Source organism: Stenotrophomonas sp. KH_036_B (assembly GCF_057839485.1).
Map to the genome: position 1 here is coordinate 4,110,486 of NZ_CM174491.1, position 57,671 is coordinate 4,168,156.

The following is a 57,671-nucleotide window of genomic DNA, read 5'->3' on the forward strand; positions in this document are numbered from 1 at the left end:
ATGACCCCGGTGATGGGCGGCGTGGAAGCGCACAAAGTGATTCCGCTGTCGGTGACGTTCGACCACCGCGCCGCCACCGGTGGCGAAGCCGCGCGCTTCCTGCGCGCGATGCTGGATGACCTGGCGCTGGCCCAGTAAAGGTGGCTCGCCAACGGCGGGCATACCGTCGGTGGGCACGCGTCACAGAGCCGGGCATGCCCGGCTCTTTTTTCATGTAGAGCCACCCCATGGGTGGCTGCTCTTGGATCCGGGACCGCGCAGCCACGCAGGGCGTGGCTCTACCGGGGGTGTCGCGCCCGTGGAGCGGCCCGGCGTCAGACCAGCTCGGCGGATCCGATCACGTGCACACCCGGGCGCGGCACCAGCGCCGCGTCCACCATCGCGGCGGCGATGCGCCCGGCCGGATTGATCCGCCAGGCGCGTGGCAGCACCGGACCCAACGCGCCCAGTACCAGGCTGGCCAGGTGCTCGCCGGTGCGCCGCTTGGCCCGTTCGCCGCCGATCAGCCCCGGCCGCACCAGCGTCAGCGAGGGATAGCCCAGCGCGCGCAGGTCCTGCTCGAGCCGACCCTTGACCTGGTTGTAGAAGATCCGCGATCCGGCATCCGCACCCATCGCCGAGTTCAGCACGAACGCATGCGCACCATGGGCCCTGGCCTGCCCGGCCACCCGCAGCGGGTAGTCGTGGTCGATGCGGGCGAAGGACTCACGGCTGCCGGCCTGCTTGATCGTACTGCCCAGCGCGCAGATCACCGCGTCCACCGCCCACCAGGCGGCATCGGCCGGCAGCTGTTCGAAGTCCACGACCGGATTGAGCAGGGCGGGGTTGGCCAGGCCCAACGCGCGCCGCGTGGGCGCTACCACCGCGTCGCAGCGCACGTCGTCGAGCAGCTGCTGCAGTACCTGCCCGCCGACCAGCCCGGTCGCGCCCACCAGCATCACCTTCATCGCATACTCCAGCCGTCGGTTTGCCTACCATCGTGGCACAGCGCCGGGTTCAAGCCGGCGACCGCGGCGCCGATACTGTTCCAACGCTTCCACCCGTCCGGCCGCCCTGGCCGGTGCCCCGCCCAGGACCCGCCGCATGAAGGACCCGCACGACGCTTCTCCCAGCCCCGGTACTGCCGTGGGCCGGCTCCTGTCGCGGCGACAGGCGGCCAGTACCGCCGTGGACGCGGTCGTGGAGGCTCCCGGCCCCAAGGGCGGCAGCAGCGCCATGCTGCAGCGCCTGTTTGCCGGGGCCGAGCAGCCCGAACCGCTGCTGGCCGCCTTCGCCCACGGCATGTCCACCCTGCCCGGCGAACTGGGCGACATGGGCCAGCGCCTGCAGTCGGCGCAGCGCAGCGCCGACTGGGTCAGCTATGGCCGCGCGATGCGCCAGCTGATCGACAAGTACATCCGCACCATCGAGCAGGACAGCCCCGATGGCCAGCCCGACAGCCTGCGCCTGCGCGAACTGCTGCGCCACACCCTCGGCGTCACCGTGGCCAGCCTGCTGCAGAACATGCCCGAGCTGAAGGACGAGCCGGTGCAGATCGCCGCCGAGCTGCGCCAGTGGCATCCGGGCCAGCCGCTGCAGCCGCTGGAACTGCGGCTGCGCGAGCTGACCCACCAGATCGGCGTGCGCAGCGATGGCTGGCAGGAACAGCAGGAACTGCTGCTGAGCCTGTTCGACCTGCTGCTGGACAACATCGGCGAGCTGCTGGACGACAGCAGCTGGCTGCACGGCCAGGTACATGCGGTACGGTCACTGATCAGCGGTCCGCTGGATCGGGATTCGGTGGAACAGGCACGCGCCAACCTGCGCGAGGTGATCTACAAGCAGGGACTGCTCAAGCAGGGCATCTCCGACTCCAAGGTCGCCATGAAGAGCCTGATGGGCGGCTTCATCGAGCGCCTGGATGGCATGGCGGTCAGCACCGGCGAGTACCACGACCGCATCAGCAGCTACGCGCTGGCCTTGAAAGAGGCGCGCAGCATCGCCGACCTCAACCAGCTGCTGCAGGATGTGCTGCAGGACACCGGGCGCGTGCAGGAACAGGCGCTGCAGGCGCGCGACCACCTGGGCAACGCGCGCCGCGAGGTCGAACAGGCGGAGGCGCGCATCGCCGTGCTGGAACAGGAACTGCGCGATGTGTCCGGGCTGGTGCGCACCGATCCGCTGACCGGGGCGCTCAACCGGCGCGGCTTCGACGAACTGCTCGACCGCGAACTGGCCCGCGCCACCCGCCACGGGCATCCGCTGGCGCTGGCGTTGCTGGACCTGGATGACTTCCACCAGACCAACAGCAGCTACGGCCACCCGGGTGGCGACGCCGTGCTGCGTCACCTGGTCACGGTGTGCCAGCTGCTGCTGCGCAGTACCGACACCATCGCCCGCATCGGTGGCGACGAGTTCGTGCTGCTCATGCCGGAAACCCCGGGCGCGGACAGCATGTCCACCCTGCTGCGGCTGCAACGCTCGCTGGCGCAGCGCCCGCTGCAGCTCGACGGACAGCGCGTACCGGTGCATTTCAGTGCGGGGTTGAGCCAGTGGGTGCCGGGGGAAGACGCCGAGACCCTGCTCAAGCGCGCCGACGCCGCGTTGTACGCGGCCAAGCGCGTAGGCAAGAACCGCGTACAGGCCGGGTAGAGCCACGCCCTGCGTGGCTGAAAGGCCGCAGCCGAACGAACGCCAGCCAAGCCGGGCATGGCATCAATGCGCGGCGGGTTTCCCGCGCAGTTTCTGGAACCCGGTGACCGCCGCCAGCACCACCGCACCGGCGATCACGCCGACGACGAGGTTCGCGCCCGCTTCCACCAGCCAGCCCCACGGCGCCACCTTGCCGGCGAGGTCCAGCACGAGGTGATGCACCACCGGCACGTTGTGCACCAGGATGCCGCCGCCGACCAGGAACATGGCCAGGGTGCCGGCCACCGACAGGAACTTCATCAGCCACGGCGCCGATTCCACCAGGCCACGCCCGAACGCGGCCACCGCCCCGCCCTTCTTCGACAGGTACAGGCCCACGTCATCCAGCTTCACGATGCCCGCCACCAGCCCGTACACGAACACCGTCATCCCCAATGCAATCACCACCAGCGCGGTGACCTGATTGAGGAACGGCGCGGCCGCGACCACGCCCAGCGACAGCACGATGATTTCGGCCGAGAGGATGAAGTCGGTGCGGATCGCACCCTTCACCTTGTCCTTCTCCCACGCCACCATGTCGACCTTGTCGTCGGCCAGCGCCTTGACCCGCGCCGCCTTCTGCTGCTCGTCCTCTTCCTTCGAATGCAGGAACCGGTGCGCCAGCTTCTCCACGCCTTCGTAGCAGAGGAAGGCACCACCGATCATCATCAGCGGCACCACGATCGGCACCGGGTAGCCCTTGGCTTTCAGCCATGCTTCCAGCGCGCTGATCACCAGCGCTGCCGGCACCAGGATCGCCTTGTTGACCAGCGAGCCCTTGGCCACCGCCCACACCACCGGCAATTCACGGTTGGCGTTGACCCCGGTCACCTGCTGCGCGTTCAGCGCCAGGTCGTCGCCGAGCACGCCGGCGGTCTTCTTGGCCGCCACCTTGGTCAATATCGAAACGTCATCGAGCAGGGCGGCGATATCGTCAAGCAACGCAAACAGGCTGGCACCGGCCATGGCATTCCAGAAATCAAGGGGAGGCGCCGATTCTGACCGATCCGGGCACGTTCGTGGAAGATCACCCGGGTTCACCGCTCCACCACCGGCCTGCGGCGACACTGCGGATGAGTCCCGCCCCGGAGCCCTGCTTGAATACCACGCCTGTCGTCCCTGGTTCGCCGTCGCTGGTCAAGGGCATGAACCGCCGCAGCCAGATCCTGCGCCTGCTGCTGCGCTACCGCCATTCCGGGGTGTTCTCGGGCATGAACCTGGACGCCCGCGCGATCCACGACCTGCCGCCGGAAGGCAACCCGGAGCAGTTCGTCACCGACCTGGAGTCGCTGGGGCCCACCTTCGTCAAGCTCGGGCAGATGCTCTCCACGCGCCCGGACATGGTGCCGGTGGAATTCGCCACCGCGCTGGAGCGCATGCAGGAGAAGGTGGCACCGATCCCGGTGGAGCGCATCTGCGCCATCATCGAACAGGAGCTCGGTGCGCCGGTGTCCAAGCTGTTCTCCAGCTTCGATCCGGTGCCACTGGGCTGTGCGTCCATCGCCCAGGTGCACCGCGCGCAGCTGCACGACGGCCGCGACGTGGCGGTCAAGGTGCAGAAGCCGGAAGTCGCGGCGCAGCTGCGCTCGGACCTGGACGTACTGCGCAGCTTCGCCCTGGCCGCCGACCACCTGACCCAGGTGGGTCGTCGCGTACGCCTGCGCGACTGGCTCAACGAATTCGCCAAGACCTTGATGCAGGAGCTGGACTACCAGGCCGAGGCCGAGAACCTGCAGCGCTTCGGCCAGCACCTCAAGCCGTTCAAGCCGCTGTGGGTGCCGCAGCCGATCTGGGACTACTGCAGCCACCGCGTGCTGACCATGGAACTCGCACAGGGCGTGCGCGTGGACATGATTCCCGACGTGCGCCGCACCGAGGAACCGATGGCGCCGCTGGCCGCCGCGCTGATCCGCGGCTACATCGACCAGATCTTCGTGCATGGCGAAATCCACGCCGACCCCCATCCCGGCAACCTGCGTGTCACCCCTGAGGGCCGCCTGGCGATCTTCGACCTGGGAATGGTCGCGCACATGCCGCCGCGCCTGCGCGAGCGCCTCTTGAAGCTGTTGTTCGCCGCGGTGGATGGGCGCGGGGAGGAAGTGGCCGACGAGATCATCGGCATCAGCACGCGGCTGGAATCGTTCGACGAGGAACGCTACCTGCGCGAGACCGGCCAGGTCATCGCGCGCTACGCCGCCAGCGGCACCTTCTCCGAGGGCCGCGTAGTGCTGGACCTGGTCCGCATCGCCACCGCCAGCGGCCTGCGTACACCGCCCGAGCTCAGCCTGCTCGGCAAGGCGCTGCTCAATCTGGAAACCGTGTGCCGGCTGCTCTCGCCGGATCTCGACACCCGGCGCATCGTCGAGAAACAGCTCCAGCACGTGATGCGTGCGCGCCTGAAGAAGTCGCTGTCGGCCGCCAACCTGGCGAGCGAGGCGATGGAGGTGCAGCAGCTGCTGCGCGAGGGCCCGCGCAAGATGTCCGACATCCTTGCGCTGCTGGCAGAGAACCGCCTGCAGATGAAAGTGACCGGGCTGGAGGAATCGCGGTTGATGGAAAACCTGCAGAAGATTGCCAACCGCGTGTCGGCCGGCATCGTCACCGCCGCGTTGATATTGGCGGCGGCGATGATGATGAAGGTCGATACCGGCTGGCATCTGTTCGGTTATCCGGCGATTGCGTTCACGTTGATGTTGATCGGCGTGGTGCTGGGACTGGGCATCATCCTCAGTGCGTTGATTTTCGATCGGCGGGCAGGTTCGAAGGAAGAGCGCGGGCACAGGTAACGACGCAACGCCGACGGTGTCGGCGTTGCGTCTTCACGCATGATTTACACCTTGAGGCGCGATGCGTTGTAGCGCACCACGTGTGTCGCGCAACAAACATTTCAGTCAGGTTCGTGCAGGCATGATCCAGTCATCGGTCTGTCATGCAGGTGTGGTTGGGCAGCCGGTCGGATGGGAATACGCATTCATGCGTCCATCACCACCTGTCTCCGCTGCCGATACCGCCTATGCTCTGGATCCTGCTGCTGTCGCTGTTGCTGCTCACCTGCCTGTTGCTCGCATCCGGTCGTTGGGTGTGGTGGAAGGCCAGCCTGATGTCGCTGCTGCTGTTGACGCTCAGTGCGTGGTGGTTGATCAACAAACTCTCCGGCGATGGCCTGAATGCGGCCACGCTGTATCACATGGGCGCCGACATGGAAGGCGCCGGTGTCGCAGACTTCAAGGGCTATATCGCCGGCTTCATCGGGCTGGCGCTGCTGTCGCTGCTGCCGCTGCTGGCCCCCCGCATCAAACGCTGGCATCGCACGGCGCATGGCCGTGGTGTATTCGCCGGGTTCATGGCCATCTGGGTGCTCGCCATCGGCGCCAGCCCGCTCTACCGCGATGGCCACCGCCTGTACCAGCAGATGCGGCCGGTCGACTACAGCATGGTCGCACCGGAATACCGCGTGCCGCAGCAGCCGCTGCGCAAGCCACGCAACATCGTGTGGATCTACGGCGAAAGCCTGGAGCGCACCTACCTGGATGAGACCGCCTTCCCGGGGCTGATGCCCAACCTCAACCGCTTGGCCGCGCAGTCGCTGGATGTGCGCGGGCTGGTCTCGGCCGAGGGCGGTGGCTGGACCATCGCGGGGCTGGTGTCGTCGATGTGCGGCGTTCCGCTGACCACCGCCCAGGGCGACGAGAACAGCATGGACCGCATGGGCAGCTTCCTGCCTGAAGCGGTGTGCCTGGGCGACTATCTCAAGCAGCAGGGCTATACCAACCACTACATGGGCGGTGCCAACGGGTTGTTTGCCGGCAAGGGGCAGTTCCTGGCCACGCACGGCTTCGACGCGGTCGATGACCTGGCTTGGTTCAAGCAGCAGAAGATCGGACGCTCGCATTTCTCCACCTGGGGCGTGCACGACGACGTGCTGCTGGACAAGGCCTACGGTCGATTCGTGCAGCTCTCCAAGGCGGGCCAGCCGTTCATGCTGACCACGCTGACGATGGACACCCACCATCCCGCCGGTCATCTGCCGGTGGCGTGCAAGCGCACCCGCTACACGAGCGAGTACGGCAACATCGGCCTGCTCAACGCGCTCAAGTGCACCGACGGGCTGATCTCCAAGCTGGTCGATCGCATCCAGGCCAGCCCGTATGGCGAAGACACGCTGATCGTGATCGCCTCCGATCACCTGGCCATGCCCAACGACCTGAGCCAGGTGCTGGCCAAGCAGACGCGCGAGAACCTGCTGCTCTTCCTTGGCAAGGACATCGCCCCGCGCCAGCTGACAGCCACCACCGGGTCCACCCTCGATTCCGGCGCAACGCTGCTGAGCCTGATCGAGCCGGGCATCGACGCCATCGGTTTCGGTCGCTCGCTGCTGCATCCGGAGCGTTCGGACAGCGCCAGTGCCGCCGCGTTCCGCGACGATGGCAAGGACTTCCCGCGCTACCTCGCCTTCTCGCGCTCGCTGTGGCTGGGCGACAAGACCCGGCAGCTGCGCATCGACGACGACAACCAGGTGGTGATCGGGCTGCAGCACGTGCAGCCGCCGGTGCTGCTGGAGTACGACAAGCAGTGGGAGCTGAAATCGGTCTACCTGGAGAACACCTCCAAGCAGTTCGACCAGGCCGACCCGACCAATACCCTGGCCTATGTGGATCGCTGCACGGCGTTCGAGGATGGCTCGGCCGATGGCGACTGGTGCGCCATGCTGGTCAACCGCGACAAGGGCATCAAGCTCTACCGCGACGATCAGCTGCGCCAGGGCTTCGCGGTGGATGCCCCGCTGGATCCGTTCAACGGCCCGCGCCCGAGCATCCGCCAGGCGCACATGATCACCGAGAAGGGCCGCCGCACCCGTGCCGGTCAGTACATGCTGCAGCTGGTGGCCAAGCAGTCGCCTGAGCGGGGGTTCTGGATCGAAGCGGTGTCGTCCAAGCGCAAGGTGGTCGTGGCGCAGCAGTGGGTGCAGCCCGACGCCGAAGGCCGCATCAATGTGCCGTTCGACCTGGACCACGAGGTGGATGATCTTGAGATCCGCGCGTGGTTGAACCATGCCGAGAAACTGGCGGTGGACAACGTCGCACTGGTGCCATCGCGGCGCGGCAACAGAGGCTGATCACGACGCGGCCGGCATTGGCGTAGACAGATCTGGGAGTGCGTGCAAAGCCTGACGCAGCAGCGGTCGGCACAATCGTGCGACCGTCGACGCCGATCAGGGAGCGCCCATCGTTCTCATCCCACCGCGAGCTGCGAACCCGACCGCGGCCGTCGTACCCGCGGCCACACCTGCCACAACTCCAGCACGGCAGATCACCCTCGAGGGGTTGCGCAATGCGCCTCCTGCGCGCGTGGCGGCGTCGACGGCGTGCCAGCAGGCACCGCTGTCGACCGGCATGGTCACGCTGCTGCGACGCTGCCCGCTGCTGCCCTCGGAGCTGACCGGGTTGGAGGGCCGGCTGCTTGAGCTGCTGATGCATGCGCCGGCCGACGACCTCGGCATCCATCTGTCCCACGTACTACGCGACCTTCCCGTGGGTGCCCGCGCCGAGGCGCTGCGGCATGCACTGACCGACCGGGCGGTGGCTCCCCTCACTGTCTCGACGGCGTGGCGCGACGAGTGCGGGCGTGTCGTCAGCGCCGTCGTCAACAGCCTGGGACGGCTGCACGGACGACGTGCCACTGCGCTGGCCTTGTACGCCGTCTTCAATCTGGCTGCGGGGGAAGTGGGCACCCAGGTGCTGTTCTGGGCACAGCAGATCCTGGCGCTGCCTGGAATGCTGCGGGATGCGCGCGTGCTGCCGTGGCTGAGCTGGTTGTGCCAGCTTCCGCTGCCGACGCTTCGCGAGCACGTCTGGGGAGAAGCGCTGGCGGTCGGCGTGTCCGGCTGGCTGGAGCCACTGCTGGAACAGGCCGACGTTGCGCAGGACGCGCTGCACCGAAGTCTGCAGCTGCCCGCATCGCCACTGCGCCTGATGCTGCTCGGGAGCGTCTGGGCCCTGTGGTTCCGCCAGCAGCGGCACGCCCCCGCCGCAGAGCCGGTGACGACCGCGGGACGACACCTCGCGCGGATTCCGGGCGGGCTTGAGGCGCTGGACCACGCCGGCACTGCAGCGCGCCGTCTGTTCGCGGCGCCCCCCCGGGCCATGGCCCTTCCCGTCCCCCTCCTTGCCCCGCCGGACCCGGGCGGCGCGACGTCGGCGGCGGAAACGGCGCGCCTGCTCGCACCGGCGCTACCGGTCGTCCTGGCGGCGGCGACGGCGTTGCCCGCACTGCCATCCGGCGCTGCGCAGCGGCGCGCGGTCTACCTCGGCGCAGGACTGGCCGCCGCGACCGCGGGGGCAGGGTTCATCCGCTGGCAGCTGCACATCGCCTACACCGCCGCCGTTCAACACCTCGGCGAACAGATCGACGCGTCGCTGTACCGCGCGCCCGCGACACACGAGGCCTGGGCGTTGGGAGAGGCGCTGTGGCAGCGCATGGCGGTGCTGGCCGGCCCGGCCGGGTCCGACGCACCCACCGACCCCGCCGCGGTCGCAGCGCGTGTCCAGGTCGTCCTCGACCTCCCGGACGAGCAGCACGCGGGCAGCTACCGCCAGGCACTGCGCGCGGTGTGCGGCCTGGAAGAAGCAGTCAACGATGCAGTGCTCGATGCGGCGGCGGGGTGGGCGCTGCGGCGTTCGCCACGCGCGTTGTCGCCGCCCGTCTCCGTGCCCGTATTCCTGCTGCCGCGCGATGCGGCGCAGCACGAAGCCGCCTCGCGCGACCGCGCAGGTCTGATCGAGGCGCTGTGGCGACTGCGCGACGCGGCATCGGCCGGCCACCCCTCGTCGCCGGCCCTGCATCGTTTCCAACCAGCCGAGGGCTCCCCGTTCGCACTGGCCGTTCAGGCAGTACGCCAGCGCCTGGTCGGGCTCTACTGCGACGATGACTTCATCAACACCCTGTACGCCGAGCGTACGCCGCCGGATTCGCTTGTGGTCACCCAGGGCGTCCTGACGGGTGCGCGCACCGGGTCCGGGACCGTGGTGGTGCTGCATTCAACGTCAAACCCAACCGACGGCGCTGCATGGGCGCCCTCCACCACCGCACTGCTGACCCGGCTGCAGCGCGCGGTACTCGATGCGGGCACTTGTTTCGACAACACCGTTCCGGCCCGCCTGGACTGCGCACTGGGCTTCTACCTCGACCGCCCCGCACCGACCGCCGCGTTGACGGCGGGGGCACTGGACGTCCTCATCCACCGCCTTGAACAGGCGTTGCAGCAGCCCGTGCAGGGCCACATCACCCCGGCCAACGAGACGGCGTCGCTGGTGCGGCTGCACCAGCAGGTGCAGTACCTGAAATCCGTGCCCATCCGCGGGCTGGAACCCCCATGGGGCAGCTGGCCGCCAGACCCACGGTCGCACCTGGGCCACAACGTGGCACTGGCGCGTGGCCTGTTGCTGCAGCTCTCGCAGCATGCCGCGATGATCACCTTGTGCTGGCAACGGAATGCGGATCCATCGCAGCTGGTCTACCCGGCATCCGGTCAGGTGGTTGCCCGCGCGGTGGAGGGCACGCACACCGTGTCGTTGTTCGATGCCAGCGCCCCGCCGGCCGCACTGGACGCGCTCGGCACCCTCCTGCGCGGTCTTGCCACGCTGCTGCAGGCACCGGTGCGCTCGAACGGCCAGCTGCGCGTACCCGAGATGCTGGCCTACTACGGCGTCCCGCTGCCTGCGGTTCCCCTCGAGGATGCACAGTTCGATGCGTGCCTGGCGGGGCTGGAACGGCAGATCGCACGGCCGCAGGAACCCGTCGAAGCGCCCGCCCGCCTGAGGGTGGAGTGGAACGAACAGCAGGGGCCAGCGGAACGCCAGGACCATCAACAGGTTCTGGACCTGCTGTGGCGCCGCATTGAAGCGCAGCCGGCCGTGCTGGACAGTGCCCTGGCCGACCAGCATGTGGTGCCCGGTGAGAGCAGCCCACTGCACGCGGCTTGGCAGTCGGCGCAGCAGGCGTTGCGGGAGGTGTTCGAACAACCCGAATTATGGCGGCACATGCGCCGCGTCAACGCTTCCTTCCATTCCCTCCGGGTCGGTGCCGACGGCGTGACCGCGCGGACGCGCCCGACCGGCCGGACGGTGCTGCTGGTCGAGCCGGCCACCTCCCTGCACCCGCGGCTGTCCGGGTTGCTCGACGTCCTGTACCGCACGACCGACCGACTGGGCCGGTTTTCCCCGGGCGACGCAGTGCCGCTCGCCAACGCACTGCAGTTCCACGGTGCGCTGCCAAGGCCCGGCGCGGCGCCCTGCACCGTCCCGCAGGTGTGCACGCAGGCCGTGCTGCTCGACGCCATCGCGCGGATCCACGAACGCTGGCAGCGCCATGCCCCGGCCCTGTCGGACTGGCACCAGGCAGGAAATGAGCTGCAGGAGGTGCGCCGGTTGCTCACCCACCGTCCTGGCTCTGCCGTGGCGCTGCATCGCCCTGGGCTGGGCACCACGACCATGACGGTCCTGCAGCCGGCCTGGCCAGCCTTTGCCAGGCTGTTCATCGACGCGGACGTGCAGGCATTGCTTGCCGCGGGAGGCGCGGGGCCAACGTGCGTCGTGGTGGAGGCGAACGGCAGCGTCCACCTGCACGGGCCGGATGGCACGCGCAGCCTGCTTGACCTCGGCCAGGCGGCGCTGGAACGCAGGGAGCTGGATGACGCCCTGCACCGGCTGCGTGATGTGGCGGGCCGGCTCGGCGGTCAGGTCCGCTCGGATGGACGGGTCAACGTGTCGGAGCTGCTGGCTGTCCATGGCGGCTGTGGCCCTCAGGAGCTGGACGCTGCGGATGGAGCGGCACAGTGCACCGAACGCCTGCTTGGCGAACTGCGCCTGGGAATGCGCGCGGACCTGGTCCACGCCGGCGATGTGCTTGACCCGACTGGACATGAGCAGGTGCGCCAGGCCACGGCCGCGTTCATGGCGCAGCACGCCCCGGCTGGACAGATCCTGCTGGAGTACCTCGGCGCGCCGCTGGTGGAGCGCGGCGAGCTGCGTTGGGACGAGCCGCAACGCAGCAGCCACGCGGTGGCGTGCATGGCGCGCAGCCCGCGTGCCCTGGCGTTGCAGACCGCGCTGCTGCAGTCGCTGGGCTGGTACCTGGGCAGCGACGCCGCGCCGGTCTCGCCCACGCTGCTGGCCAGCCTGACACGGGTGGCGATCGTGCTGGACCTGGGACCGCCCACTGACCGCGACGCCCGTATCCTGCTCGGCTATCGCCTGCACAAACCCTCCAACTGGGGCCGGACCTTCGCCGGGATCCGCCAGGATTTCCACGACTATCTGCGCAGCATGGGACGCATCCCGGCTTCACTGCTTGACCTGGCCGGCACGCTTGCCCTGCAGGACCTCGCCCCGGAGCTGCTCGGCGTCGACGTGCCGGACAACCTGGTGTATGCCAACACCATTGCGTCGATCAACGTCGTCAGTGGCGTGCATCTTGCCGAACGCATCCGCCGCGGACTCTCGCAACAGATGCGCTTCAGCGAACTGGTCACGTTGTCGGCGGACCTGAGCGGTGACAGCGAGGCGCCCGGCCTGGTCAAGCAGCTGGCGCTGCAGGCACGACGGCTGCCGACCCTGGACTGGTATGTGTTCCGACAGCTGGAGCTTCAGTCCGGCCAGCCGCCGGGGCTGCCGATCAATCGACGCATCGAGGCCGCATTGAAGGCGTTCGATGAGCGCGTGGCCGACATCGAACGCGCCATCGATGATGTGCTGGCGCCGTTGCCCTATCGCATGCAGCTGGTGCAGGCCGCGATCCACCGCGTGTTTCCGCGGTTTCCCGGCGTATTGGCGCGGCACGCGTGGAATTCAAGCACGTTCCTGCTGTGCAACGACGACGAGCCGTTCGGACGCCGCTTTCCCTTCCACGAGCTGGTCGCGGCCGGTGCGCTCCGCGATCCGCAGGCGCATTGGCGGCCGTGCCGCACCTTCGTGCTCAGTTCGCCGATCTACCAGGCCCAGGGCGACCCGCAGTACGACGCAGCCGTGCAGGACGCCTACCGGCAGATGCGGCCGGGCCTTGCCGCGCTGGACGACATCAATCACGTCTACCAGGCACGTTTCGACACCTACTTCCAGCGTGCGCAGCGGGGCTATGGCCTGCTCATCGAAGAAGCGCTGTACCAGCGCCCCGAGGCAGAGCGTGCGGCCCTGCTGCGTGGCGACGTGACGGTATACACGCTGCGCACGCACGTGCCCGACCTGGAGGCGCAGCAGGAAACCCGCGACGACACCGACCCCTATCGCGGCCGCTTTGGCGTGGTCTACACCCTGATGCTGTCCGGGAAGCCGCATCACTTCCAGCTGTTCCCGCTGCGCAGCCGGATCATTCCCCTGGCCGTGGAGGGCCCGCTGCCACTGGGCGGTGCATTGCACAGCCGCAAGGTGCGGTTGCGCAGTGGCAACGTCGCCACGGTGCGCGTTCGCCGTGGCACGTCATTGCCGGTGGACTGGCATGCGTACGCCACGGACAAGGCACCGGCCAACGGAACGTGGTCGGAGGTGATCGTCGATCCCCTGCCTTGGCCAGGCGCGGCGGCCGAGGGGGGCGTGGAGGGGCGCTCGCCCTTCCACCGGCTGGTGGACCCGGTCCAGCACACGTTCTTCTGGCTGGACCAGGCGGCGTTCCGCCGCGAAGGATGGGCGCCGACCAGCTTCGAGGCACACCTGGAGGACAAACCCCTCTGGCTGAAGACCGTCGATTTCTTCGTACCGTTCGTGGAGAACCTGCGCAGCATCACCTCCCGGAACCGCAACGAGTTCGCGATGGCGGCCTTCGGGCTGTATCTGGAATCGATCATCGTGGTGGGGCCGGTGATCGGGGGCGTCGTGAAGGTATTGGCCCGGCCGGGGATGCGGATGACCATGCCGCGGGTTGCCGAGCTGTCCCGCGTGCTGGCACGCGGCACCCTGGATGCGCTCAACCCGGCGGCGGGCAGCCTGGCGATGCTGCGCCTGGGGGTGGCCGTGGTTCAACGCACCGCGCGCGGCAACCTGCGTTTCCTGTGGCCCCTGATGGATCCGGGTCATCCGGCAGCGCGCGGCATCGGTATGCGCTGGGTCATGAGCGAGGGCATGGCCATCGCCAAGGACGGCAACACACTGGCCGCGTCGCTCTATTCAACCCGGATGCGCACGGTCGATGGCATTCCCAATGTCCTGGTCGGCCCGGTGCCTGTCGTCGTGGGGGGCCGCCCGTTGTACCTCACGGATCCGGCAACGCTCTCGCTCTACGGGCCACCGCTTGAGGAGCGGCTCGGCAGTGGCGGCGGTGCGGCGGGCGTGCTGTTCAAGGCAGGCAGCAGCGCGCACGCGCCACATGTCTCACCGGGGAAGGCACTCAAGCCGATCAAGCAGGGGCCCAAGGCATCGGAGGAGGAACCCGACGACAACCCGGCGCCGCTGCAGCCGCCGGGCGTGTTCCTGCCCGGCCTGCAGGGGCGCCGCCCCGCAGGCGAGCCCCCCTGATGGCCCTTGCTGCGGTCAGGAATCGGGCTGCGGCGGCGCCTGCCGCACCAGATGGATGTCGGTTGGCGAGGACAGCGCGATGCCGGCCGCGGCGAACTTCTGCAGCATGGTGAAGTACAGGTCGCTGCGCACCCCGTACACCGCGCGCGGGCCGGAGGTGTAAGCGAAGCTGTTGATCGCGATCTGTCCGTTGGCGATCGAGTCGATGAACACCGACGGCGCCGGATCGGCCAGTACGCCCACATGCTCGGCGTATGCATCGAGCAGGATCTGCCGCACCGCCGCCACGTCGGTGCTGAGCGGCACGGTGAACTGGATCTGGATCCGGCCCTGTGCATTGCCCATCGTCATGTTGCGGATGGTCTTGGTGATCAGCTCGGAGTTGGGCACGATCAGCGTGGATTTGTCGCCGACCTGGATCTCGGTGGAGCGCACGCTGATGCGTTTGATGTCGCCTTCCTGGTCGCCCAGCTTCACCCAGTCACCAATCTTGACCGGCCGCTCGGCGAGCAGGATCAGGCCGGACACGAAGTTCTGGGTGATCGCCTGCAGGCCGAAGCCGATGCCCACCGACAGCGCGCTCACCACCAGCGCCAGTTTCTCCAGGCCGATGCCCAGCGCGGTCAGGCTCCACAGCACCGCCGCGATGATGCCCAGGTAGCGGGTGACCGTGCTGATGGAGTTGCGGGCGCCGGCATCGAGCTCGGTATTGGGCAGGTAGGTGTCGGTGAGCCAGCGCTGGAAGGTCTGCATCACCGCCCAGACCAGCAGGAACGCCAGCACCGCATACAACACGCTGCTCGGTTTGAGCACCAGGTTGTCGCCGAGGTTGATGCCGTTGGACAGCGTATCCAGGCCGCTGAACAGCGCGCTCATGTTGCCGAACGGTGCGGTCAGTGCCATCACCGCGAACAGGATGACGCAGATCCGCAGCACGGCCGAGAGCAGCACGCCGGCCTGGATCACCCGCGACTCGCTCAACCCGGTGGTCAGCACCACGGTCCTGCCGACGCTGCTGGTGGGGCACAGCACCCACGTGGCCAGGTCGTCGGCGAACTTCATCAGCAGCGACGCGGCCATCAGCACCACCGCGCCCCAGACCAGCTGCTGCGCCACGAACAGGGCCAGGTTGAGGTAGCCCAGCAGGGTGGCGATCACGGCGGCGGCGACCACCACGTGACCCGCCAGCCGTGCGATGACGATCCAGCCACTGCGACGCGGCGGCCCCTTGCCCTTGCCGTCGGACTGCGCCTGCGCCTCCAGCTTCGCCGCCGCTTCATCGGTCTGGCGGCGGTGCAGGCGCGCCAGCGACACCAGGATCGCGATGATCAGCCCCATGTAGGCAATGGCGATCAGCCCATCGACCGCCACCGTGGTGATGGCGCTGGTACGCACGGCACGGTTGATCTCCACCAGCAGGATGCTGATCCAGGTCAGCCCCGCCGCACCCCAGGCGTACTTGCGCAGCCGCCATGCGGCGGTGTCATCCAGATTGAGCAGGCGCCACGACGGGCGCTTGGGCACCAGCAGGCAGGCGCTCAGCGCGGCGATGAAGGACGCGATGAAGGTCGCCACCTGGAAACTGAAGGCCACTTTTTCCAGGCGCGGGGGGATCGCGCCGATGGCATCCAGCGACCCCACCAGCACCACGCCGGCCAGGCCGGGCAGCAGCGTGCCCACCACCAGCAGCCACACCGCCAGGCCGGAGCGGCGAAGGCGCCCATCCGGCGCGCGCTCGGACGCGGCATAGCGGCGCCCGACTGCGCGCAGCCACAGCCGCAACGGGAAGAACATCAGCAGCGCCACCAACAGTCCGGTCAGCGGCGCGGTCCAGCCGTGCTGGGCGATCGCCTTGCCTGCGGTGCTTTCGCCCTGCCGGTACAGCGCCCCCAGGCGCTGCAGGTCGGCCGGGACATCCTTGGCGAACTGCCGCCACAGCGACGGCGACAGCGGCGAGTTGACCTTGCGCGACAGCTCTTCGCTGAGCTGGCTCACGCGCATCTTCTCGATGTCCGCCCCCAGCTGTTTGGCGTCCACCGAGAGCAGCTTTGCGCGGGCGATGGCCGAGGCGATGTCGGCGCGCTGCTGGGTCAGGGTCCTGCGCTGCTGGGCAAGCTCACGCGCCTCCACCGTACCCTCGGCCACGGTGCCCAGCTGGGTCAGGCGGGTGTCCAGCTGGTCCAGCTGCGGCTGCAGGCCGGCCTGCGCGTCGTCGGCGTCGCGCTGTACGCCCATCGCACGCTCGAACAGCGCAGAGAGCGTTTCGCGGGTCTCGGCATCCTGCAGCGAGGCACGGATCGACTTCAGGTCCTTGTCGGCCTGGGCCAGCTGTACCTTCGGGTCGGCAGCGCCGTCGTCAGGGGTCTGCGCAAGCGCCGCGGGGGCCATGCACAGCCAGGCAGACATCAGTACAGCGGCCAACGACCGCAGCAGGGGGAAACGATGACGGAAGGACAAACCAGCACCTACGGTTCACGCGGACCACCGCGCCTGCCCGGACTATAAACCGCCGCCCGTTCACACCGGGTATGCGCCTTCAATACTTCAGCCGAAGTTCCTCGACCTGTGGCTGCAGCGCGGCGTACCAGTCCTGGAACTCCTCTTCGCTGATCTCCTCGGGCGCGTACACCGCGACCTCGTCCCAGGCATGGTCGGTGGGCAGCGGCTGGCGCGGGCCGGCCCGCAGCGAATAGACCACCCCTTCGTGCTCCACGACCTCGTCCGCCGTCTCCCGCTGCTGGCGGGCAAAGCCGCTCGGGCTCGTAAGCAGGATCACCTGGTACATCCGCATCTCCTTCTACTGAATGATGGGGCGCCTCACGCCCGTCACACCAGCATAGCCGCGGCCCCCTCCGCGTGGCGTCACGCCATGGCAACGCATCGTTTCCGCGTCAGGATCGGCTTCACTCCGCCGTGGCATCGCTCCCGTCATCGTGGCCGTCCTCTCCGCCACCGTGCCTGCGATGAACACACATGCCGACCTGAAGACCGTCGCCGACCTCAAGCTGCCGCGCTACCTCGGCACCTGGTACGAGATCGCACGGCTGCCCATGAAGCACGAACCGGCCGAGTGCACCGACGTCACCGCGCACTACAGCCTGAAAGAAAACGGGCACGTTGCGGTCCTCAACCGTTGCCGGCTGGGCAATGAGATCGAAGAAGCCGAAGGCGAGGCCTGCGCGGTGGACAATGACAGCGCGCGCCTGGAGGTGAGCTTCCTGCCCAAGGGACTGCGCTGGATTCCGTTCACCAAAGGCGACTACTGGGTGATCCAGGTGGCGCCGGATTACAGCGTGGCGCTGGTCGGCAGCCCCGACCGCAAATTCCTGTGGCTGCTGGCACGCGAACCGCAGCTGGACGTGACCACCCAGGAGCACTACCTGGCGCAGGCGCGTCAGCAGGGGTTCGACCTCACCCCGTTGATCCACACCCCGCACACCGGCCACCCCACCGCCTGACCGCACATGGATCTCAAGAGCGGTTATCCCTTCTGGGCAGTCCGCAACGGGCTGATGCATGCGTTTCCGCCGCTGCGCGAGGACGTCAACTGCGATGTCCTGGTCGTCGGTGGCGGCATCAGCGGCGCGCTGATCGCCAACGAGCTGTGCGCGCACGGCCACGACGTGGCGCTCATCGAGCAGCGCGACATCGGCTGGGGCAGCACCGCAGCCAGCACCGCGCTGCTGCAGTACGAGATCGACACCCATCTCATCGACCTGGCCCAGCAGTACGGCGAAGAGGCCGCCGTGCTGGCCTACCGCGCCTGCGCCGAGGCGATACCGGCGCTGCGCGCAGTGGCGTCGGGCTTTCGCGGGGTCGACTGCCACCCCATGCAGAGCCTGTACTACGCGAGCAAGCGGCGGCACCGCGCGGTGCTGCAGGACGAGTACGCGCTGCGCCGCAGGCACGGCTTCGACGTGCGCTGGCTGGACGCTGACGCCGTGCGCGAGGACTACGGCATCCAGGCACCGGGCGCGATCCTCAGCGCGCTGGCCGCGCGGGTGGACCCCTACCAGCTCACCTACCGGCTGCTGATGCGGCTGGCCAAGGCCGGCTGCGCGGTGCACGACCGCACGGTGCTGCACACCCTGCAACCCACCGCGCGCGGGGTCACCGCGACCACGCCGGAGGGCGTGCGCATCCGCAGCCGCCACGTGGTGCTCGCCACCGGCTACGCCGGCCAGCACTGGCTGAAGCAGCGCGTGGCGCGCAACCGCAGCAGCTATGCCTTCATCACCGACCCGATCGACACCGCCCTGCTTGGGCCGCTCACCGACACCATGGTCTGGGAATCGGCGCGTCCCTACCTGTACATGCGCAGCACCGGCGACCATCGCCTGCTGGTCGGCGGCGAGGACGATACGGTGGATATCCCCGCACGGCGCGATGCCCGGGTGGCCGGCAAGACCGGCACCCTGCTCAAGCAGGTCGCCAGGCTGTTCCCGCACCTGCCGTTGCAGCCGGCCTTCTCCTGGGGCGGTACGTTTGCCGAGACCCACGACGGGCTGCCGTTCTTCGGCCCGCACCCGCAATGGGGCCCACGGGTGCTGTTTGCCATGGCCTACGGCGGCAATGGCATCACCTACTCCATGCTCGGCGCGGGCCTGCTGCGGGCGCGGATTGAACGCCGACGCCACCCGTTGGCGGCGCTGTTCGGGTTCCAACGCCTGGTCTGAGGGGGCCGACCGACCGGCAGGCATCCGCCGTGGGTCGATAGTCCACCCAACGGGCCCCATGACAGGCATCATTCAACCAACGGCTGCTAGCGTCAGCGCTATCGGCCGCATTGCCTGCCCGGAGCCCACCATGATCCGCCCGCTTTCCCTGCTGTTGTGCCTGATGGCCCCCGGTGTTGCGCTGGCCCAGACCGCTGCCGGCGCCACCGGCCCGCAGTCGGCGACCGATCTTGACCTGTCGGTACCGCAGCAGCCGCTGCAGTACCTCAACGACCCCACCCTGCGTGGCGATCCGCCCGGCACCTTCTACGGCGACAAAACCGGCCGCCGCGCGACCCCGCGCGGTGCGGCGGCCAACGGCATTGCCGACGTCACCGACGACAAGCTGCGGGTCAACGGCAGCATCACCACCGGCATCGGCTACGCCAAGAACTTCGGCAATACGCACTACAACGCCGCCGAGTTGAACCTCAACAAGAACTACACCAACGACGACGGCAAGACCCGCAGCATGAACCTCAACATCCAGATCAGCGAGGGCAAGGGCCCGGGCTTCTATGGACCGTATGGCGGCGGGTATGGCGGCTATGGCCGCGGCTACTGGGACGGTCCCGGCCCGGTAGGCTGGTAACCGCCGCGTACGCAGCAACTACACGGCCGGGGCAACCCGGCCGTTTGCATGATGGCCGCGCGCGGCGCGGCTCAGTCCCACCAGCCGTCGCGACGGGTGGACAGCACGCGTCCGTCATGCCCGCTCATGCGCACGTCCACGGGCTGGTTGCGGGCGTTGCGCGCCTCAAGCGTCCAGGTGGCGCCGTCGCGCTCGACCGACTCGATATGGGTCAGCCCGGCCTTGCCGGCCAGGGCCAGGATCTGTCCGGCATCCAGCACGGCGCGACCGCTGCGCGGGTCGAAGATTTCGCCCGTGGCCGGATCAATGATGACGTCGTCCACGCTGCCATCGGCCCGGGTCACATCGGCTTCCCACACGCCGTCGTCGCGCTCCAGCTCATGCACCTGGGTGTAACCGGCGGTGCGCAGCTTGGCCTGCACGTCGGCAGCGGAGAGATCGGCGGCAACGGCCGGGGCGGCGGTGAAGGCGGTCGCCAGGGCGGCGGCAAGGATGAGCGTGTTCATGGAGGAGTTCCTGAAAGGGCACCGGACCATCCCGGCGCCGCCAGTCTGGCAAGCGCACTTAAGCGGACCATGAGGGCCGCTGTTAGGCCACGTTTAAAGGCGCTGCGTATACCGTAGGCAGCCTTTCGCCGACCCCGCTGCCATGACCGCCCTGTCGCTGCTCCTGCCCCTGCTGTTGACCGCTGCCGCGCAGGAGCCCATGCGGGTGCTGGATGGTGGCGCGCGCCAGCAGCAGGCGGTGCGCGAGGCCGTGCAGCAGGGTCGCTACGTGCCGCTGGAGACGGTGGTGCGCGATGCGCTGCGCCGCTATCCCGGGCAGCTGCTGGAAGTGGAGCTGGACGACGGCAAGTACGAGATCGAGATCCTCGGCGCCAACGGCGTGGTGATGGAGCTCGACTATGATGCGACCAGCGGCCGCCTGCTGAAGATGGAAGAAGACTGATGCGACTCCTGCTAGCCGAGGACGATGCGCTGCTCGCCAGCCAGCTGCAGCTGCTGCTCGAGGACGCCGGTTACGTGGTCGTGCACAGCAGCGAAGGGCTCGATGCCGAGTACCAGGGCCAGGTGGAGGACATCGCCGCGGCGATTGTCGACCTGGGCCTGCCCGGCTTGGATGGGCTCAGCGTCATCGAGCGCTGGCGCCAGGCCGGACGCGATTTCCCGGTGCTGGTATTGACCGCGCGCGCGCGTTGGCACGACAAGCTGGCCGGTTTCGACGCCGGTGCCGATGACTTCCTGACCAAACCGTTCCAGCCCGAGGAACTGCTGCTGCGGCTGCGTGCCTTGATCCGCCGCAGTGCCGGCCATGCCAGCCCGCGCCTGCAGTGCGGCCCACTGCGGCTGGACGTCAACGCCGGCCGCTTCGAACTGGACGGGGTGCTGCTGCCGCTCAGCCCGCACGAACACCGCATCCTGAGTTACTTCATGCACCACCCCGACACCGTCATCAGCCGCGCGCGACTGGGCGAACACGTGTACGAATCCGGTTTCGACCCCGATTCCAATACCCTGGACGTGCTGATCGGGCGCATCCGCCGCAAGCTGGGCAGCACCCTCATCCACACCCACCGCGGCCAGGGCTTCCGCCTCTCGGCACAGCCATGAAGACCCGTTCGCTGCGCAGCCGCCTGTTGCTGGCCGGCGGCCTGGGCATGGTGCTGGTCTCCGCGCTGGCCACCTGGTGGCTGGGCGCGATGTACGAACGCTCGGCCCATGCGGCCATGGACCAGCGCCTGGGCAACGACCTGATCGCGGTGCTGGCGCTGGTGGAAGCCGACGCCCAGGGAGGCGTGCAGGTACGCGGGGAACTGGGCGACGAACACTACCGCCGGGTGTTTTCCGGTGCGTACTGGCAGGTGCAGGATGCGCAGGGCCGCCCGCTCGGCCAGTCGCGCTCGCTGTGGGATGACACGCTGGCCGCCCCTGCAGCGCTGCATACGGGTCCGGCGCAGGCCTTCGATACCAGCGGCCCACTGCAGCAGCCGCTGCGTGTCCTGGCCCAGCAGGTCACGCTGCCGCGTGCCGCCACGCCACTGCGCGTCATGGTGGCCACGGACCGCAGCCAGCTGGACGCGCAGGTAAGTGCGTTCCGCCAACGTACCGCGCTGGCCCTGATCGTGCTGATCGCCCTGTGGTTCGCGGTACTGGTCACCCAGGTGCACTACGGCCTGCGGCCGCTGGCCGAGCTGGGCCGCATCGCCGAACAGGTGCGCAATGGCGAGGACGTGCGCTTCCCGCAACGCGGACTGGTGAAGGAAGTGGCGCCGCTGGCGGGCGAGCTCAATGCCCTGCTCGATCACCACGGCCGCATGGTGCTGCGCGCCCGGCGCAGCGCCGAAGACCTCGCGCATGCCCTGAAGACGCCGTTGACCGTCCTCGCCAACGAGGCCGAAGGTGCCGGCAGCGATTGGCGCCAGACCGTGCGCGGCGAGACGGCGCGCATGCAGGCCAGCATCGACCGCTACCTGGCGGTGGGCGTGGCGGCCGACCACCAGCAGCGCACGCCGGTGGGCCCGGTGGTCACCGCGCTGTGTGGCCTGGTGCAGCGCGTGCACACCGAGCGCGCGCTGGTGTTTGTGTTCGACCCGCAGGCGCAGGGCCTGTTCGCCGGTGCGCGCGAAGACCTGGAAGAGATGCTCGGCAACCTGCTCGACAACGCCGGCAAGTGGGCCGCGCACCGGGTCGAGGTGAAGGTGACGCACATCGGCAACCGCATGCGCATCGAGGTGGGCGACGACGGCAGCGGCCTGCCCGACGAGCACCTGGACAGCGTGCTGGGTCGTGGCGTGCGCCTGGACCAGCGCGCGCCCGGCAGCGGGTTGGGGTTGGCGATCGTGGCCGATATCGCCGAGAGCTACGGCGGCACACTGGTGCTGCGCAATGGCAGCCCGGGGTTGCAGGCGACGTTGACGCTGCCGGCCGGTTGACGCGTGGGTGGCGTGGGCTGGGTGGCACATACAGTCGGCTCTACCCAGTCGGCTCTACCCCGTCAGCGCGCGTGCATCCACCAGCAGTCGATCGCGTCCAACACGATGTGGACGATCAACCCGATCCCGAACAACCGCGTCTTCTTCGGCACGCACAGCCCCGCGTACACGGCCATGGCCGGCGCCGTATGCAGCGGGTGGAAACCGATGCTGCAGCGGTTGGGCGCATAGATCGGATCGGCCAGCAGGTGGTCCAGGTCGATGATCCAGCCCAGCAGCAACAGCGCCCAGGCGGACAGGAAACGCTTGCGCCAGAACATCCACGCCAGCAACGCCGGCACGGCGGCATGCAGCAGCAGGTGGATGATCGCGCGGGTGCTCATGCGGAACGCGGGTCGACCGCCACCGGCACGGTGCCGGCAGCGGTCGGGCGCATCAGGCCAGCGGCTCGTCGGACAGGTACGTGTAGCCGGTCAGGCCGGCTTCCAGCGCGTCGGACAGTTCCTGCGCCCGGGCCGGCGACAGGTTCGCCGCAGCCACCCGCTCGGCATAGCTCGCCCGCAGCTCGACAAGGCTGTAGCCCACGTAATCCAGCATCACATCGGTGGTATCGCCGCGGCGCTGCTGGGTGATGGCATAACCATCGGCATTGGCCAGCACTTCCACCGCATCGGTATCGCCGAACAGGTTGTGGATGTCGCCCAGGATCTCCTGGTAGGCACCGACCATGAAGAAGCCGATCCGGTAGCTCTCGCCCGACTTCAGCGCGTGCAGCGGCAGCGACGTGTCCAGGCTCTCGTTCTCGACGTAGGTCTTCACCATGCCGTCCGAATCGCAGGTCATGTCCGCGATGATGCCGCGGCGCTGCGGCGCCTCGTCCAGGCGTTCGATCGGCACGATCGGAAACACCTGGTCGATCGCCCAGGCGTCCGGGATCGATTCGAACACGCTGAAATTGACGAAGTACTTGTCCACCAGGCGCTCGTTCAACTCATCCAGCGCCGGGCGGTGGCTCTTCTCGTCATAGCTCAGCCGCGCGCGCACGGCGTGGGCGATGGCGTAGAACAGGTCATCGATGCGCGCACGCTGCGGCAGGTCGATCTGGCCCAGCGCGTAGCTGGACAGCCCTTCGGCATGGAAATGCTGGGCTTCCTGGAACAGTTCCACCGCCGGGCGCTTGTCCAGGTCGTCGTGGATCTCACGCAGGTGGCGGATCGCGGCCGGCTCGTCGTCGTGCTGGTCGGGCACGCGGCCTTCCTGCGCCTCCTCGACCTCCGACACGTTGGCGATCAGCACCGCGTGGTGCGCGGTCATCGCACGACCACACTCGGTGACGATGCGCGGCGGGGTCAGGCCATGTTCCTCGCAGGCATTGGCCAGCGGCTGCACGATGTTGCTGGCGTAGGAATCCAGGCCGTAGTTGATCGAGCAGAAGCTGCGCGAACGGGTGCCTTCGTAATCCACGCCCAGCCCGCCGCCCACGTCCACGTGGGTGATCTTCGCGCCCAGGCGCGACAGCTCCACGAAGTAGCGGGTGGCCTCGCGCATGCCGTTGGCGATGTCGCGCACGTTGGAGATCTGCGAGCCCATGTGGAAATGCAGCAGGCTCAGGCAGTCGGCGTATTCGGTGTCGCGCAGCGACTTCCACAGGTCCAGCAGCTGGCGCGGGGACAGGCCGAACTTGGCCTTGTCGCCGCCGCTGTTCTGCCACTTGCCCGCACCCAGCGAGGCCAGGCGCATGCGCACGCCCAGGCCCGGCTTCACGTCCAGCGCCTTGGACTCCTCCAGCACCAGCTTCAGCTCGGAGGGCTTCTCGATCACGATGAAGGTCTGCAGGCCCAGCTTGCGGCCGATCAGGGCCAGGCGGATGTACTCGCGGTCCTTGTAGCCGTTGCAGACGATCAGCCCGCCCGGGCGCGACAGCGCCAGCACCGCCATCAGCTCCGGCTTGCTGCCGGCCTCCAGGCCGAAGCCCTCGCCGTGGTGGCTGGCCAGGGTGCCCGCCACGCCACGGTGCTGGTTGACCTTGATCGGGTACACCGCGGTATAGCCGCCGGCGTAGTCCCAGTCGGCCTGGGCTTGGCCGAAGGCGGACTGCAGCTTGCCCAGGCGCTGGCCCAGGATGTCCGGGAAGCGCACCAGCAGCGGCAGCTTGGCCCCGGCGGCACGCGCGGCGTCCACGATCTTCGGCAACGACACCACCGGGCCGTCCTGGCCAGTCGGTCTCACCACCATGTGTCCTGCCTGATCCACGTCGAAGTAGCCATCCGCCCAATGCGGAATCGAGTAGGTCTTGCGGGCTTGGTCGAGGGACCAATCGGTCATTTCAGTGGGCCTGGTTGGTAAAAAAGGGGGTGCATGATAACGCCTATGTGGCGACAGCTCCGTTATCATGCGCGCCCGCGCCCGTGCCCAGGTGGAAACCTGAACAGGCCGGACCCGTCCGGACGTGGCTAGCGCCACGCGGCCCCCGCCGCCAGCCCGGCTCCAACCCCCTTCCGAACAGGACCGCTATTCCATGACTGACAACAACAACTGGTACATCGAACATTTCGAGCGCACCGGCTCGGCCATCGGCTACCGCCTGACGGGCAAGCTCGATGAAGTGCAGTCGCCGTTCCAGAAGATCGAGATCTTCGCGACCACCGACTGGGGCAACCTGATGACCATCGATGGCGCCATCATGCTCACCAGCAAGGACAACTTCTTCTATCACGAGATGATCAGCCACCCGGTGCTGTTCACCCACGCCGCGCCCAAGCGCGTGGTGATCATCGGCGGCGGCGACTGCGGCACCCTGCGCGAGGTGCTCAAGCACCAGGGCGTGGAGAGCGTGACCCAGTGCGACATCGACGAGCAGGTCACCCGCATGGCCGAGAAGTATTTCCCGGAGCTGTGCGACTCCAACGGCGACCCGCGCGCCGAGCTGATGTTCGATGACGGCGTGGCCTACATGGCCAACTGCCCGGCCGGCAGCGTGGACGTGGTCATCGTGGATTCGACCGATCCGGTCGGCCCGGGCGAAGGCCTGTTCAACAAGGCGTTCTATGAGAGCTGCTTCAAGGCGCTCAAGGACGACGGCATCCTGGTGCAGCAGTCCGAGTCGCCGCTGATGCAGCTGGACCTGATCAATGAAATGCGCACCGAGATGGGCAAGGCCGGCTTCCAGGCGTTCAAGACCCTGCCGTTCCCGCAGCCGTGCTACCCCACCGGCTGGTGGAGCGTGACCCTGGCGCGCAAGGGCCAGAGCAGCTTCGACTTCCGCCAGGCCGATTCGGCCTCCAAGTCGTTCGACACCCTGTACTACACCGCCGCCCTGCACACCGGCGTGCTGGTCACCCCGCCGTTCGTGGCGGCAGCCCTGAAGGGCTGACGCGGTAGGTGACGACCGTTGGTCGTCACCCGCCCCACAAAAAACCCGCGCTGGCAAGACAGCGCGGGTTTTTTGTAGTGCCGGCCGCTGGCCTGCTCCAAGCAAACCCCGGCGATTACAACGCCCAGATCCCCGCAATCACCAGCAGTACCAGGCCCCACTTGATCGCGTGGTAGGCAAACGCACTGCGCGCGCGCAGCGCCTTGGCCTTCAGCCGCACCTTGTACACCCCACCAAAGGCCTTGTTGACCCCACCGGTCGGATCGCCCGGCAGGTTCGGCGAAGCGCCACCGGCCAGCAGCGTCGAGGCCACCGCGCGGTTGAACAGGCCCGGCAGGCCGAAGCGCAGCGGACGGGCGATATCGCAGAACAGGATCACCCGGTCATCCGGGGTCTCGTTGTGCGCGTGGTGGATGTAGGTCTCGTCGAACATCATCCACTCGCCATCGCGCCAGCTCTTCCTGATGCCGTCCACTTCGATGTAGCAGCCATCATCGTTCGGCGTGGCCAGGCCCAGGTGCAGGCGCAGCGAACCGGCGAACGGGTCGCGGTGCGGGCGCAGCTCGCTGCCCGAGGGCAGCTGGGCAAACATCGCCGCGCGCACGTCCGGCAGCGACTCCAGCAGCGCGGTGGTCTGCGGGCACAGCGTCCGGGCCGACGGATGCGACGGGCCGTACCACTTCAGATAGAAGCGCTTCCAGCCACGGCGGAAGAAGGAATTGAAGCCGGCATCGTTGAAAGTGCTGGACGCGGCGATCTTGTCCGCATCGCGCAGTGCCAGCGCCTCGTCGCGGATCACCTGCCAGTTCTGGCGGAGCGGCTCCAGCTGCGGGAACTCCTTGCCCGGATCCAGGAACGGCGTGGTCGGCACCTTCGAGAACGCGTACATGACCACATTGATCGGGGCCATGAAGCTGGAATGGTCGAGCAGCTGGCGCGACCAGCGCGCGCGCACCTTGCCGCGGTAGTGCACGTACAGCACGCACGCCGCGAACAGAACCACCACGATAATCTTGATCATCACGCATCCACCGGCCGCTGCCGGAACCCATCAGGGTGAAAAGGGGACGCAGGGCCAGAGCCGGCCTGCATCGGGGGGAGTCATGCGCGACAGAGCGTGCCGTCGGGTGCGGCGCGGCCGCGCATGCGTATTCAACTGGGCTATGGTCCGCACCGATACGCCCCGGGTCAAGCGACCTCCCTGCAACGTTCAGATGCGGCCGGGAGACCTGTTCGTGGCGGGCGCAGGTCGCGCCGGCTCACCGCAGACACTCTTGGCGCAACTCAACTACATGATTCTCATGCGGTTTTTTCGTTTTCGGGCGTCTTCACCCGCCTTTAACGCGACAAACTGTTCCACGTCCGGTTATGACATTTTTCCGACAAACGCTGGTTTGGTGTACTCACGAGTACTAAAATTAACGAAATCCTGCCCTCTCCCATTCAGCAGCACCGGTACGCCTGACGCTTTGCGCCGACCACCGGGTCGCCCCAGAACGTCATGAATACAACCGTTGCTTCGTGTGTCGACGACACCGCCCCCGCCGAGCTGCTCAAGCGCGGTGAACGCCTGCTGGAACCCGATGTCTACCGCACCTGCCTCAACGGGCAGCCGGCCGTGGTCAAGGACTACACCCGCTATCGCGGCACCCCGCTGTCTCCGATCGCCCGCCTGCTGGTCCGGCGCGAGGCGCGCATCCTGCAGCGCCTGAGCGGCTGGAAGCACGCCCCGGCCCTGCTGGGCACCATTGGCGGCCTGGCGCTGGGCATGGAGTTCATTCCCGGCCAGACCCTGAGCGCGGCCCAGTCGGTGGGCATCGAGGTGTTTGAACAGCTGCAGTTCGCGCTCGATCGCCTGCACGCGGCGGGGATCACCCACAACGACCTGCACGGCACCAATGTGATGGTGAACGGTGGCGTACCGGTGCTGGTCGACTTCACCTCGGCCTGGCGCAGCCCACGCTGGCTGCCGGTGCACCCGGTCTCGCGCCAGCTGCGCCGCAGCGACCGGAAGAACCTGTTGAAGATGCGTCTGCGCCTCACCGGCACCCGTCCGAGCGCCTCCGAGGCCGCGCAGGTCGCCGATCCGCGCTGGGTGGCCGGCGTGCGGGTGGCGTGGAAGCGCTTCTACCGGTGGTTCAAGGGCTAGAGCGCGTCCGCGTCCAGTTCGCCGGTGCGGATGCGCACCACGCTGCCCAGGTCGTACACGAACACCTTGCCGTCGCCGATCTTGCCGGTGCCCGCCGCTTTGACGATCGCTTCCACCACCTCGTCCACCTGGCCGTCGGTGACCGCCACCTCGATCTTCACCTTCGGCAGGAAGTCCACCACGTACTCGGCGCCCCGGTAGAGCTCGGTGTGGCCCTTCTGCCGCCCGAAGCCCTTGACCTCGGTGACCGTGATTCCGGTGACGCCGCGCTCGGCCAGCGCCTCGCGCACGTCGTCGAGCTTGAACGGCTTGAGCACCGCCATGACCATCTTCATCTGTTGGCTCCTGTCTTCGCGGCAGAGGATAACGCCTGTCCGCCGATGAACGCGATGCATCCCGACCCCACCACCCTGTGCGCTGCGGATTATCCTTACCCGCAACGCCTGACCAGCCTGATGGTGGTCACGGCCCGACAGGCCGAGAATGCCCCCACCAGCGGAGACACCATGATTGACCTCAACCAAATCGATGACCTGGCGCGGCGCCTGAGCGACATGGTGCCCCCCGGGCTGCGCGAATCGCGCGAAGAGCTGCAGGCGACCTTCAAGAGTGCGCTGCAGGCCGGTCTGGCGCGGCTGGACCTGGTGACCCGGGAAGAATTCGACGTCCAGCGTGCCGTGCTGCTGCGCACCCGCGAGAAGCTCGACGCGCTGGAGAAGACCGTGGCCGCACTGGAAGCCGCTGCCCAACCGCCGGCCGAGCGCCCGGCCCCGTAAAGGAAACACCATGAGCCTGGCGCTGGTGCACAGCCGTGCCCGCGCCGGCGTCCATGCGCCCGCGGTCCGGATCGAAGTCCTGCTTTCCGGCGGTCTGCCGTCGGTACAGATCGTCGGCCTGCCCGAGGCGGCCGTCCGCGAATCGCGCGACCGGGTCCGTGCTGCCCTGGTCTGCGCCCGGTTCGAGTATCCCCAGCGGCGCATCCTGATCAACCTGGCCCCGGCCGACCTGCCCAAGGAAGGCGGGCGCTTCGACCTGGCCATTGCGCTGGGCATCCTCGCCGCCAGCGACCAGATCGACCGCCACGTGCTCGCGCAGTATGAATTCCTCGGCGAGCTGGCCCTCACCGGCGAGCTGCGCGGCGTGGACGGTGCGCTGCCCGCCGCGATTGCCGCCGCCACGCTCGGGCGCACCCTGGTCGTGCCCGCCAGCAACGGTGCCGAGGCCGCCCTCGCCCAACATGCCGACGTCCGCGTGGCCCGCACCCTGCTGGACGTGTGCGGCGCACTGGCGGGCCGTTCCCTGCCCCACGCGGTGCCCGCGCCCGTCACGCCACTGGCGGTGCCCGACCTTCGCGACGTGCGTGGCCAGCAGCAGGCGCGCCGCGCCCTGGAGGTAGCGGCGGCCGGCGGGCACCACCTGCTGCTGGTCGGCACCCCGGGCTGCGGCAAGACCCTGCTGGCGTCACGCCTGCCCGGCATCCTGCCCGACGCCACCGAAGCCGAAGCGCTGGAAACGGCCACCGTGGCGTCCTGCACGGGCGCAGGCATCGACACCGCCCGCTGGCGCCATCGCCCGTACCGCGCACCGCACCACACCGCCAGCGCGGTGTCTCTGGTCGGCGGCGGCGCCTACCCGCGCCCGGGCGAGATCTCGCTGGCGCACAACGGCGTACTGTTCCTGGACGAACTCCCCGAATGGAGCCGCCACACCCTCGAAGTGCTGCGCCAGCCGCTCGAATCCGGCACCGTCATGGTGGCCCGCGCCGCGCGTACCGACGCCTTCCCTGCGCGTTTCCAGCTGGTGGCGGCCATGAACCCCTGCCCCTGCGGTTGGGCCGGCGACCGCAGCGGGCGCTGCCGGTGCACCCAGGACAGCATCGCGCGCTATCGCGGGCGCGTCTCCGGCCCGCTCATGGACCGCATTGATCTGCACGTCCAGGTGCCCCGGCTGGAACCGAGCGAACTGCGCAGCGACGCACCGCCGGGCGAGACCAGCGAAACCGTCCGCGCCCGCGTGGTCGCCGCACGCGAGGTGCAGCTCACGCGCAGCGGAAAGCCCAACGCACAGCTGCTGCCGGCCGAACTCGACGAACACTGCCGGCTGCAGAGCGACGACCAGCAGCTGCTGGAAGACGCGGTGGAGCAGCTGCAGCTTTCCGCCCGCTCGATGCACCGCATCCTGCGCGTGGCGCGAACGGTGGCCGATCTGGCTCATTGCGACCAGATCTCCACCGCGCACCTGGCCGAGGCCATCGGCTACCGGCAGGTGGATAGGGGAGGTGCGGCGTGATGATGAACGTCGCCAAGCCTACAGAACACAATAACCCAGCCGGTTGGGTTATTCTGGAGCTGCAGCATGCCTAGCGTCGCGCGGATCAATGGACTGAGGGTAGTGATCTACCCGAACGACCACGGTCCGGCGCACGTCCACGTCATCGGAGGCGGCTCGGAGGCCATCTTCCTCCTGCGGTGCCCGTCTGGCCCACCCGAGCTCAGGAGCAACGCTGGATTCAGCGGCGGCGTGCTCCGTGATCTTCGTTCGCAACTGTCTGAACTACTGCCCCGCTTGTGCGGGCACTGGAGAAGCATCCATGACGATCTCCGACATTGACGTTGAACAGGCGAACGCGCGCATGCGTCGCCTTCAACAGACGGGCTCGGTCGAATCCGTCGCCTACCGGCGCGCGACCAAGCGGGTGGTCATCGAGCTGATCACCGGCATCCAACTTTCCATTCCTGTCGATCGCATCGAAGGACTGGCTGAAGCGGACGCCGGCGCACTCGCCGAAATGGACATCAGCCCAAGCAGGCTTGGCATCCATTGGCCCCAGCTGGACGTTGATCTCTACATACCCGGAGTACTACAAGGCCATCTTGGCAGCAGGAAGTGGATGGCAACGCAACTTGGCAAGGCAGGCGGCGCATCGACGAGCGAGGCCAAGCGCGCCGCGGCACGCGAGAACGGACGGCTCGGCGGCCGTCCGCCTGGTCCTGCCGCTGTCAAGCCGCGTGGCGCTAAACGGTCAGGGCAAGCCGTGGCGCGCAGGGGCGGGCGTTCGCCCGCGCAAGCGTAGGCAGGGCGGACGCGCTGGTACGGCCCCCGGGGTGACCATTCAATCGGCCACCCCGGTCCCTGTTACTGGAAGTCCAGCGACAACTCCACAAACATCGAACGGCCAAACGCGTTGTACACCCCCTGGTCGTAGTACGGCCAGTTGCCGTTGGTGGTGTCCACCGGCGGGCGCTCGTTGGTCAGGTTGTTGGCGGTCAGCAGTACGCTGGCGAGTGTGTTGATGCGGTAGTTGACCGTGGCGTTCCAGGTCGTCCAGGGACCGATGTTGCGGTCCTCGCCCGTAGCATTCCAGGTGGGTGCGTTGCGGATGCCGTACACATTGGTGCTGAAGGCACCGATGTTCCAATTGACGCCCAGCGTCGTGCGGTAACGCAGTTCGTTGGAGTTGCCGCAGCACAGCATGTCGTTTACCGGATCACCTTCCTGCTGCTGCAGCTCATGCTTCAGCGAGCGGTAGTAGCCCGCGTTCACCCCGAACTCGCCTGCGCGTCCCCCGCTCCACTTGAAGTCGCCCGAGGCCTGGATGCCGGTCTGGCGCTGCTTGGCCAGGTTGATCGGATACGAGAACACCTTGGACACGCCGTTGGGGTTGAGCGGGTCGGTGGCTGGCAGGCGCTGCACCTGGCCCAGGATCTGACGGCAGGTCGGCGAATTGATGTCGAACGCCACGTCGCCGTTCTCAGACGTCCCCAGGCGGCAGTTGGCTTCGGTGGCAAGGATGCTGTCAGTGCCGAGGATGGACACCTCGTTTTCGATCTTCACCGAGTTGTAGTCGACCGACAGGTTCAACGCGTTGTCCAACGCCGACCAGACGAAGCCGTAGGTGAACGTTTCCGCCGTGATGTCCTTCAGGTCGCGGTTGCCCGTACTGGAGGACAGCACCTGCAGGGAGGACTGCGGGCACTCATCGAAGTTTTCCGAGGTGTACCCGGCCTGCCGGCACAGGAAGGTGTCCACGTTGGTGGTATACCCACTGCTCTCGCGCGAGTACAGGTAGAACATGTCCGGCGAGCGGAACGCAGTGGCATAGCTGCCGCGCAGCAGCAGCGACTCAATCGGGCGGTATTCCAGGCCCAGCTTCCAGGTCGCCTTGCCGTTTCCGCCACCGCCCTGCAGGGAATACTTGTCATAGCGTCCCGACAGGTTGGCGCTGAGGGTGTCGAAGACCGGCACCTGCAGTTCGGCACCTATCGCGTACAGATCACGCTGGCCTTCGGCCGAAGTGCCTGCGGTCTGGCCGCGGAACAGCACGGCGGCATTTGGGTCGGCCGACTGGTTGAAGAACTTCTCGCGGGTGCCCTGCACGATCATCGCGAAGCCGACGTCGCCGGCAGGCAGGCCGAACAACGCCGTATTGGTCACCAGCGCGGTTACCCCGGTGCGCGACGCCGACGATTCAGCGCGGTTGGTACCGCTGAACTGGTCGTACTGCTGGCGGGTCAGTGGCTGGTACAGCACGTCCAGGTTGGGTGCGTAGGCGTCGTAGCCGTTGACCTTGCCCAGCTGCGGACCGAGGTAATAGTCATCAATCCCGCCGGTGGCCAGGAAGTCGGTGGATTTGCGGGTGACATCGGTACTCGACCGGTTCACGTAGACGTCGTAGTCGAATCCGGTGTCACCCAGTCCACCGCGTGCGCCGGCGGTGATGTTGAGCGAGCGGGTATAGACGCGCTGGTCCTTCGCATCCATGCCCACTTCCTCGGGAGCATAGATGCGCTGCCACTGCTCGTAGTTGCCGCTGGTCTGGTTGTAGAAGGTCTTGTTCCAGAAGGGACTTCCGCCGGAATAGGTCGGCCGCCCGAAGCTGAAGAGGATGTCCGAGTACAGCTCGGTGGTTTCGCTGAGGTGGTAGCGCAGGAACGTCGTGGCATTCACATCTTCGCTCGTGTTGTAGAGCGTGGCGGTGCCGACATTGTCGGGGCTGCCGCAGTAGTAGCCGGTGCCCGCCGCGTTGCGATGCGCGTACGTGGTGCTTCCGCCGAACAGATTTGACAGCGGCGCGCAGGTTGCCTCGCCCGGGTCGATGTAGCCATTGGGGGACATCTGCATGCGCAGGAAGGTGCGCGAGGGGTCCTGCGGGCCGGTCGGGCTGTCGTTGACGCTGTCGATGTAATCGCGGTCGGATGCGAAGATCGGTTTCTGTCGGGTGTATTCCAATCCGTAGCTGACATCCAGGTCGCCGAACGAGTGGCCGTTGCTGAAGATGAAGCGCTGGCTGGAGCCGCCGCCGTCACTGTAGCCGCCGGCGCGGTAACGGAAATGCGCACCTTCCACCTTGTCCTTCAGCACGATGTTGATGACGCCCGCGACGGCCGATGACCCGTACACCGACGACTGCCCACCGGTAAGCACGTCGATGCGTTCCACCATGCCCAGCGGAATGTTGGCGATGTCCACGATGCTGGTGTTGCCGTTGTAGGCGAGCGGATAGCTGTTGAGCGGCCGTCCGTTGAGCAGCGTCAGCGTGTAGCTCGGGTCCAGCCCGAACAGGCTGACCGTCTTGGCACCCGGGGTGTAGAAGCCGGTGCCCTGCGAATCCTGCACCGAGCCATTGGCCATGGGCAGCGAGCGCAGCGCGTCGAACACCGTGGTGAAGCCCTGCGCCTCGATCTGCTCTGCGGTGATGGTGGTCACCGGCGAGGGGCCTTCTATCTGCGCGCGCGGTATCAGCGAGCCGGTCACAGTGACGGTATCGAGCTGACGGGTGGTCGGCGGGGTGCCGTCCTCGTCGGGCGGGGCCGCCTGGGCCCGTGCGGCCAGGGGATGGATCAGTACGGACGACACCAGCAACGACAGCAACGTGCGCTTCATTTTGCAGATCTCCAGTACGAGGTCTCCCGCCGCCGGAACGGGGCAGGAGGGTCGGGTGTGCAGGGGATTCCGTGAGGCGTGGGGCGCAGTTGTTCTAGATCGATCTAAATGCGTTGTCAATAATTTGAAATGAAACCATTTTCCAGCACTTGGATCGAACTAAATGGCACTTGCGACGCGCCGTGGCCCTGTTGCAGGATCAGCACGGTTGTCGCGCCCCACGGCGGACGATGATGCGCGTTGACCACCACGTCCTGGAGTGCCACCTATGCGTTTGCGCCGTTGTCTGATCGTCCCTGTCATCGTTGCGAGCCTGGCGTTCCCTGTCGCACACGCGGCGGAACTTCAACAGACCCGCGATGGGGTCACCCTGGCCTATCAGGACACGAGCGGTTCAACGGCGGCGGACGTGCGTGACCGCATCATCGCCACCTTCTTCGCCACCTATCCGCGCGAACGGCGCGATTTCCATCCTTCGGCGCCATCCACTGTGCGCATTGTCATGGACCCGTCCTACGACGGTGTCGCCTACGTGGGTGAGAAGGACCAGTCGGCCACCATCACCATCAACCCGCGTTGGCTGGAGAAGCATCCCAACGACACCGACCTGGTCACCCACGAGGCCATGCATATCGTGCAGGGATACCCGGGCTACGCCAGCGAACAGGCGCCCTCGTGGCTGGTGGAAGGCATTGCCGACTTTGCCCGCGACCATTACGGCGTCGACAACGGTGCCGGCGGCTGGGCATTGCCCACGCAGGTCAAGCCGGAGCACAAGGTGGACAGCGGCTACCGCGTCACCGGTGCCTTCCTGAAGTGGGGTGAGGCCGCACATCCGGGACTGGTCAAGGCGCTGGACGCGGCGCTGCGCAGCGGCCGCTATACGCCGTCGTTGTGGAAGCAGCATACCGGTGAAGACTTGCCGACGCTGTGGGACGCGTATGTCGCGCAGCAGGGTGGTACGGCTCGGGGCGCCTGATCGCCGGGGCCGCGCGTGGAAGCGTTGCTCCGTTTACGGGGCGCTACCGATGTGGTGCGTCGTGCAGCACAAACCGCTCGATCGCCAACGCCACCCCATCTTCTGAATTCGTCGCCGTCTCATGCAACGCGGTGGCCTTCACCGCGTCGATGGCGTTGCCCATCGCCACGCTGGTGCCGGCGTACTGCAACATGCTCAGGTCATTTTCCTGGTCGCCGATGGCCATCACCCGGCTGCGGTCGATCCCCAGGTGCTCGGCCAGTTTCTGCAGGCTCGGCCCCTTGCCTGCACGGTGGTCAAACACCTCCAGGAAGAACGCGGCGCTCTTGAGCACCGCGAAACGCTCGATCAGCGCGGCCGGCAGGCGCAGGATCGCGGCGTCCAGCACCGCCGGCTCGTCCACCATCATCAGCTTGGTGAAGGTCATCCCCGGATCCATGTCCTCCACGCGGCGGTATGACAGCGGCACGCGCGAGAGGTGCGAGTCGGCCACGGTGTAGAGGCTGATGTCCTGGTTGGGCGTATACAGGCGCTCGTTGTGGAGCGCCTGGAAGTGCACGCCAAGGTCGCGCGAAACACGTTCGCAGAACAGGAAGTCATCGATGCTGAGCGGATACTCCACCACCACCTCACCGGTGGCCACGCGCGTCACCAGCCCACCGTTGCAGGCGATGCAGTAGTCCTCGCTGCCGTTGATGCCCAGCTCGTCGAGGAACGGCGCAAGGCCCGACACCGGGCGACCGCTGGTGAGCACGACCCTTACGCCCTGCTCGCGGGCGCGGGCGATGGCCTGCTTCACGCGCGGCGTGAGCCTGTGCGCGGGATCGAGCAGCGTGCCATCCATGTCGATGGCGACCAGTTCGATAGCCGGCGGGTGACGCCCCATGTCCATCACGTTCAACGTTGACCACTGCAGAACACGCTGCCACGGCAGCCATGGCCGATAGTTTACTGCAGCGGTCCGTGGACAAAGAAAAAGCCAGCCAGGTTGCCCTGGCTGGCCTCATCACCACACGTGCAGCGGGTCAGGGCCTCAGCGGCCCATCGCGACCTTCTGGTGCTCTTCCTGCACCTGGGTCTGCTGCTGGTTGTTGTTGCTGCCCAGCAGCTGCGCGCTGGTGTGCTCGACCGACGGTGCCTGGCTCAGGTCCACCGCGGCGCGGTAACCCGGGGTGGTGCCCATCACGAAGGCCTTGCCGTCCTGTACGGTCACGCTCTGGAGCTTCTCCGGCGAATCGATGCCGGCCTGCTTGGCCTGCAGCGTGACGTTGGCCGCCGCTTCGTTGGAGATCACGCTCGGCAGCTGGCCACGGATGGCGTTGTGCAGCGGCGTGTCCGGGTGGCCCTTGTCGCCAAGCTGCGGCCCGGTGGCAGTGCGGGTGTCGGCACCGTGCGACTGCGCGGCCGCCAGCTTGCCCAAGGTGTCGCGGCCAACCACGCCGTCTTCCTTCAGGCCCTGCTGCTTCTGGAAGGCCAGCACCGCTTCGCGGGTGTTGTCACCGAACTTGCCATCTTCGGCAAGCGGCTTGCCCTCGGCGTCGCGGACGCCCAGGCGGTTCAACTCGCCCTGCAGCTTGCCCACCTCGTCGCTGCGGTCGCCCTTGCGCAGGGTGCCGGCCGGTGCATGGTCATGGTCGTGCGCATGGCCATGCTTGCCCGCTTCCTGCTGGACGCCTTTGTTCCAGTAGGTCTCCGGGTTGATCAGCTTCCCGGACGGATCCTTCATCTGGTAGTGCACGTGCTGGGCGTACTGGTTCGCGCCCTGCGGGCCGCGACCGCCCATGGTGCCGATCGCATCGCCCGGCTCCACGTGCTGGCCCACCTTCACCTTGGTGTCCTGCATGTGCAGGATCTGGTGCGAGATGCCGTCGGCATCCTGGATCATCACGGTGCCGTACTTGCCGCCCACCGAGGTCACGGTGCCGGCGATGGGCGCGTGCACGGTCGGGTGCTGCAGGTTGCGGCCGGTCTGGCCACCCACGTAGTTGAAGTCGCTGCCGCCATGGGCCTTCTCGCCACGGTGCTCACCGAAGTGGCCGGTGACGTGCGGCTTGACGCCGTTCTGCGGCGGCAGCATCACCTGCATGGTGTGGTCGTACGAGCGGGCCTGGCCGGCGTGCGCCTGTGCGGCGGCGCCAGCAGTGGCCGCGGCAGCCGGCGCGGCCGTCTGCGGCTGGGCCGGTGCATGGGTCTGGCCCGGTGCGTGGCCCTGCGTCTGGCTCAGGCGCTGGTTGACGAACTGTTCGTACTCATCCAGGTGCGGTGCGACCTTGCGATGCGACAGGCCCAGCCCGCCGTAATCCTTGGTCGGGCCGTCGTGGTGATACTTGTAGATGTAGTCTTCGCCCTGCCCACGGTCGCGGGCGAGGTTGCGGTTGTCGACAAAATGCGCCACCAGCGCGTCGGACTGTGCGTCGACGTCGAAACGGTTGGCGTTGTTCAGACCGTAGTGCTTGCCGGTCCTGTCGATGAACTGACCCAGGCCGGAGGCCGAGGTGGTGCCAGCAGCGGCGTCGGGATTGAAACCCGATTCAACGCGGGCGATGGCCAGCACGTGCGCGGTTTCGCGCGGGGTGAGGCCGGCTTCACGCGAGGACTCGATCAGCGAGTCGATGACGCGCGACTGTACTTCGGGGGACGCATCACCCCAGCGGCGGGATTCGCCGTGCAGGGGACGACTCTCGTCGATCGGCTCGCGGTAGTGGCTCCACGATTCGATCTGGCTGCTGCGGTAGGCCGCGCCAGCCGGCTGCACCATCTTGGTGTAAATGTCGTTAGGCATGTCTGTGCTATCCATTCTATGAGAAAGAGGCTTTCCTTAAGGGGTACCGCTCCTTTGAAGCGTATTGACCAACGGTCAATACCTACCACGGTGAAACGCATCGACGTCCGGTCGATACCTGCTTCAGTCTTCGATGTAGTCCACCTCCGGGTGCGTGATGCCGTGCTTGGCGATCAACTGCGAGTACTCGTCATTGTTGGGCGACTGTGCGTCGGCGTCGCCGCGCAGTGGCGGGTTGCTGTGGGTCAGCTGCTTGCCGTCGGCGTCGTACAGGTAGAACCATTCGCAGAACGCGCAGCCGAACGGCAGTTCGCCGTACTGCACCACGAAATACGAAGTGCCCTGCGTGTCCTCTGCGCAGGCCAGGCCAACGGCGGTGTAGTCACTCATCTCCGCCGGGGCATCGATGGCACGGCGCTGGCCGTCCTTCTCGATCTCCAGGCGGGTGCGGGTGGCTTCGCCGTCCTTGGCCGGCAACGCGGTCAGGTGCAACCGTGCACCTGGGCATTCCTTGTGCATGCCTTTCTCTTCTTGCTGTGTGGGTGAAGGGGTAGCAGCCGCGGTAACCGCAGGCACGGCGGCGGGAGCCGGAGCGGCGGCGGTGCCGGCCTCTCCATCCGGTGCACTGCACGCGGCCAGCAACAGGGCCAGGGCCAGGGCGGGTGCGAAACGCAACGTGGACATCACGAGCTCCTCAGATCGACTCGTCGACCATGCGCACCAGCTGCCAACACGGGCGCTGGGCGAAATAGTACGACTGCTGGTTGCTGGTGTCCGGAGTGCGGATCAGCACCTTCATGCTGCCGTCGTTCTCCTTGCTTACCTGCATCTCGCGGCCCATGCCCTTCAGGCCGGAGGGGTTGGGCATGACCGGCCAGGTGACCTCGCTGAGGGGGACCTTCTCGCTGACCAGCGTCGGCTCATCCTGCGCCTCGGTGTCGTAGCGCTCGCTCAGCAGTGGGTCGGCGACCGACGTTTCCTGCAGGGCGATCTCGCGGCCGAAATGCGGCAGGAACGTGTCGAAGTCGGCGTAGGCGCAGGTGCTGGCTGCGTCGGCGGTGGTGGCCGGGGCTGCCGGCGCGGTGGCGGCAGGCGCGGCAACCGGCGCAGCGGCCACGGGTGCGGCGGCATCGATCGGGGCGGTCGGGGCGGCGTCGGGCTTGCACGCGGCCAGCAGAACGCTCAGCGACAGGGCGAGCAGCGTCATGGAACGATGATGGGACAACGGATCCTCCTGATTCGTGTCGTGGCGCGGATCACACTACGCCGGGGCGCGTAGCATAGCGGCGCGCCAACGCCATGGCGTTCACATGCCGGGCACGCACCCGGCCATTCGCGTCATGCGTGATGGCCAGCACGCTGTAGATGGGAACTACATCACATTATAGGGGCGACCCTTTCCTTCTCCCCGACGGTCGATGTCAGGCTTTTGACATCGCGGCATCGTGGTGACTCCGGGATAGTCCGCAACACGTACTGCAGCACACTGAACAGGCGTGGCGGGTGAGCGCGGCCAGTACATTTTCTGGCCCGGAACACGTAGAAGGACCGTTGTCCGGGTAAGCGGCCGGGACCACAGTGCCGGAGTGGCTCTCCCCAAGGTACCGCCATGGAACCGCTGACCTCCCCGCCCAGCCCCGACCCCACCCAGGCGGACCCTGCGCTTGCCCCGCTGCTGGAGGTGGATGCCCGGCTGGCCAAGCTGGGCAGCAGGATCCGCGTGCTGTCCGGGCTGGCGTGGCCCATCGAGCTGGAGACCCGCTTCCTGGACGCCTGGCGCGCCGGCAAACCGCAGATGCCCGCCCCGCCGACCCAACCGGTGGACCACGCCGACACCATCGGCGCGCTGGACAACATCCTGCAGCACGTGGACCGGGGCCATCCGGTGGGCGACTGGCTGTTCCGCACCGCCTGGAGTTACCGCGTGGCCGCCATCATGCTGGCCAACCTGGGTACCCCGCGTTTCACCGAGTGCTCCACCCTGCTGTACGGCCAGCCCGCCACGCAGTACCGCTCGCAGGCCACCACCACCGCGCAGTCGGCGGCGCAGATGCTGGCCATCACCGATCAGCTGATCGGCTCGCAGTACGTGCCCCGCATCCAGTACGACATCCCTGCCCCGGACTTCTCCGTGCTGTTGCGCCAACGGATCGAGCCGTTCTTCACCGATGACCCGGTCAAGGTGGTCCTGGATACGGAGCTGGCCTCCAAGGCCGCCGCTGGCAGCAAGGTCATCCGCCTGCGCGCCGATGCCCTGTTCTCGACCTTGGACCTGGACCAGCTGGTCGAGCACGAGGCCTTCATCCACTCCGCCACGCTGCTCAATGGCAAGCACCAGCCGTGGCTGCGCTGCCTGGGCGCCGGCGCACCGCGGACCACGCGCACGCAGGAAGGGCTGGCGACGTTCTCGGAAATCATCACCGGGGCCATGGACATCAACCGGCTGCGGCGGTTGGCGCTGCGCGTGGTACGGCTGCAGGAAGCGCTGGAAGGCGCGGACTTCATCGAGGTGTTCCGCGCATTCCTGGCGGCCGGGCAATCAGAGGTGGACAGCTACCGCAGCGCGGCCCGCATCTTCCGCGGTGGCGACGTGCGCGGCCGGGTGTGCTTCACCAAGGACGGGGCGTACCTGGAGGGGCTGCTGCTGGTCACCGCCTTCATCAAGCGCGCCCTGCATGAGAATCGCGGCGATACGCTGCGCCTGATGTTCTGCGGGCGGGTAGACCTCGGCGACCTGGTGACGCTCGCACCGTACAGGGAAAGCGGACTCATCGCCGCTCCCCGTTACGTGCCGCCGTGGGCGCAACACCCGGAGCGGGTGTTGGCGACACTTGCGTTCTCTACTGCGGCGCAGGCGATGCGGTTGGATACCTTCGACCTGCAGCGCTTCTCGGCGTATGAAGATGAGTTGATGGCGGCGGCGGAACGATGAAGGCCCCGCCGACGCGGGGCCTTCAATGAGGATCAGTGCCGCCCGCCGTCACTCTTCCTCGTCCTGCCAGCCCTGCTGCTGATTCTGGTTGCGCTGCTGTTCCTGCTGCTGTTGCTGCTGTTCGCGTCCGCGTTCCTGCTGCTCACCACGCTGGTTCTGCGAACTCTGATTGCGCTGCTGGGCCATGTCGGGTCTCCGGATGCCGCGTGCGGAATGCCGCGGTCGGCACAATCGTGTGCAGCGCAGGGTTAAGACCGCGTGGCAATATCCATACGAATTCGTCAATTCCGCCCGGTACGGAATCCGCAACGGCTGCGTTTTCAATGGCCTCCGTGCGATCCCGGCATGCTTATGCCGTGATGTCATTCCCTGATGACGTTCGCCGGCAGCCAGCGCAGTCATCACCCTGAACACGGATGTCTACGCAGGCCGGAGCGACTGCATTCTGCGCACGCGATGAATCCCGATTGATCGACGCTCTGCAGCGATCAATCCCGAGATACGCAACCTTTCAGGAATCCAGTGATCCGTTCCAGTTTCCGGGGACGTTGTGCACCATTCCGAATGGTGCGGAGCGCCCCATTGACGCTCCATCCTGCGCCACGCATGGTTGGAACCCATGAACACCTTGCATCCGATTCTGCGACTGGCCGACGTTGCCAGCGTGCGCCAAGGCCACCCCTTCCGGGGCGCGATCGTCGACGTTGCCGATGGACCGGTGCGGGTGATCCAGCTGAAGAACGTGACCGCCTGCGGCGTGCACGATGCGGACGCACTGCTGCGTACCCGTCTGCGCCCACGCAAGGTGCCGGAGTGGGTGCGGGATGAGGACGTACTGCTCACCGCGCGCGGCAACCAGCCGGTGGCCGCACTGCTGTGTGCACCGCCACCAGACACGGTGTGCAGCCCGCACCTGTACGTGGTCCGGGTCACCGCCCACGACGCGGTGCTGCCCGCCTTCCTGGCCTGGCAGCTCAATCAGTCACCGGCACAGGAACACCTGCGCCGGCAGTCCGCCGGATCGCGCCAGAAGAGCCTGCGCAAGGCGGCGGTGGAGCAACTGCCACTACGGTTGCCGCCACTGGCCCAGCAACGGCGCATCGTCGCCATCGCACGTGCCGCGCAGGTGGAGTGCTGCCGCTTCGAGGCACTCATCGCCGCGCGACGCCAGGAAATCGCGGCCGTCGCCGCACGCCTGCTCTGAAGGAGAACCACATGAGCCGCACTCCCCTGCGCGGCGTGCCTGCCACGCTCGCCGCACTGACCTCCGCACGCGACGCGCTCGAAGGCGCGGGTAACGAAGAGACCGCCACCCACCTGCTGCTCGCCTTGCTGCTGCTGAAGATCGCCAGCGATACGGCCGATCCGGATCCGCTTCCCGTGCACAGTGAACAACCTGGCACGGTGCGCACCGTGCCCAGACTGGAGGCGCCTGGTGAGGCGCGCTTTGAACGCCTGTTCCAGCAGCGCTACTCACCGGGCAATGCGCCGCGGCTCATGGCCGCGCTGCGCCTGCTGGCCCAGGCCAATCCAGCCAGGTTGGGCAACCTGTTCCCGGCCTTGCAGCTGGAAAGCGGACTGCCTGCGGATGCGGAGCAGCGCGATACGGTGCTCAGGCGGTTGTTCGACCGCTTCTCCATTCCCGCGTTGGACTTCCGTGGGCGGCTGAGGACCTACCGGCCCGATATCGGAGACGCCGTTGACCGGGTACTGGAGCGTTCGACCGCGCGTCGGGGGAGCGCAGCCAAGCCGCCTTCGGTTCCGGACGCACTGGCGTGGTTGATGACGGCGCTCACCGATCCTGGCAGGGACGAAGCAGTATGCGATCCCGCCTGCGACGACGGCCGCCTGCTGCTGGCGGCGGCACGCTGGGTCTGCGACGCCCATGGCGGGCACAGCCGGCTCGGTGCGCGCCAACAGCTGCTGTGCGGGCAGGAGCGCGACCCCCGGCGCTGCGCCGTTGCCCGCCTGCGCCTGCTCCTGCATGGATTGGGGAATCCGTACCTCCGTGCCGGTGATCCGCTGGATGAGCCGTTGCTCGAGGCAGGCCGGCTTCGGCGCTTCCACGTCGCCCTCGCGTGCCCGCCGCTGTCGTTGCAGTGGTCGCCCACACGGGGATTCAGTGATCCCTACCTGCGCTTCATGCACGCCATCGTGCCGCGCCAATGGGCGCACGCCGCGCTGATCCAGCACATGCTGGCCACGCTGGACCCGCAGTACGGCCGCATGGCCGTGGTGGTGCCACACGGCGTGCTGTTCCGCGACGGTGCGGAGGCGAGCCTCCGCCAGGCGTGGCTGGATGCGAACCTGGTGGAGACGGTGATCGGGCTGCCCGACCGGCTCTTCGCCGGCACACCCGTGGCCACCGCACTGGTGGTGATGCGCACGGTCCGCCGCGACGCTGCCGTTCTGTTTGTCGACGCGGCGGCGCTTGCCAGACCCGCTGGTCGCGGGCCACGACTGGACGCGGCGGCGGCCGCGCATCTGCACCGCATCTGCGGTGAGCGCGTCAATGTGCCGGGAATGGCGCATCTAGCCAGCGCGGATGAGATTGCGGCATCCGGTGCCAACCTGAGCATTGCGCGTTACGTGCAGCCCGTGCCGGTTTCGTGCGATGTCACCGACCTCGCTGCACTCCGCGCGCGTCGCGTCGCATTGACGGCGGAGCTTGGCGAGATCCAGCAGGCGTTGAATGCCGAGCTGGATGCGCTGACGAGTGAACTCTTCGAGGCAGGGTGATGGCGTGCGGCATGCCGGGTCACGCAGACTTCGATCGTCTACGACTATGTAGATTGATGAAGCCATCGAGCAGATTGTGCGCACTGCATCCGGCCAACGCAGGAATCGGAATGGTGCACACAGCGTGGCGCGCAGGTGATCGAACACACTGCTGCCATGCATATCATTGGCCAGCATCACCGCGCTGACGGCGCAGCGCTTCTCCTGGCCGCGGCGCCAAGTCCATGAGCGCCACGTTCCCGAATGACGGTGTGGTGCGGTCCGTGCGCGGCTGGCTGCAACGCCTGGGATGGAGTCACCTGGCGAGCGATCAGCTGGCCCCGCTGCGCGACCCGCACGACAGCCACCTCCTCATGAAGCGCCTGCTGCCGTGGTTGCGGCGCTATCGGTTCCAGTGGGCCGGTGAACGTGTGCCGCTGGCGCCCGATTCTCTCGCGCTGATTGTCGATCACGTCGAGGCGTGTTGCCACCTGCTGGAGTGGCGCAGCGCCAGCAACGCGGTTCACCGCCTGCTGCAGGAAGGCGTCCCCTCCGAACAGTCGCTGCCCGACGGCACCCTCACCACGGTGATGGTGCAGCTGCTCGACTGGGAGCATGTCGGCCGCAACCACTGGGACGTGGCCGAGGTCGTGCACGGCCTGCCGTTCTGCGGCGCGGCCGACGTCCGCGAACTGGTCGGCTTCGTCAATGGCCTGCCGCTGGTGGTGCTGGCGTGCGTGGAGCGCGACCGGCAGGGTCGCTGGGGCACCACCGCCGACGGTATCGAGCACCTGTGGCGTGGGATGCGCTCCGGCAGTGTCGCTCCGCCTCCCCCGCAGGCACAGCTGCTGTTGAGCCTGGACCGCCGGGGCGGCCGCTATGCCACCGTCGGCACGTCGCGTCATGCGTGGGTGCGGTGGCGTGAGCACGGGTGGAATCCGACCCTGCAGGCGCAGCTGCGCGCCGCAACGGTGCCCTTTGCGGACGGGCCCCTTCACCCGCCCCGCTCGGCCCATGCAGAACTGCTGTTCGGTCTGCTGGCCCCTGCCCGGCTGTTGCAGCTGCTGCGCGGCTTCATGCGCGTCGGCACCGGGGGCGTTCGGCACGTTGCCCGGTCCGCACAGTTCTTCGCCGTGCAGCAGGCACTGCAGGCGCTGCGCACGGTGGATGCCGACGGCCGCCGCAGCGGCGGGCAGCTGTGCCTGGCGGCCGGCTCAGGCCTCCAGCTGACCCGCCATTGGCTGTTGCGCGCCGTAGCCGCCGACCCGTCGCTGCGGGGCCTTCGCGTGCTGCTGCCGGTCACGCGCAGCATGCCTGCGGCGCCGGACCGACGCCGCAGGCGTCGCGACCCGCTGCCGGGCTCCCGCCTGGACGGGTTCCTTGCCGGTGCCGGGCCGGCGTCGCTGGAGCTGACGCTGAGTGCCCTGCGCGGCTGGGCGCGCCGCACCCTCGAACCGCAGCCCAGCGACGATCTGGTGCTGCTGGTGGACGGCGACCTGTGGGAGAGCGACCCGGTCGCGCTGCGTCGCGTGCGGCGCTGCCTGCCCGGCGCCACATGGCTCACACTCGTCGCACAACCTGTCACCGCGCCCGCCGCCGACCTGGACCCAGGTCCGCTGCTGTTCCAGTACCCGCCGCAGCAGGCCGTCGAGGATGGCGTGGCGGCGCCCGTGTGGACCGACCGTTCGATCGCCGTTGGCAACGGACGTCGCGCCGCCGGCGCGCGCGAACCCTGCAGGGCGGCGGCCATCGGCCAGCACTTCCATCGTGTCATCCGCCTGGCCGAACGCGACCTGCGTGCGATGCTGCTGGCAGCGGATGCGCAACAGGCCCAGGACTACCAGCGCGCGTTTGCGGCCGAGGGCAACCTGCGCGTCCAGGTCATCGCGTTTGATCCAAACGGCCTGCCGGAAGATCGCGCCTGCAGTGCTCCCCCGCCCGAGGTGGAGCTGCTCATCACCTATGGCACGCTGCCTGCGGTGCGGGACCCGCGGCTGGCCCTGCTGTATGTCGACCGTGCGTTGACGGGTGCCGAGCGCCTGCGCGCGATCAGCCTGACCACCTCACTGCATCCGGACAAGCAGGCATCCCTGTTGATCGAGCTGCACGATGCGCCTGCGCACGGCACGGGATCGGCACCGGAGGGTCCCCTCTCGGCCTGGCTGCCCCTGCCGGTGGCGGCGGACCCGCACGACCTGTCCGCCCGGTACAAGCGTCTGCGCGCCTTGATGCCGGACGGCATGGGCGACGACTTCCATGCCTGCCGCGACCACCTCGCCCCCAACTGGGCGTTGAACCGGCATGGCGGCGATGTGGACCTGCATCGCCGTCGGCGCGACCTGCTGCACGTCCGGGTCACGGCCTTCGGGCAGCGGCTGCAGGTGGTGACCTCTTCCAACGCCGCCTTCAGAGGAGCGCAGTCGGCAGCACTGGGCACGCAGTACCGCCGAGAGCTGCACCGGTACTCGCTGCTGCGCGACGCGGCGAGCCACGAGGCACGGGAGCTGGGCCGCTATGTGGCCGAAGACGTTCGGGTGCGCCACTGGGCGCGTGAACAGGCACCGCAGCTGCGTGAACTGGCGGCCGACTACCAGGTACTGCGCGCGATCGAACCGCCCGAAGTACCGGCCGCACAGCGCGCGAACCAGCTCTACACGCAGCTGCGACTGCGCCTGGACGATTCAGGTGAGGAGCCACGGTTCGTGGACGAGGGCCGGCGTTCGCTCTGCCAGGTGCTGGCCGACCATGCGGACCCCCACGCACGCCTGCAGGCGCTGACCGTGCTGGAGACAGCACTGCAGCGCTCTCCTCTCGACCCCGGGAATGCGCCACCACGCTCGCGCGGGACCCTGTTGCTGGAAGGCGTGCTCGATGGCGCGTTGGCCCCGCCGCTGTGCGACTCGATGGGCAGCCGCATCGATGCGCTGGTGGCGGCGGCGCGGACCGTGCTGCCCGGCCTGCCGCAGGTGTTCAGGGAAGAGGTCCGCGAAGAGCTGCAGCGCGTGTTTGGCAGTTGCCTGGACGACGCCCAGCTGCAGGCCGTGGTGGACGCGGTGCTCGCCCGCGCGCCTTACTGGCCCGCCACCGACTGAGCACCTCGCCTGCCAGGTGCAGGTTCAGGGCATGGTCGCCCCGGACAGCGCGGCGGCGATGCCCGCGAACAAGGCCGCGCCCACCCAGTTGTTGTGCAGGAACGCCTTGAAGCACGAATCGCGCTCGCGCTTGCGGGCGATCCAGAATTCATAGGCGATGAGCCCGGCGGCGACGGCCACGCCCAGCCAGTAGTAGAGCCCCAGCTCGCCGCGCACGCCCACCAGGGCCATCGTGCCGAGGAACAGCGCATACAGGATGCCCTGGATGACCAGATCCAGATCGCCGAACAGGATCGCAGTGGAGTGCGAGCCCATCTTGAGGTCATCGTCGCGATCGACCATGGCGTACCAGGTGTCGTAGGCGGTGGACCAGAGAATGTTGGCGCCATACAGCAGCCAGCCGATCACCGGCACCTCGCCCTGGATGGCGGCGAACGCCATCGGAATGCCCCAGCCGAAGGCCATGCCCAGGTATACCTGCGGCAGATGGGTGTAGCGCTTCAGATAGGGGTAGCTGGCGGCCAGGAAGATGCCGATGAAGCTCATCCCGATGGTCAGCGCGTTCAGGGTCAGCACCAACGCAAATGCCACCAGCATCAGGCCGGCGAACAGGACCAGCGCCTCACGTCCGGACACGCGCCCACTGGCCAGCGGGCGGTCCTTGGTGCGCTTCACGTGCGGGTCCAGCCAGCGGTCGGCGTAGTCGTTGATCACGCAGCCGGCCGAACGCGTCAGCCAGACGCCGGCCGTGAACACGAACAGGGTCCACAGCGGCGGCAGCCCACCGGACGCCAGCCACAACGCCCACCAGGTCGGCCACAGCAGCAGCAGGGTGCCGATCGGGCGATCGGCGCGCATCAGTTTCCAGTACTGGCCCCATCGCGACGGCGGGGCACCGGCGGGGGCGTCAAAACGTTCATAAGCCATGCGTAAAGGATACCGCCAAGCCCGCCGCCGGGCGTCGCACGGCCCGTTTCACCCCGGGGGGCAGACCTGCGCCGCGTTTACGGATAGAATGCCCGTCCCGCACCGCCTCATGGCGCTGCGATGCCCGCCCCGGCCTGGCCGGCGGCACGGCAGTTGCAACATGCGCTCGTAGCTCAGCCGGATAGAGTAGTGGCTTCCGAAGCCATTGGTCGGGGGTTCGAATCCCTCCGGGCGCACCATCTTTGCATCCCCGTTTGCCAGACATCGCGGAGCCACGCAGGGCGTGGCTCTACCGGGTGGTGTGTGGCGTTCTGGCCAGCCACGCAGGGCGTGGCTGGCCGAAACACGGTCAATACGTCCCGTCGAACGCAAAGATCGGCTTGCGCTGCTTCCACAGCCCGGCGGTGAAATCGGGGAACTCCAGGGTCTGGAAGCGGTTGGCGATGGACTGCTCCGACAACGGGGTGATCGCGCTCCAGGTGATGGCATCGTAGATGTCGATCGGCATCGGCGCCTTGGCCTTGAGCGCTTCGACGAACGCGTGGATCACGAACCAGTCCATGCCGCCATGGCCCGCGCTGGCGGCGGTGTCGGCGTGCTGCTTCCACAGCGGGTGCTCGTACTGGTCCTGGTAGGACTGGAACGGTTCCCATTTGTGCGGCGGGCTGCGGCCTTCGATGTGGATGGACTGGTTCACATCCATCCACAACCCCTTCGTGCCCTGTACGCGGAAGCCCATCGAGTACGGGCGCGGCAGCGAGGTGTCGTGCTGCAGCAGGATGGTCTCGCCGTTCTCGCACGCCAGCGTGGTGGTGACGATGTCGCCGAGCTTGAAGTTCACCTGGGTGTTGGGGTGGGTGGTGCCACCGCTCTTGGCCACGGTGTACTCGTGCAGCCCGCGCGCCTTGCTGGCGAACGCATTGATATGGGTGAAGCGGTTGCCGCGGTTGATGCCGGTGTACATCGCGCACGGGCCGATGCCGTGGCTGGGGTACAGCTCGCCATTGCGGTCCACCGAATGCTGAGTGCGCCAGCGCGCCTCGGACCAGGCCTTGGGGCCGAACTCCACGCCGCTGTCGTACGGCTGCGACGGATCGCCGGAGTTGAACTTCACCCCGCGCAGGTCATGCTGATAACCGGCCTGCAGATGCACCAGTTCGCCGAACAGACCCTTGCGCACCATCTGCAGCGCGGCCATCACGTCGCGGCGGTAGCAAACATTCTCCAGCAGCATGTACGGCGTGCCGGTGGAAAGCTGGGTCTTGAGCACGTCCCAGTGGTCCTGCAGGGTGATGCCGGCCACCACTTCACAGCCGACCGCGACCTTGGCCTGCATGGCGGCAATCGCCATCGGGGCGTGGTACTCCCACGGCGTGGCGATGATCACGCCATCCAGGCCACGCTGCTCAAGCAGGCGCTTCCACGCATTGCGGTCGCCGTCCTGCCCGTAGGCCACTGGCGCCTTCTTGCCGGCCTTGGCCACCATGTCCAGCCCGCGCTTGAGCATGATCGGCTCGATGTCGCACAGCGCGATGACCTCGACATCGTCGCGGCGGACCAGTTCCTTGAGCAGCACCTGGCCTCGCATGCCGGTGCCGATCAGACCCAGCCGCAGGGTGCGCCCGCGCGCCCAGGCGGGGGTTTCCGGCAGCAGGCTGGTGGCGGCCAAGGCCGCACCGGCGGCAATGAATTCCCTACGCTTCATGAAACGTTACCTCCTCAAGAGCCGCGCCGGCTCGCACCGGCGCGGTGAAAGCATCAGAACTTGTAGCCGACCTGCAGACTGTAGCTGCGGCCGAAGATGCTGGCATAGTCACTGGAGTCACCCAGGAAACTGTTCGGGTCGTAGAACGGCAGACGGTTGAACAGGTTCTTGACCGTGAAGCCCAGGCTCCAGTGGTCGTCCGGGCGCCAGCCCACGCTGAGATTGGCGGTCCACCACGACGGTACGCCGTCGCACTGGGCCGGATTGACCGGCAGCGAGCCGGCCGTGCAGGTGTCCGGGTTGTTGTCTTCGGCGTCCACACGGTCCCACGCCCACTTGGTGCCGCCCACGTAGTTGACGAAGAAGCTGGTGGTCACCTGCTTGTACGACCAGTCGGCGTTGAACGTGGCACGCATGCGGGGGTTGCCGTAATAGCCGATGGTGTTGCCGTAGTACCAGCGATCCGTGTCGTCGATATAGGCTTCCTTGCGGCGCGCGATGGTGGCGGCCACGCCGATGTTCAGCGCGCCCCAGTCACCCAGCGGGAAGCGGCCGCGCGCGTCGATGTCGAAGCCGTCCACCAGGGTTCGCCCCTGGTTCTTGTACTGGCCCACCACGGCGGCCACGTTGCCCGCGCTGTAGCCCGGCAGCGTGCCGGGGCAGCTCACGCCGCTGGCCGGGTCGGCGCACATCTGCGCAAGCGCAGCCTCGGCTGCCCGATCGGAGTCGCTGATCGGGTTGCGGGTCATCGACAGGATGTCCTGCTCCTTGCTGTAGTCGGGCGCGGCGATCTCGTTGCGGCGGTAGATGAACCAGTAATCGGCCGAGATCGACATCCAGCTGGCCGGTTCGTACACGAAGCCGAGCGTGGAGATCTTGGCCTTCTCCGGCTTCAGGTCCTGATTGGGCTGGGTCATGCGCGCTACGGTGCGACTGCAGTCGCTGTTGAGCAGCGAGTTGCCCAGGTCCACGTCGCCGGGCCGGCTGGACTGACGCAGCAGGTTGGCGATCGCATTGGTTTCATCGCAGCGGATGTCATCCTCGAAACCGCCGAGCTGGGCGAACACGCCGCCGGTGCCCGCTTCGGCCAGGCTGGGGGCGCGGAAGCCTTCGGAATAGGTACCGCGCAGCAGCAGCTGCGGCAGCACCTGGTACTTCAGGCCGATCTTCGGGGCCAGGTTGGCGCTGAAGTTGGGGTACTTGTCCACGCGCAGGGCGGCATCCAGTTCCAGCTTGTCGCTCAGCGGGGCCACGGCTTCGGCGAAAAGCGCGTAGGTATTGCGCTTGCCGTCGAACCACGAGCCGCCCTGCTGGGTGATCAGGCCGTTGGCGGCGTCTTCGTTGCCCGGCGTATAGAAGGTTTCGCGGGTGGCATTGAAGCCGAAGGCGGCGCGCACATCACCGGCGGGCATGCTGAACAGCGGCCCTTCGATCTTGCCGTCCAACGTATGCAGGCGCGTCCACGACTGGATGTCGAAGGTGGGGTATGCCTCGCGGATCAGCTTGGCGTTGGCGTCACTGATGGCGCCGAACTGGTAGGCCGGATTGTCGGAGATGATCACCCGCCCCGTGCCCGGGTCGATGGTGTAGGGCCCAAACGCGCGCTCGAAGCCTTCCAGGTTCACGTTGACGGTCTGGTAGGTGACCGAGTGGCTTCCGGCGGTGGCGAACGCGGTTTCCCAGTTCCAGTCGTCGCCGAGCGCGCCGCGCAGGCCGGCCAGCACCCGGTAGCTCTGGTCGGTGTTGCGCTGGCCGAAGTGGCCATCGCCTACGTCCTGCATCAGGTAGTTCAGGCCCACCACGCCGCCCATGAGCGCCTTCAGTTCGGGGCTGGCCAGGTTGTAGACGTTGTTCGGTCCCAGATACGGAGTGCGGAACTGGTTGACCACGTTGCCGGTGTTGCGCGAGTACCAGCTGGAGGGATTGCCGGTCGTGGTGTTGTAGGCGGAAGGAGTGCCCCCGTTCGCGGTGAGGTCGATATCGGTGTAGGTGAGTTCAGCGAAGGCTTCGGTGCTGTCGCCAATCAGGAAGTGCGAGCTGATGTACGCCGTGGCGCGCTCGGTCTTTGCACCTGCGTCGACTTCGCGGTTCATCCATTGTTCCCACGCGCAGCTCGTGCCGGCTGCCTGGGTGATGGGAGTGGTGCAGCCGGGCGCCGCTTCCTGGCGGCGCGCGTTGGTGACCGGATCGAACGCGAAGTAGGTGCCCGGGTTGAACTCACCCGGCCGACTGCCGACGCCCTGGCGGAAGTTGGTGATGTAATTGGGGTTGTTGACGTAGAACTGGCTGGGCCGCTTGTCGTAGAAGTCGCTGATCGGAATCGCGTTGCGGCGGTACAGGTTCACCGAGGCGTAGACGTTGTAGCGGTCCTCATCCAGATCGCCGAAGCCGGCGGTGATGCTGCCCTGCTGTTCGCCATAGGAGTCGATGCGCGAGGACCTGTCGGCAGTGACGTTGATCTCCGCGCCCTGGTACGAGCGCTTGGTGATCACGTTGATCACGCCCGCCACTGCGTCGGTGCCGTACACCGCCGAGGCACCGTCGGTCAGCACTTCCATGCGTTCGATGGCGGCGGCCGGAATGGCGTCGATGTTGACGAACTGGGTCTGGAAACCGGCCGGCGCACCGTAGTACGACAAACGACGCCCATTGAGCAGCACCAGCGTGCCCTGCGCACCCAGGCCACGCAGGTTGGCCTGCGAGGCACCGTCGGAGCCGGTGAACAGCGAGCGCGAGTCCTGCTGGCCCGGGCGGGCAGCAGGCAGGTTGTCGAGCACCTGCAGCAGCGTGCGCGCGCCCATGTTCTCGATGTCCTGCTTGCTGATGATCTGCACCGGCGAGGAGGTTTCCACATCGCTGCGGCGGATGTTGGAACCGGTGACCTGCACGCGCGACAGTTCGGTGGCGTTGGCCTTGGGCGTGCCTTCGGCGGCGGTGTCGTCGTTCTGGGCAAACGCGGGACCGGTCACGGCCAGGGCGAGGCCCAGCGCGACGGACAAGGGTGTAGCGGGGATGCGGCGATGGCGATGGCGTTCGGTCAACATCTTTGGCTCCTTGTACATTCCGCAGCGTGGGGCTGCCTTGGGTGGGTTTTTTCGGGCAACAGTCCCCCACACCACGGCCGGCAGGCCGTAGTCGGGAAACGGTGGAGAATCCTTTTCTTGGATGCGCTGATGCGGTGGGTTACGGCGACACGATGCTGGCGGTATCGCCCTCCTGTCCGATCAGTGCGGCGTTGGCCCAGTTGCCGCACACCTGCGCGGGGTGTTCGCCCTGCGCACCGAGCGTGCGCAGGCTCAGGGTGTGCAGGCCGCGGATATCGAGTTCGGGCTTGACCACACCCGGTGCCTTCACCAGGCCGCTGTCATACAGCAGGTGGCCATCGCCCCAGACCTGGAACTGCATGCCACCCGCGCTGCGGCAGGCGTCGTCGATGCCAAGGTCGGCGCGCAGCAGGCGCCACTGGCCGTTGAGCTGCAGGTCGATGCGGCTGGCCGGACCCACGCCCAGTCCACGACGGAACAGCAGGCCGTTCATGCGCATGGGCTGCTCGCCCTGGAAGGCGTGATCGGCCCGTACCTGCATGCTGGCGGCGTTCGGCAACGCAAGTTCGGACAGGTAGCGCTGCTGCGCCGGTCGCTCCGGTACCTGATGTTCGAGGATCTGGAAGGTGGACAGGGTGATCGGACCGACATCGCGCGGCTGCAGTGCATCCACCGCACGTGCGACGTTGCCCTGCGCGGCGGTCACCATGGGATCGCTGCCCGCGGCGCCGTCTCCTTCCGGGTTCTGCACGCTGAGCACGCGGAAGCGCAGCAGGCGGCCGGCGCGTGCCGGGAAGTCGATCTGCTGCGCGCCCTGTTGCAGGGTCAGGCGACCGCGCTTGATCGGCTCGCCCCACTCGCCATTGCTGTCGCCCAGGTAGATCTCGTAGTCACGGACCTGCCCGCTCTTCCAATGCGGATCGTTGCGCGGTGCCAGTACGATGCCGTCGATGAGGCGGCGTTCGCCGAAGCCGATCACCCATTCGTGCGCGCCGGTGCGCACCGCCTGGTTGCGCACGGTGCGGAACCAGGTGGCCGGGTCGTCGTCGAACGCCTTCTCCAGTTCGTAGCCGCGTTCTTCTGCCGGGCGGTTCACCACCAGCAGGCTGTCGGCGGGCAGCGCGCGCCCCAGTACCGGGGCGGCGGGGAACACGTCGTCGGCGGCGACGGCGGCCTGCGCGATGTCAAGCTGGAATGCCAGCGGCTGGCGGATGTCGGTGGGCGCGGTGCGCACATGCACGGTGCCGCGGCGTTCGTTGGCATCGAAGTACCAGCCTTCCGGCGCGGCCTGCCACGCGGCGGCATCGGCCAGCAGCGGCAGCGCGCGGCCATCCAGGCTGACCGCCGCCGGCTTCTGCCGGCTCAGCACGCGCAGCGCATAACGGCGCTGTGCCAGCTGGCCCTGGTACTGCCCGCGCACTCCCTCGATGCGCACCTGCACCGGGCCACTACCCTGTACCGGCGCCTGCACGCTGATCTGCTGCTGGCTGGATTCGCCCTTCTCGTAGCGGCGCGTGCTGCCGTCATCTTCGTACAGCGTGTACTGCGAGCTGCCCTGCGGATACAGATCGAAGGTCACCTCATCGAGCGGCTTCTGGCCGTCGTACAGCATCTCCGGATACATCGGAATGATGGCACCGGCACGCACGAACAGCGGAATCGTGGCCAGATCCACCGCACGGTCCAGCTGGCGCCCGTCGGCACCGGCCTGCAGCACGCGGCCATCCCAGTAATCGAACCAGCGCCCCTGCGGCAGATGGATGTCACGGCGCCAGCCACGGCTCGCGGCCTGGCTGCGGTACACCGGCGCCACCAGCAGGTCGCGGCCGAGCAGGAACTGGTACTTGTAGGTTTCGGTCCACGCGTTGGGGTCCTGCGGGTAGTCCCACATCAGCGCGCGCAGGATCGGCGCGCCGGTGGTCGCGGCCTCGTGCGCCAGCCCGTACATGTACGGGGTCATGCGCATCTTCAACTTGAGGTAGTCGCGGTTGACGCTGCGGTAGGGTTCGTCGAACCACCACGGGTGCTTGCGTGCGCTGCCCGACCAGCCGGACATGCCCATCAGCACCGGGGTGAAGCTCTTCCACTGCAGGTCGCGGGTGAAGGTTTCCGCGCTGCCGCCGAAGATCGCATCCACGTCGCCACTGGCGTAGGCCATGCCGGACAGGCCCGAGCCGACCAGGGTGGGAATGTGCCAGCGGATGTAATCCCAGCTGCTGCTCTGGTCGCCGGTCCAGGCCACCGCATAACGCTGGATGCCGGCCCAGCCCATCACCGTCCACAGGAACGGGCGCGAGTCGGAATGGTGCAGGATGCCGTTGAAGGCGGACTGGTTGGCATCCATCGCGAACTGGTAGCCCTTGCCCGTCCAGGCCACGTCCAGCTTCTGCACGCGGCTGCCGGCGGTGCCCACTTCCCAGGCGATCTTGTCCACCCCGCTCTCGGTCCACAGCCCGGTTTTGAAGCCGTAGCCGGCCAGGCCCGTCACTGTTTCCGGCAGGGCTTTGTAGCCGCAGCCGTAGCCGTCGTTGGGCAGGATCCAGCCACCGGGCATGTCGTGGTCGCGGTACTGCTTCGCCACGCTGTTCACCACGTCCGGCGTGGTGCCGGTGGGGCCATCGCTCCAGCCTTCGGGCACGCTGCCGGGTTTCTTGATGTTGTCGCCGTCGTTGTAGCAGTCGGCATCACCGTACGAGAACGCCCAGCGCGGCAGCAGCGCGGCGCGCCCGGTCAATGCGGTGTAGCGGTCCAGCAGGGCGGGCAGGCCGGCGCCGACGAAGTAATAGGCGTCGAAGCGGTCTTCGCGGTGCAGCAGCGTGGCCTGGTCGGCCTGGCGCAGGTCATAGCTGCCATCGCTCCAGGTGTTGCGCAGCATGCCCCAACCACGCGAGCTGAGCAGCATCGGTGCAGGGTTGGGGCGGTCGCCCTCTTCCCAGCCGCCGGAGTAGGACACCTCCAGCTCGCGCCCCTTGAAGGCGAAGCGTCCGTTCTGCTGGCCACCGCCGACGAACTGCTCATCGGCCGTGCTGCTCAGCACCTGCACGCTCTGCGCGGTATCCAGGTCCAGCGGCTGCAGTTCGCGCCACAGGGTGGTGTCGCCATCGGCGTCGCGGCGATCCAATGCCAGCCGCAGCGGCTGGCGCTGGATGTGCAGCACCAGGGCACCGGTACGGATGCGCAGCTCAGCGGCATCTTCGTCCAGCTGGAAGGGCACTGCGGCGGGGGGTTGCGGCAGCACGATCGGGGCCGCCTTGTCGCCCGCCGGCAGCAGCGCGCCGGCACGCCCCGCCTGCACGCGCAGCAGGTCTTCGCGCAGCAGGTCCACACGCACGGTCATGCCGTTGTCGGTCGCCAGCGTCCATGCGGTTCCGGTGCCGTCGGGCAGCGCGCGGATGGACTGCAGGTTTCCCAGCGGCTCGGCCTGGACCGGCTTGGCCAGCAACAGCGGCGCCAGCAGCGAAAGGCAGAGTACGGTGCGTCGACAGCGGGTAACCACGTTGCCCCCAAAGCCCGCGTTCGGCGGGTGTCCGAAACCATTGCGGCGGACTATGGGGCAGTGTCTCGAAAGATGTCAACAAATTGAAAAGAAAAAAGAATAATAAATCACGTTAAACGAAAGATGATGCAAAGCAACACTTTCTTTCTGCACGCTGAACACGCCAAAATTCCCTTGCGGTGCGTGAAGATAGGCAAGCTCAATAGCGCAGGGTGCGACATTTCGATTGAAAACCGTGATCGACCAAACTTATTTTAATCTTTCGATAATTGACATTTCGAAAGAAAACATTGAAGGTGCGGTCGCCCAACAGGAATTGCGAATGGACGTCACTCTGCTCCCCGACTTGACCGCCTGGCAGCGCCTTGGCGGCGCGCACACCGCTGAAGAAATCGCACAGCAACCCGCGCTGTGGTCGGCGCTGGCCGATGTGCTGGACGCGGCCCATGCGCGCATCGACGGGTTCCTGGCCGACGCGCTGCGCCAGCCGGGGCAGCGGGTGATCTTCACCGGCGCCGGCAGCTCCGGATTCATTGCCGAGATGGTGGCCGACCAGATCAACGCGCAGTGGCCTGCCGAGGTCCGCGCGCTCCACACCACCAGCCTGCTGACCCATCCCGAGCTGTACCTGCAGCGCGACCGGCCGACCCTGCTGGTGTCGTTCGGCCGCAGCGGCTCCAGCCCGGAGAGCGTGGCGGCCGTAGAGCTTGTGCGCGCGCAGGTGGATGACACGCGCTTCCTGGACATCACCTGCAATGCCGACGGCGCCCTGGCCCAGCGTGGCCACGGCCGCAGCGACACGCTGTCGCTGCTGATGCCGCCCGCGAGCTGTGACCGTGCCTTCGCCATGACCAGCAGCCTGAGCTGCATGCTGCTGGCCGCACTCAGCGTGTTCGACAGCGCGCCGTGGCCGCAGCGCATCGCGCGCCTGCGCGCGCTGGCCGTGGGCGGCGAACAGGCCCTGCGCGAGTGGGATGCGCCGGTGGCGGCGCTGGCGCAGGCCAACGTCGCGCGGGTGATCTACCTGGGCAGTGGCCCGCTGGAAGCGGCGGCCCGCGAAGCCGCGCTGAAAGTGCTGGAGCTCACCGCCGGGCGCGTGCTGGCGCTGGCCAACACGCCGCTGGGTTTCCGCCACGGCCCCAAGTCCACGCTCAATGCCGACACCCTGGTGGTGATGTTGCGCAGTGCGCAGCCGCTGGCCCGGCGCTATGAGCAGGATCTGCTGGACGAGCTTCGCCGCGACGGCATTGCCGGGCGCGTCATTTCGGTCGGCCCGTCCGACCCGGATGCCGCCACGGGCGACTTCGTGCTGGATGCTCCGGCCCTGCCGGATGCGTGGCTGGCACCGCTGTGGCTGGTGATGGCGCAGTGCTACGCGCTGCAGCGTTCGGCCGCACTGCGCCTGACCCCGGACAACCCCTTCCCCGACGGCACGGTCAACCGTGTGGTGCAGGGTGTGACGATTCACGCCCATGGCTGAGCATCGCGTCCCCCTGCAGACCTGGTACGGCATCGACATTGGCGGCACCAAGATTGAACTGGTGGCGTGCGACGCGGCATTGCAGGTGCACCACCGGCAGCGCGTGGCCACGCCTACCGACGACTACCCGGCGTTCGTGCAGGCGATCGGCCTATTGGTGGATGCCGCCGACGCTGCATTGGGAACGCGTGCGCATGCGGTGGGCATCGGCCTGCCGGGCGTACGTGACCGCGAGAGTGGCCGCCAGCTCAGCGCCAACGTGCCCGCGCTGAGCGGGCGCACGGTCGGCCACGACCTGCAGACGCGGCTGCAACGCCCGCTGGCGCTGGGCAACGACCTGCACTGCTTCGCCTTGTCCGAAGCCCACGGCGGGGCCGCCGCCGGCTACCCGAGCATGTTCGGAGTGATTCTGGGCACCGGTGCCGGCGGCGGTTACTGCCTGGACGGCCAGCTGGTGGCCGGCAACAACGGCATCGCCGGCGAGTGGGGGCACTGGAGCCTGCCCGCTACCCTGCAGCTGCGCCATGACCTGCCGCTGCTGGACTGCGGTTGCGGCCTGCGCGGTTGCCTGGAGCGCTATGTCTCCGGCAGCGGCCTGGCGATGATCCACGAACGCCGGGGCGGCCCCGCGCTGGATGCTTCCGCCGTCGTCGCACGGGCAAACGAGGGCGATGCGATCGCGCAGCAGGCGCTGGCGA

The 57,671-nt window shown here is 67.6% G+C and carries 43 protein-coding genes, 1 tRNA gene and 1 pseudogene (2 of these 45 cut by a window edge); 25 read left to right on the plus strand and 20 right to left on the minus strand.

Annotated elements, in window-relative coordinates:
• A protein-coding gene (locus AC3ITN_RS18215; protein WP_489391421.1) for a dihydrolipoamide acetyltransferase family protein crosses the window boundary here: on the plus strand, positions 1–138 show its final stretch. It extends 1,254 nt beyond the left edge of the window; 138 of the gene's 1,392 nt are visible here — the last part of the coding sequence; its start codon lies beyond the left edge, outside the window; its stop codon occupies positions 136–138.
• Positions 139–314: 176 nt separating this feature from the next.
• Here AC3ITN_RS18215 and AC3ITN_RS18220 read toward each other — a convergent pair whose 3' ends face one another.
• The gene (locus AC3ITN_RS18220; protein ID WP_489391422.1) at positions 315–947 is read right to left on the minus strand and encodes an NAD(P)H-binding protein; all 633 of its coding nucleotides are present in this window, start codon (positions 945–947) and stop codon (positions 315–317) included.
• Between the two features lie 136 nt (positions 948–1,083).
• Here AC3ITN_RS18220 and AC3ITN_RS18225 point away from each other — a divergent pair, with 136 nt between their 5' ends.
• Positions 1,084–2,631, plus strand: a complete 1,548-nt coding sequence (locus AC3ITN_RS18225) for a GGDEF domain-containing protein (RefSeq protein ID WP_489391423.1) — start codon at positions 1,084–1,086, stop codon at positions 2,629–2,631.
• Between the two features lie 63 nt (positions 2,632–2,694).
• Here the strand turns inward: AC3ITN_RS18225 and AC3ITN_RS18230 are convergent, their stop codons facing one another.
• On the minus strand, positions 2,695–3,636 hold the full coding sequence (locus tag AC3ITN_RS18230) for a DUF808 domain-containing protein (RefSeq protein ID WP_489391424.1): 942 nt from the start codon (positions 3,634–3,636) through the stop codon (positions 2,695–2,697).
• A gap of 179 nt (positions 3,637–3,815) precedes the next feature.
• On the opposite strand from AC3ITN_RS18230, the gene AC3ITN_RS18235 reads away from it, so the two are divergent.
• From AC3ITN_RS18235 to AC3ITN_RS18245, 3 genes are all read left to right on the plus strand, one after another.
• A complete protein-coding gene (locus AC3ITN_RS18235) occupies positions 3,816–5,456 on the plus strand; it encodes an ABC1 kinase family protein (RefSeq protein ID WP_489392969.1) in 1,641 nt (546 codons plus the stop codon).
• A 227-nt stretch (positions 5,457–5,683) separates the two neighbouring features.
• Positions 5,684–7,786 carry a phosphoglycerol transferase I gene (locus tag AC3ITN_RS18240; protein ID WP_489391425.1) on the plus strand — a complete coding sequence of 701 codons (2,103 nt, stop codon included), beginning with the start codon at positions 5,684–5,686 and terminating at the stop codon, positions 7,784–7,786.
• Between the two features lie 232 nt (positions 7,787–8,018).
• The gene (locus AC3ITN_RS18245; protein WP_489391426.1) at positions 8,019–14,174 is read left to right on the plus strand and encodes a hypothetical protein; all 6,156 of its coding nucleotides are present in this window, start codon (positions 8,019–8,021) and stop codon (positions 14,172–14,174) included.
• A gap of 15 nt (positions 14,175–14,189) precedes the next feature.
• On the opposite strand, the gene AC3ITN_RS18250 is transcribed toward AC3ITN_RS18245, so the two are convergent.
• Together AC3ITN_RS18250 and AC3ITN_RS18255 are read right to left on the minus strand one after the other, a co-directional pair.
• A complete protein-coding gene (locus tag AC3ITN_RS18250) occupies positions 14,190–16,580 on the minus strand; it encodes a DUF3772 domain-containing protein (RefSeq protein WP_489391427.1) in 2,391 nt (796 codons plus the stop codon).
• Positions 16,581–16,710: 130 nt separating this feature from the next.
• Positions 16,711–16,959: a hypothetical protein gene (locus AC3ITN_RS18255; RefSeq protein ID WP_489391428.1), complete on the minus strand. Its 249-nt coding sequence runs from the start codon at positions 16,957–16,959 to the stop codon at positions 16,711–16,713.
• A 178-nt stretch (positions 16,960–17,137) separates the two neighbouring features.
• Between AC3ITN_RS18255 and AC3ITN_RS18260 the strand changes: the two genes are divergently transcribed.
• The 3 genes from AC3ITN_RS18260 (at position 17,138) to AC3ITN_RS18270 (ending at position 19,481) form a co-directional block, all read left to right on the plus strand.
• Positions 17,138–17,632 carry a lipocalin family protein gene (locus AC3ITN_RS18260; RefSeq protein ID WP_313345431.1) on the plus strand — a complete coding sequence of 165 codons (495 nt, stop codon included), beginning with the start codon at positions 17,138–17,140 and terminating at the stop codon, positions 17,630–17,632.
• Between the two features lie 6 nt (positions 17,633–17,638).
• Positions 17,639–18,850, plus strand: a complete 1,212-nt coding sequence (locus AC3ITN_RS18265) for an NAD(P)/FAD-dependent oxidoreductase (RefSeq protein WP_489391429.1) — start codon at positions 17,639–17,641, stop codon at positions 18,848–18,850.
• Between the two features lie 130 nt (positions 18,851–18,980).
• A complete protein-coding gene (locus AC3ITN_RS18270; protein ID WP_313345436.1) occupies positions 18,981–19,481 on the plus strand; it encodes a hypothetical protein in 501 nt (166 codons plus the stop codon).
• A 71-nt stretch (positions 19,482–19,552) separates the two neighbouring features.
• Here the strand turns inward: AC3ITN_RS18270 and AC3ITN_RS18275 are convergent, their stop codons facing one another.
• The gene (locus tag AC3ITN_RS18275) at positions 19,553–19,987 is read right to left on the minus strand and encodes a PepSY domain-containing protein (RefSeq protein WP_313345439.1); all 435 of its coding nucleotides are present in this window, start codon (positions 19,985–19,987) and stop codon (positions 19,553–19,555) included.
• A gap of 142 nt (positions 19,988–20,129) precedes the next feature.
• Between AC3ITN_RS18275 and AC3ITN_RS18280 the strand changes: the two genes are divergently transcribed.
• Genes AC3ITN_RS18280 through AC3ITN_RS18290 form a run of 3 tightly spaced genes read left to right on the plus strand, consistent with a single transcriptional unit; the run spans position 20,130 to position 22,413 of the window.
• On the plus strand, positions 20,130–20,429 hold the full coding sequence (locus tag AC3ITN_RS18280) for a PepSY domain-containing protein (protein WP_489391430.1): 300 nt from the start codon (positions 20,130–20,132) through the stop codon (positions 20,427–20,429).
• Positions 20,429–21,091 carry a response regulator transcription factor gene (locus AC3ITN_RS18285; RefSeq protein WP_313345442.1) on the plus strand — a complete coding sequence of 221 codons (663 nt, stop codon included), beginning with the start codon at positions 20,429–20,431 and terminating at the stop codon, positions 21,089–21,091. Before AC3ITN_RS18280 ends, AC3ITN_RS18285 begins: the two co-directional genes overlap by 1 nt.
• Complete coding sequence (locus AC3ITN_RS18290; RefSeq protein WP_489391431.1) at positions 21,088–22,413, plus strand: sensor histidine kinase; 1,326 nt, start codon at positions 21,088–21,090, stop codon at positions 22,411–22,413. Before AC3ITN_RS18285 ends, AC3ITN_RS18290 begins: the two co-directional genes overlap by 4 nt.
• Positions 22,414–22,475: 62 nt before the next feature.
• Here AC3ITN_RS18290 and AC3ITN_RS18295 read toward each other — a convergent pair whose 3' ends face one another.
• Positions 22,476–22,796, minus strand: coding sequence for a DUF6122 family protein (locus AC3ITN_RS18295; RefSeq protein ID WP_489391432.1), 321 nt, complete (start codon positions 22,794–22,796; stop codon positions 22,476–22,478).
• 52 nt (positions 22,797–22,848) lie between these two features.
• On the minus strand, positions 22,849–24,738 hold the full coding sequence (gene speA, locus AC3ITN_RS18300) for an arginine decarboxylase (RefSeq protein WP_489391433.1): 1,890 nt from the start codon (positions 24,736–24,738) through the stop codon (positions 22,849–22,851).
• A 193-nt stretch (positions 24,739–24,931) separates the two neighbouring features.
• Between speA and speE the strand changes: the two genes are divergently transcribed.
• Positions 24,932–25,786 carry a polyamine aminopropyltransferase gene (speE, locus tag AC3ITN_RS18305; RefSeq protein WP_313345453.1) on the plus strand — a complete coding sequence of 285 codons (855 nt, stop codon included), beginning with the start codon at positions 24,932–24,934 and terminating at the stop codon, positions 25,784–25,786.
• 115 nt (positions 25,787–25,901) lie between these two features.
• On the opposite strand, the gene AC3ITN_RS18310 is transcribed toward speE, so the two are convergent.
• A complete protein-coding gene (locus AC3ITN_RS18310; protein WP_489391434.1) occupies positions 25,902–26,807 on the minus strand; it encodes an aspartyl/asparaginyl beta-hydroxylase domain-containing protein in 906 nt (301 codons plus the stop codon).
• A gap of 480 nt (positions 26,808–27,287) precedes the next feature.
• Here AC3ITN_RS18310 and AC3ITN_RS18315 point away from each other — a divergent pair, with 480 nt between their 5' ends.
• A complete protein-coding gene (locus AC3ITN_RS18315) occupies positions 27,288–27,935 on the plus strand; it encodes a protein kinase family protein (RefSeq protein ID WP_313345458.1) in 648 nt (215 codons plus the stop codon).
• On the opposite strand, the gene AC3ITN_RS18320 is transcribed toward AC3ITN_RS18315, so the two are convergent.
• On the minus strand, positions 27,932–28,270 hold the full coding sequence (locus tag AC3ITN_RS18320; protein WP_068854331.1) for a P-II family nitrogen regulator: 339 nt from the start codon (positions 28,268–28,270) through the stop codon (positions 27,932–27,934). The two genes, AC3ITN_RS18315 and AC3ITN_RS18320, sit on opposite strands and share 4 nt — an antisense overlap.
• 171 nt (positions 28,271–28,441) lie before the next feature.
• On the opposite strand from AC3ITN_RS18320, the gene ubiK reads away from it, so the two are divergent.
• The 4 genes from ubiK to AC3ITN_RS18340 all read left to right on the plus strand — a co-directional run bounded on the left by ubiK (position 28,442) and on the right by AC3ITN_RS18340 (position 31,008).
• Positions 28,442–28,711 (plus strand): ubiquinone biosynthesis accessory factor UbiK, encoded by a 270-nt coding sequence (ubiK, locus tag AC3ITN_RS18325; protein WP_313345621.1) that lies wholly within the window; start codon positions 28,442–28,444, stop codon positions 28,709–28,711.
• A gap of 10 nt (positions 28,712–28,721) precedes the next feature.
• Complete coding sequence (locus AC3ITN_RS18330; protein ID WP_489391435.1) at positions 28,722–30,224, plus strand: YifB family Mg chelatase-like AAA ATPase; 1,503 nt, start codon at positions 28,722–28,724, stop codon at positions 30,222–30,224.
• Between the two features lie 66 nt (positions 30,225–30,290).
• The gene (locus AC3ITN_RS18335) at positions 30,291–30,545 is read left to right on the plus strand and encodes a DUF4160 domain-containing protein (protein WP_489391436.1); all 255 of its coding nucleotides are present in this window, start codon (positions 30,291–30,293) and stop codon (positions 30,543–30,545) included.
• Positions 30,526–31,008 carry a DUF2442 domain-containing protein gene (locus AC3ITN_RS18340; RefSeq protein ID WP_489391437.1) on the plus strand — a complete coding sequence of 161 codons (483 nt, stop codon included), beginning with the start codon at positions 30,526–30,528 and terminating at the stop codon, positions 31,006–31,008. Before AC3ITN_RS18335 ends, AC3ITN_RS18340 begins: the two co-directional genes overlap by 20 nt.
• A gap of 62 nt (positions 31,009–31,070) precedes the next feature.
• On the opposite strand, the gene AC3ITN_RS18345 is transcribed toward AC3ITN_RS18340, so the two are convergent.
• Together AC3ITN_RS18345 and AC3ITN_RS18350 are read right to left on the minus strand one after the other, a co-directional pair.
• Positions 31,071–33,818, minus strand: a complete 2,748-nt coding sequence (locus tag AC3ITN_RS18345) for a TonB-dependent receptor plug domain-containing protein (protein ID WP_489391438.1) — start codon at positions 33,816–33,818, stop codon at positions 31,071–31,073.
• A 116-nt stretch (positions 33,819–33,934) separates the two neighbouring features.
• Complete coding sequence (locus AC3ITN_RS18350) at positions 33,935–34,084, minus strand: hypothetical protein (protein WP_489391439.1); 150 nt, start codon at positions 34,082–34,084, stop codon at positions 33,935–33,937.
• Here AC3ITN_RS18350 and AC3ITN_RS18355 point away from each other — a divergent pair.
• Positions 34,078–34,761: pseudogene (locus AC3ITN_RS18355) on the plus strand (basic secretory protein-like protein); the annotation flags it as partial. The gene AC3ITN_RS18350 and the pseudogene AC3ITN_RS18355 overlap by 7 nt on opposite strands.
• Positions 34,762–34,840: 79 nt before the next feature.
• Here the strand turns inward: AC3ITN_RS18355 and yidA are convergent.
• From yidA to AC3ITN_RS18375, 4 genes are all read right to left on the minus strand, one after another.
• Positions 34,841–35,689 (minus strand): sugar-phosphatase, encoded by an 849-nt coding sequence (gene yidA / locus AC3ITN_RS18360; protein ID WP_489391440.1) that lies wholly within the window; start codon positions 35,687–35,689, stop codon positions 34,841–34,843.
• 141 nt (positions 35,690–35,830) lie between these two features.
• Positions 35,831–37,579: a peptidoglycan-binding protein gene (locus AC3ITN_RS18365; RefSeq protein WP_489391441.1), complete on the minus strand. Its 1,749-nt coding sequence runs from the start codon at positions 37,577–37,579 to the stop codon at positions 35,831–35,833.
• 123 nt (positions 37,580–37,702) lie between these two features.
• A complete protein-coding gene (locus tag AC3ITN_RS18370) occupies positions 37,703–38,263 on the minus strand; it encodes a hypothetical protein (RefSeq protein ID WP_489391442.1) in 561 nt (186 codons plus the stop codon).
• 10 nt (positions 38,264–38,273) lie between these two features.
• Positions 38,274–38,786, minus strand: coding sequence for a hypothetical protein (locus tag AC3ITN_RS18375; RefSeq protein WP_489391443.1), 513 nt, complete (start codon positions 38,784–38,786; stop codon positions 38,274–38,276).
• Positions 38,787–39,188: 402 nt separating this feature from the next.
• On the opposite strand from AC3ITN_RS18375, the gene AC3ITN_RS18380 reads away from it, so the two are divergent.
• A complete protein-coding gene (locus AC3ITN_RS18380; RefSeq protein ID WP_489391444.1) occupies positions 39,189–40,511 on the plus strand; it encodes a peptidase MATCAP family protein in 1,323 nt (440 codons plus the stop codon).
• A gap of 48 nt (positions 40,512–40,559) precedes the next feature.
• Here AC3ITN_RS18380 and AC3ITN_RS18385 read toward each other — a convergent pair whose 3' ends face one another.
• Positions 40,560–40,697: a hypothetical protein gene (locus AC3ITN_RS18385; protein ID WP_489391445.1), complete on the minus strand. Its 138-nt coding sequence runs from the start codon at positions 40,695–40,697 to the stop codon at positions 40,560–40,562.
• Between the two features lie 433 nt (positions 40,698–41,130).
• Between AC3ITN_RS18385 and AC3ITN_RS18390 the strand changes: the two genes are divergently transcribed.
• From AC3ITN_RS18390 to AC3ITN_RS18400, 3 genes are all read left to right on the plus strand, one after another.
• Positions 41,131–41,715 (plus strand): restriction endonuclease subunit S, encoded by a 585-nt coding sequence (locus tag AC3ITN_RS18390; RefSeq protein ID WP_489391446.1) that lies wholly within the window; start codon positions 41,131–41,133, stop codon positions 41,713–41,715.
• Between the two features lie 11 nt (positions 41,716–41,726).
• Positions 41,727–43,250: an N-6 DNA methylase gene (locus AC3ITN_RS18395; protein ID WP_489391447.1), complete on the plus strand. Its 1,524-nt coding sequence runs from the start codon at positions 41,727–41,729 to the stop codon at positions 43,248–43,250.
• A gap of 224 nt (positions 43,251–43,474) precedes the next feature.
• Positions 43,475–46,321 (plus strand): type I restriction endonuclease, encoded by a 2,847-nt coding sequence (locus AC3ITN_RS18400; protein ID WP_489391448.1) that lies wholly within the window; start codon positions 43,475–43,477, stop codon positions 46,319–46,321.
• Between the two features lie 24 nt (positions 46,322–46,345).
• Here AC3ITN_RS18400 and ubiA read toward each other — a convergent pair whose 3' ends face one another.
• Positions 46,346–47,248: a 4-hydroxybenzoate octaprenyltransferase gene (gene ubiA / locus AC3ITN_RS18405; RefSeq protein ID WP_489391449.1), complete on the minus strand. Its 903-nt coding sequence runs from the start codon at positions 47,246–47,248 to the stop codon at positions 46,346–46,348.
• A 162-nt stretch (positions 47,249–47,410) separates the two neighbouring features.
• Here ubiA and AC3ITN_RS18410 point away from each other — a divergent pair.
• A tRNA-Arg gene (locus AC3ITN_RS18410) sits at positions 47,411–47,487 on the plus strand.
• Between the two features lie 110 nt (positions 47,488–47,597).
• Here AC3ITN_RS18410 and AC3ITN_RS18415 read toward each other — a convergent pair.
• The 3 genes from AC3ITN_RS18415 to AC3ITN_RS18425 form a co-directional block, all read right to left on the minus strand.
• Positions 47,598–48,953, minus strand: coding sequence for a Gfo/Idh/MocA family protein (locus AC3ITN_RS18415; RefSeq protein ID WP_489391450.1), 1,356 nt, complete (start codon positions 48,951–48,953; stop codon positions 47,598–47,600).
• A 53-nt stretch (positions 48,954–49,006) separates the two neighbouring features.
• Complete coding sequence (locus tag AC3ITN_RS18420) at positions 49,007–51,997, minus strand: TonB-dependent receptor domain-containing protein (RefSeq protein ID WP_489391451.1); 2,991 nt, start codon at positions 51,995–51,997, stop codon at positions 49,007–49,009.
• Positions 51,998–52,136: 139 nt separating this feature from the next.
• A complete protein-coding gene (locus tag AC3ITN_RS18425; protein WP_489391452.1) occupies positions 52,137–55,493 on the minus strand; it encodes a TIM-barrel domain-containing protein in 3,357 nt (1,118 codons plus the stop codon).
• Positions 55,494–55,815: 322 nt separating this feature from the next.
• Here AC3ITN_RS18425 and AC3ITN_RS18430 point away from each other — a divergent pair, with 322 nt between their 5' ends.
• Both AC3ITN_RS18430 and AC3ITN_RS18435 read left to right on the plus strand, forming a co-directional pair.
• Positions 55,816–56,973, plus strand: a complete 1,158-nt coding sequence (locus AC3ITN_RS18430; protein ID WP_313345508.1) for an SIS domain-containing protein — start codon at positions 55,816–55,818, stop codon at positions 56,971–56,973.
• Positions 56,966–57,671 carry the 5' portion of an ROK family protein gene (locus AC3ITN_RS18435; RefSeq protein ID WP_489391453.1) on the plus strand. It continues 242 nt past the right edge of the window, so 706 of the gene's 948 nt are visible here — the first part of the coding sequence; it begins with the start codon at positions 56,966–56,968; its stop codon lies off the right edge, out of view. The genes AC3ITN_RS18430 and AC3ITN_RS18435 overlap by 8 nt, the downstream gene beginning before the upstream one ends.

Excerpts from the sequence above, each read along its gene's own strand:
- AC3ITN_RS18320 (WP_068854331.1), bottom strand. The coding sequence starts at position 28,270 with ATGAAGATGGTCATGGCGGTGCTCAAGCCGTTCAAGCTCGACGACGTG.
- AC3ITN_RS18275 (WP_313345439.1), bottom strand. The coding sequence starts at position 19,987 with ATGAACACGCTCATCCTTGCCGCCGCCCTGGCGACCGCCTTCACCGCC.
- AC3ITN_RS18310 (WP_489391434.1), bottom strand. The coding sequence starts at position 26,807 with ATGATCAAGATTATCGTGGTGGTTCTGTTCGCGGCGTGCGTGCTGTAC.
- AC3ITN_RS18390 (WP_489391446.1), top strand. The coding sequence starts at position 41,131 with ATGAACACCTTGCATCCGATTCTGCGACTGGCCGACGTTGCCAGCGTG.
- AC3ITN_RS18340 (WP_489391437.1), top strand. The coding sequence starts at position 30,526 with ATGACGATCTCCGACATTGACGTTGAACAGGCGAACGCGCGCATGCGT.
- AC3ITN_RS18420 (WP_489391451.1), bottom strand. The coding sequence starts at position 51,997 with ATGTTGACCGAACGCCATCGCCATCGCCGCATCCCCGCTACACCCTTG.
- AC3ITN_RS18370 (WP_489391442.1), bottom strand. The coding sequence starts at position 38,263 with ATGTCCACGTTGCGTTTCGCACCCGCCCTGGCCCTGGCCCTGTTGCTG.
- ubiK (WP_313345621.1), top strand. The coding sequence starts at position 28,442 with ATGATTGACCTCAACCAAATCGATGACCTGGCGCGGCGCCTGAGCGAC.
- ubiA (WP_489391449.1), bottom strand. The coding sequence starts at position 47,248 with ATGGCTTATGAACGTTTTGACGCCCCCGCCGGTGCCCCGCCGTCGCGA.
- AC3ITN_RS18260 (WP_313345431.1), top strand. The coding sequence starts at position 17,138 with ATGAACACACATGCCGACCTGAAGACCGTCGCCGACCTCAAGCTGCCG.
- speE (WP_313345453.1), top strand. The coding sequence starts at position 24,932 with ATGACTGACAACAACAACTGGTACATCGAACATTTCGAGCGCACCGGC.
- AC3ITN_RS18285 (WP_313345442.1), top strand. The coding sequence starts at position 20,429 with ATGCGACTCCTGCTAGCCGAGGACGATGCGCTGCTCGCCAGCCAGCTG.
- AC3ITN_RS18400 (WP_489391448.1), top strand. The coding sequence starts at position 43,475 with ATGAGCGCCACGTTCCCGAATGACGGTGTGGTGCGGTCCGTGCGCGGC.
- AC3ITN_RS18345 (WP_489391438.1), bottom strand. The coding sequence starts at position 33,818 with ATGAAGCGCACGTTGCTGTCGTTGCTGGTGTCGTCCGTACTGATCCAT.
- AC3ITN_RS18240 (WP_489391425.1), top strand. The coding sequence starts at position 5,684 with ATGCTCTGGATCCTGCTGCTGTCGCTGTTGCTGCTCACCTGCCTGTTG.
- AC3ITN_RS18250 (WP_489391427.1), bottom strand. The coding sequence starts at position 16,580 with ATGTCTGCCTGGCTGTGCATGGCCCCCGCGGCGCTTGCGCAGACCCCT.
- AC3ITN_RS18280 (WP_489391430.1), top strand. The coding sequence starts at position 20,130 with ATGACCGCCCTGTCGCTGCTCCTGCCCCTGCTGTTGACCGCTGCCGCG.
- AC3ITN_RS18270 (WP_313345436.1), top strand. The coding sequence starts at position 18,981 with ATGATCCGCCCGCTTTCCCTGCTGTTGTGCCTGATGGCCCCCGGTGTT.
- AC3ITN_RS18380 (WP_489391444.1), top strand. The coding sequence starts at position 39,189 with ATGGAACCGCTGACCTCCCCGCCCAGCCCCGACCCCACCCAGGCGGAC.
- AC3ITN_RS18365 (WP_489391441.1), bottom strand. The coding sequence starts at position 37,579 with ATGCCTAACGACATTTACACCAAGATGGTGCAGCCGGCTGGCGCGGCC.
- AC3ITN_RS18415 (WP_489391450.1), bottom strand. The coding sequence starts at position 48,953 with ATGAAGCGTAGGGAATTCATTGCCGCCGGTGCGGCCTTGGCCGCCACC.
- AC3ITN_RS18295 (WP_489391432.1), bottom strand. The coding sequence starts at position 22,796 with ATGAGCACCCGCGCGATCATCCACCTGCTGCTGCATGCCGCCGTGCCG.
- AC3ITN_RS18290 (WP_489391431.1), top strand. The coding sequence starts at position 21,088 with ATGAAGACCCGTTCGCTGCGCAGCCGCCTGTTGCTGGCCGGCGGCCTG.
- speA (WP_489391433.1), bottom strand. The coding sequence starts at position 24,738 with ATGACCGATTGGTCCCTCGACCAAGCCCGCAAGACCTACTCGATTCCG.
- AC3ITN_RS18330 (WP_489391435.1), top strand. The coding sequence starts at position 28,722 with ATGAGCCTGGCGCTGGTGCACAGCCGTGCCCGCGCCGGCGTCCATGCG.
- AC3ITN_RS18385 (WP_489391445.1), bottom strand. The coding sequence starts at position 40,697 with ATGGCCCAGCAGCGCAATCAGAGTTCGCAGAACCAGCGTGGTGAGCAG.
- AC3ITN_RS18235 (WP_489392969.1), top strand. The coding sequence starts at position 3,816 with ATGAACCGCCGCAGCCAGATCCTGCGCCTGCTGCTGCGCTACCGCCAT.
- AC3ITN_RS18255 (WP_489391428.1), bottom strand. The coding sequence starts at position 16,959 with ATGTACCAGGTGATCCTGCTTACGAGCCCGAGCGGCTTTGCCCGCCAG.
- yidA (WP_489391440.1), bottom strand. The coding sequence starts at position 35,689 with ATGGACATGGGGCGTCACCCGCCGGCTATCGAACTGGTCGCCATCGAC.
- AC3ITN_RS18375 (WP_489391443.1), bottom strand. The coding sequence starts at position 38,786 with ATGACGCTGCTCGCCCTGTCGCTGAGCGTTCTGCTGGCCGCGTGCAAG.
- AC3ITN_RS18430 (WP_313345508.1), top strand. The coding sequence starts at position 55,816 with ATGGACGTCACTCTGCTCCCCGACTTGACCGCCTGGCAGCGCCTTGGC.
- AC3ITN_RS18265 (WP_489391429.1), top strand. The coding sequence starts at position 17,639 with ATGGATCTCAAGAGCGGTTATCCCTTCTGGGCAGTCCGCAACGGGCTG.
- AC3ITN_RS18315 (WP_313345458.1), top strand. The coding sequence starts at position 27,288 with ATGAATACAACCGTTGCTTCGTGTGTCGACGACACCGCCCCCGCCGAG.
- AC3ITN_RS18220 (WP_489391422.1), bottom strand. The coding sequence starts at position 947 with ATGAAGGTGATGCTGGTGGGCGCGACCGGGCTGGTCGGCGGGCAGGTA.
- AC3ITN_RS18395 (WP_489391447.1), top strand. The coding sequence starts at position 41,727 with ATGAGCCGCACTCCCCTGCGCGGCGTGCCTGCCACGCTCGCCGCACTG.
- AC3ITN_RS18335 (WP_489391436.1), top strand. The coding sequence starts at position 30,291 with ATGCCTAGCGTCGCGCGGATCAATGGACTGAGGGTAGTGATCTACCCG.
- AC3ITN_RS18225 (WP_489391423.1), top strand. The coding sequence starts at position 1,084 with ATGAAGGACCCGCACGACGCTTCTCCCAGCCCCGGTACTGCCGTGGGC.
- AC3ITN_RS18230 (WP_489391424.1), bottom strand. The coding sequence starts at position 3,636 with ATGGCCGGTGCCAGCCTGTTTGCGTTGCTTGACGATATCGCCGCCCTG.